General features: G+C 43.3%; 54 protein-coding genes and 1 pseudogene (1 of these 55 running past the window's edge). 23 read left to right on the plus strand and 32 right to left on the minus strand.

All coding sequences use genetic code 11. From position 1 onward, the window contains the following. Positions 1-340, minus strand: the 5' end (the start) of a protein-coding gene (locus ACRRS0_RS20505) for an aminotransferase class I/II-fold pyridoxal phosphate-dependent enzyme (RefSeq protein WP_432455748.1). It extends 959 nt beyond the left edge of the window; 340 of the gene's 1,299 nt are visible here — the first part of the coding sequence; the start codon lies at positions 338-340; its stop codon lies off the left edge, out of view. A gap of 137 nt (positions 341-477) precedes the next feature. Between ACRRS0_RS20505 and ACRRS0_RS20510 the strand changes: the two genes are divergently transcribed. Together ACRRS0_RS20510 and ACRRS0_RS20515 are read left to right on the plus strand one after the other, a co-directional pair. Further along, positions 478-1,371: a dihydrodipicolinate synthase family protein gene (locus ACRRS0_RS20510; RefSeq protein WP_432455747.1), complete on the plus strand. Its 894-nt coding sequence runs from the start codon at positions 478-480 to the stop codon at positions 1,369-1,371. A 365-nt stretch (positions 1,372-1,736) separates the two neighbouring features. After that, a protein-coding gene (locus ACRRS0_RS20515) for an IS3 family transposase (protein WP_432451743.1) occupies positions 1,737-2,821 on the plus strand; the annotation gives its coding sequence in 2 pieces (ribosomal slippage) (positions 1,737-1,986 and positions 1,986-2,821; 1,086 coding nt in all). Positions 2,822-2,987: 166 nt separating this feature from the next. Here ACRRS0_RS20515 and ACRRS0_RS20520 read toward each other — a convergent pair. Further along, complete coding sequence (locus tag ACRRS0_RS20520) at positions 2,988-3,917, minus strand: LysR family transcriptional regulator (protein WP_432455746.1); 930 nt, start codon at positions 3,915-3,917, stop codon at positions 2,988-2,990. 135 nt (positions 3,918-4,052) lie between these two features. Here ACRRS0_RS20520 and ACRRS0_RS20525 point away from each other — a divergent pair, with 135 nt between their 5' ends. Continuing rightward, positions 4,053-5,444, plus strand: coding sequence for a DHA2 family efflux MFS transporter permease subunit (locus ACRRS0_RS20525; protein WP_432455745.1), 1,392 nt, complete (start codon positions 4,053-4,055; stop codon positions 5,442-5,444). 422 nt (positions 5,445-5,866) lie between these two features. After that, entirely contained in the window at positions 5,867-6,265 is a 399-nt protein-coding gene (locus tag ACRRS0_RS20530) for a hypothetical protein (RefSeq protein WP_432455744.1), read from the plus strand. Between the two features lie 56 nt (positions 6,266-6,321). Here ACRRS0_RS20530 and ACRRS0_RS20535 read toward each other — a convergent pair. Continuing rightward, positions 6,322-7,516 (minus strand): annotated as a pseudogene (locus ACRRS0_RS20535) (IS4 family transposase). 148 nt (positions 7,517-7,664) lie between these two features. Here ACRRS0_RS20535 and ACRRS0_RS20540 point away from each other — a divergent pair. Then, on the plus strand, positions 7,665-8,174 hold the full coding sequence (locus tag ACRRS0_RS20540; protein ID WP_432455743.1) for a DUF4844 domain-containing protein: 510 nt from the start codon (positions 7,665-7,667) through the stop codon (positions 8,172-8,174). Positions 8,175-8,479: 305 nt separating this feature from the next. Here the strand turns inward: ACRRS0_RS20540 and ACRRS0_RS20545 are convergent. Both ACRRS0_RS20545 and ACRRS0_RS20550 read right to left on the minus strand, forming a co-directional pair. Next, positions 8,480-9,564 (minus strand): IS3 family transposase gene (locus tag ACRRS0_RS20545; protein ID WP_432451743.1). Its coding sequence is split into 2 segments (ribosomal slippage): positions 8,480-9,315 and positions 9,315-9,564, totalling 1,086 coding nucleotides; the frame shifts between segments, so codons are not numbered across the junction. 447 nt (positions 9,565-10,011) lie between these two features. Continuing rightward, positions 10,012-10,431: an Lrp/AsnC family transcriptional regulator gene (locus tag ACRRS0_RS20550; RefSeq protein WP_432455742.1), complete on the minus strand. Its 420-nt coding sequence runs from the start codon at positions 10,429-10,431 to the stop codon at positions 10,012-10,014. A gap of 185 nt (positions 10,432-10,616) precedes the next feature. Between ACRRS0_RS20550 and lysA the strand changes: the two genes are divergently transcribed. Continuing rightward, positions 10,617-11,885 carry a diaminopimelate decarboxylase gene (lysA, locus tag ACRRS0_RS20555; RefSeq protein ID WP_432455741.1) on the plus strand — a complete coding sequence of 423 codons (1,269 nt, stop codon included), beginning with the start codon at positions 10,617-10,619 and terminating at the stop codon, positions 11,883-11,885. Positions 11,886-12,225: 340 nt separating this feature from the next. Here lysA and ACRRS0_RS20560 read toward each other — a convergent pair whose 3' ends face one another. The 6 genes from ACRRS0_RS20560 to ACRRS0_RS20585 all read right to left on the minus strand — a co-directional run bounded on the left by ACRRS0_RS20560 (position 12,226) and on the right by ACRRS0_RS20585 (position 17,009). Next, positions 12,226-12,441 (minus strand): transposase, encoded by a 216-nt coding sequence (locus ACRRS0_RS20560; RefSeq protein ID WP_432455740.1) that lies wholly within the window; start codon positions 12,439-12,441, stop codon positions 12,226-12,228. Positions 12,442-12,855: 414 nt separating this feature from the next. After that, a complete protein-coding gene (locus tag ACRRS0_RS20565; RefSeq protein WP_432455739.1) occupies positions 12,856-13,320 on the minus strand; it encodes a hypothetical protein in 465 nt (154 codons plus the stop codon). Positions 13,321-13,324: 4 nt separating this feature from the next. Further along, the gene (locus ACRRS0_RS20570) at positions 13,325-14,686 is read right to left on the minus strand and encodes a hypothetical protein (RefSeq protein ID WP_432455738.1); all 1,362 of its coding nucleotides are present in this window, start codon (positions 14,684-14,686) and stop codon (positions 13,325-13,327) included. Positions 14,687-15,172: 486 nt separating this feature from the next. Continuing rightward, a complete protein-coding gene (locus ACRRS0_RS20575; protein ID WP_432455737.1) occupies positions 15,173-16,078 on the minus strand; it encodes a bifunctional helix-turn-helix transcriptional regulator/GNAT family N-acetyltransferase in 906 nt (301 codons plus the stop codon). A 409-nt stretch (positions 16,079-16,487) separates the two neighbouring features. Then, positions 16,488-16,622 (minus strand): hypothetical protein, encoded by a 135-nt coding sequence (locus ACRRS0_RS20580; protein WP_432455736.1) that lies wholly within the window; start codon positions 16,620-16,622, stop codon positions 16,488-16,490. 30 nt (positions 16,623-16,652) lie between these two features. Next, positions 16,653-17,009: a hypothetical protein gene (locus tag ACRRS0_RS20585; RefSeq protein ID WP_432455735.1), complete on the minus strand. Its 357-nt coding sequence runs from the start codon at positions 17,007-17,009 to the stop codon at positions 16,653-16,655. Positions 17,010-17,164: 155 nt separating this feature from the next. Between ACRRS0_RS20585 and ACRRS0_RS20590 the strand changes: the two genes are divergently transcribed. Next, complete coding sequence (locus ACRRS0_RS20590; protein ID WP_432455734.1) at positions 17,165-18,052, plus strand: hypothetical protein; 888 nt, start codon at positions 17,165-17,167, stop codon at positions 18,050-18,052. Positions 18,053-18,060: 8 nt separating this feature from the next. Next, a complete protein-coding gene (locus tag ACRRS0_RS20595) occupies positions 18,061-18,621 on the plus strand; it encodes a hypothetical protein (RefSeq protein ID WP_432455733.1) in 561 nt (186 codons plus the stop codon). A 146-nt stretch (positions 18,622-18,767) separates the two neighbouring features. On the opposite strand, the gene ACRRS0_RS20600 is transcribed toward ACRRS0_RS20595, so the two are convergent. The 3 genes from ACRRS0_RS20600 to ACRRS0_RS20610 form a co-directional block, all read right to left on the minus strand. After that, entirely contained in the window at positions 18,768-19,334 is a 567-nt protein-coding gene (locus tag ACRRS0_RS20600) for a class I SAM-dependent methyltransferase (protein ID WP_432455732.1), read from the minus strand. A gap of 50 nt (positions 19,335-19,384) precedes the next feature. Continuing rightward, entirely contained in the window at positions 19,385-19,906 is a 522-nt protein-coding gene (locus tag ACRRS0_RS20605) for a MarR family winged helix-turn-helix transcriptional regulator (RefSeq protein WP_432455731.1), read from the minus strand. 99 nt (positions 19,907-20,005) lie between these two features. Next, positions 20,006-20,803: an MBL fold metallo-hydrolase gene (locus tag ACRRS0_RS20610; RefSeq protein WP_432455730.1), complete on the minus strand. Its 798-nt coding sequence runs from the start codon at positions 20,801-20,803 to the stop codon at positions 20,006-20,008. Between the two features lie 286 nt (positions 20,804-21,089). On the opposite strand from ACRRS0_RS20610, the gene ACRRS0_RS20615 reads away from it, so the two are divergent. Then, on the plus strand, positions 21,090-22,190 hold the full coding sequence (locus ACRRS0_RS20615) for an ISAs1 family transposase (protein ID WP_432455729.1): 1,101 nt from the start codon (positions 21,090-21,092) through the stop codon (positions 22,188-22,190). A 273-nt stretch (positions 22,191-22,463) separates the two neighbouring features. Beyond that, complete coding sequence (locus ACRRS0_RS20620; RefSeq protein ID WP_432455728.1) at positions 22,464-23,399, plus strand: fibrinogen-like YCDxxxxGGGW domain-containing protein; 936 nt, start codon at positions 22,464-22,466, stop codon at positions 23,397-23,399. Positions 23,400-24,314: 915 nt separating this feature from the next. On the opposite strand, the gene ACRRS0_RS20625 is transcribed toward ACRRS0_RS20620, so the two are convergent. From ACRRS0_RS20625 to ACRRS0_RS20640, 4 genes are all read right to left on the minus strand, one after another. Further along, positions 24,315-24,863: a hypothetical protein gene (locus ACRRS0_RS20625; RefSeq protein ID WP_432456204.1), complete on the minus strand. Its 549-nt coding sequence runs from the start codon at positions 24,861-24,863 to the stop codon at positions 24,315-24,317. A gap of 160 nt (positions 24,864-25,023) precedes the next feature. Continuing rightward, positions 25,024-25,680: an START domain-containing protein gene (locus ACRRS0_RS20630; RefSeq protein ID WP_432455727.1), complete on the minus strand. Its 657-nt coding sequence runs from the start codon at positions 25,678-25,680 to the stop codon at positions 25,024-25,026. Between the two features lie 408 nt (positions 25,681-26,088). Continuing rightward, on the minus strand, positions 26,089-26,751 hold the full coding sequence (locus ACRRS0_RS20635) for a rhomboid family intramembrane serine protease (protein WP_432455726.1): 663 nt from the start codon (positions 26,749-26,751) through the stop codon (positions 26,089-26,091). Between the two features lie 41 nt (positions 26,752-26,792). Then, entirely contained in the window at positions 26,793-27,200 is a 408-nt protein-coding gene (locus tag ACRRS0_RS20640) for a PH domain-containing protein (protein ID WP_432455725.1), read from the minus strand. A gap of 423 nt (positions 27,201-27,623) precedes the next feature. Between ACRRS0_RS20640 and ACRRS0_RS20645 the strand changes: the two genes are divergently transcribed. Both ACRRS0_RS20645 and ACRRS0_RS20650 read left to right on the plus strand, forming a co-directional pair. Continuing rightward, positions 27,624-28,643 carry a patatin-like phospholipase family protein gene (locus ACRRS0_RS20645; RefSeq protein WP_432455724.1) on the plus strand — a complete coding sequence of 340 codons (1,020 nt, stop codon included), beginning with the start codon at positions 27,624-27,626 and terminating at the stop codon, positions 28,641-28,643. Between the two features lie 337 nt (positions 28,644-28,980). Next, positions 28,981-29,583: an alpha/beta hydrolase gene (locus tag ACRRS0_RS20650; protein ID WP_432455723.1), complete on the plus strand. Its 603-nt coding sequence runs from the start codon at positions 28,981-28,983 to the stop codon at positions 29,581-29,583. A 99-nt stretch (positions 29,584-29,682) separates the two neighbouring features. Here the strand turns inward: ACRRS0_RS20650 and ACRRS0_RS20655 are convergent, their stop codons facing one another. Next, positions 29,683-30,168 carry a MarR family winged helix-turn-helix transcriptional regulator gene (locus ACRRS0_RS20655; protein WP_432455722.1) on the minus strand — a complete coding sequence of 162 codons (486 nt, stop codon included), beginning with the start codon at positions 30,166-30,168 and terminating at the stop codon, positions 29,683-29,685. 124 nt (positions 30,169-30,292) lie between these two features. Between ACRRS0_RS20655 and ACRRS0_RS20660 the strand changes: the two genes are divergently transcribed. The 7 genes from ACRRS0_RS20660 (at position 30,293) to ACRRS0_RS20690 (ending at position 36,786) form a co-directional block, all read left to right on the plus strand. Next, the gene (locus tag ACRRS0_RS20660; RefSeq protein WP_432455721.1) at positions 30,293-31,198 is read left to right on the plus strand and encodes a DMT family transporter; all 906 of its coding nucleotides are present in this window, start codon (positions 30,293-30,295) and stop codon (positions 31,196-31,198) included. A gap of 2 nt (positions 31,199-31,200) precedes the next feature. Continuing rightward, entirely contained in the window at positions 31,201-31,794 is a 594-nt protein-coding gene (locus ACRRS0_RS20665; RefSeq protein ID WP_432455720.1) for an NADPH-dependent FMN reductase, read from the plus strand. A gap of 282 nt (positions 31,795-32,076) precedes the next feature. After that, positions 32,077-33,129: a LysR family transcriptional regulator gene (locus tag ACRRS0_RS20670; RefSeq protein WP_432455719.1), complete on the plus strand. Its 1,053-nt coding sequence runs from the start codon at positions 32,077-32,079 to the stop codon at positions 33,127-33,129. 74 nt (positions 33,130-33,203) lie between these two features. After that, positions 33,204-34,229 carry a TRAP transporter substrate-binding protein DctP gene (locus ACRRS0_RS20675; RefSeq protein WP_432455718.1) on the plus strand — a complete coding sequence of 342 codons (1,026 nt, stop codon included), beginning with the start codon at positions 33,204-33,206 and terminating at the stop codon, positions 34,227-34,229. A gap of 55 nt (positions 34,230-34,284) precedes the next feature. Further along, entirely contained in the window at positions 34,285-34,758 is a 474-nt protein-coding gene (locus ACRRS0_RS20680; protein WP_432455717.1) for a TRAP transporter small permease, read from the plus strand. Continuing rightward, positions 34,758-36,035: a TRAP transporter large permease gene (locus ACRRS0_RS20685; RefSeq protein ID WP_432456131.1), complete on the plus strand. Its 1,278-nt coding sequence runs from the start codon at positions 34,758-34,760 to the stop codon at positions 36,033-36,035. The genes ACRRS0_RS20680 and ACRRS0_RS20685 overlap by 1 nt, the downstream gene beginning before the upstream one ends. Before the next feature lie 4 nt (positions 36,036-36,039). Further along, on the plus strand, positions 36,040-36,786 hold the full coding sequence (locus ACRRS0_RS20690) for a M15 family metallopeptidase (protein ID WP_432455716.1): 747 nt from the start codon (positions 36,040-36,042) through the stop codon (positions 36,784-36,786). 14 nt (positions 36,787-36,800) lie between these two features. Here ACRRS0_RS20690 and ACRRS0_RS20695 read toward each other — a convergent pair whose 3' ends face one another. After that, entirely contained in the window at positions 36,801-37,514 is a 714-nt protein-coding gene (locus tag ACRRS0_RS20695) for a PEP-CTERM sorting domain-containing protein (RefSeq protein ID WP_432455715.1), read from the minus strand. A gap of 222 nt (positions 37,515-37,736) precedes the next feature. Here ACRRS0_RS20695 and plsB point away from each other — a divergent pair, with 222 nt between their 5' ends. Beyond that, a complete protein-coding gene (gene plsB / locus ACRRS0_RS20700; protein ID WP_432455714.1) occupies positions 37,737-40,130 on the plus strand; it encodes a glycerol-3-phosphate 1-O-acyltransferase PlsB in 2,394 nt (797 codons plus the stop codon). Positions 40,131-40,136: 6 nt separating this feature from the next. On the opposite strand, the gene ubiA is transcribed toward plsB, so the two are convergent. Both ubiA and ACRRS0_RS20710 read right to left on the minus strand, forming a co-directional pair. Then, the gene (ubiA, locus tag ACRRS0_RS20705; protein ID WP_432456130.1) at positions 40,137-40,976 is read right to left on the minus strand and encodes a 4-hydroxybenzoate octaprenyltransferase; all 840 of its coding nucleotides are present in this window, start codon (positions 40,974-40,976) and stop codon (positions 40,137-40,139) included. A 31-nt stretch (positions 40,977-41,007) separates the two neighbouring features. Continuing rightward, positions 41,008-41,562 carry a chorismate--pyruvate lyase family protein gene (locus tag ACRRS0_RS20710; RefSeq protein ID WP_432455713.1) on the minus strand — a complete coding sequence of 185 codons (555 nt, stop codon included), beginning with the start codon at positions 41,560-41,562 and terminating at the stop codon, positions 41,008-41,010. A gap of 223 nt (positions 41,563-41,785) precedes the next feature. On the opposite strand from ACRRS0_RS20710, the gene ACRRS0_RS20715 reads away from it, so the two are divergent. Continuing rightward, positions 41,786-42,187, plus strand: coding sequence for a flagellar basal body-associated protein FliL (locus ACRRS0_RS20715; protein WP_432455712.1), 402 nt, complete (start codon positions 41,786-41,788; stop codon positions 42,185-42,187). Here the strand turns inward: ACRRS0_RS20715 and glpG are convergent. From glpG to prlC, 9 genes are all read right to left on the minus strand, one after another. After that, positions 42,168-43,010 carry a rhomboid family intramembrane serine protease GlpG gene (gene glpG, locus ACRRS0_RS20720; RefSeq protein WP_432455711.1) on the minus strand — a complete coding sequence of 281 codons (843 nt, stop codon included), beginning with the start codon at positions 43,008-43,010 and terminating at the stop codon, positions 42,168-42,170. The genes ACRRS0_RS20715 and glpG overlap by 20 nt on opposite strands. After that, positions 43,007-43,333 (minus strand): thiosulfate sulfurtransferase GlpE, encoded by a 327-nt coding sequence (gene glpE, locus ACRRS0_RS20725; RefSeq protein ID WP_432455710.1) that lies wholly within the window; start codon positions 43,331-43,333, stop codon positions 43,007-43,009. The genes glpG and glpE overlap by 4 nt, the downstream gene beginning before the upstream one ends. A 211-nt stretch (positions 43,334-43,544) precedes the next feature. Then, positions 43,545-44,246 (minus strand): ABC transporter ATP-binding protein, encoded by a 702-nt coding sequence (locus tag ACRRS0_RS20730; RefSeq protein WP_432455709.1) that lies wholly within the window; start codon positions 44,244-44,246, stop codon positions 43,545-43,547. 20 nt (positions 44,247-44,266) lie between these two features. Then, complete coding sequence (gene livG, locus ACRRS0_RS20735; RefSeq protein ID WP_432455708.1) at positions 44,267-45,031, minus strand: high-affinity branched-chain amino acid ABC transporter ATP-binding protein LivG; 765 nt, start codon at positions 45,029-45,031, stop codon at positions 44,267-44,269. After that, positions 45,028-46,299, minus strand: coding sequence for a high-affinity branched-chain amino acid ABC transporter permease LivM (locus ACRRS0_RS20740; protein ID WP_432455707.1), 1,272 nt, complete (start codon positions 46,297-46,299; stop codon positions 45,028-45,030). Before ACRRS0_RS20740 ends, livG begins: the two co-directional genes overlap by 4 nt. Continuing rightward, positions 46,296-47,222, minus strand: coding sequence for a high-affinity branched-chain amino acid ABC transporter permease LivH (gene livH / locus ACRRS0_RS20745; RefSeq protein ID WP_432455706.1), 927 nt, complete (start codon positions 47,220-47,222; stop codon positions 46,296-46,298). The genes ACRRS0_RS20740 and livH overlap by 4 nt, the downstream gene beginning before the upstream one ends. Positions 47,223-47,323: 101 nt before the next feature. Beyond that, on the minus strand, positions 47,324-48,442 hold the full coding sequence (locus ACRRS0_RS20750) for a branched-chain amino acid ABC transporter substrate-binding protein (RefSeq protein WP_432455705.1): 1,119 nt from the start codon (positions 48,440-48,442) through the stop codon (positions 47,324-47,326). Between the two features lie 498 nt (positions 48,443-48,940). Further along, positions 48,941-50,026, minus strand: a complete 1,086-nt coding sequence (locus ACRRS0_RS20755; protein WP_432455704.1) for a mechanosensitive ion channel family protein — start codon at positions 50,024-50,026, stop codon at positions 48,941-48,943. A gap of 82 nt (positions 50,027-50,108) precedes the next feature. Beyond that, positions 50,109-52,142, minus strand: a complete 2,034-nt coding sequence (gene prlC, locus ACRRS0_RS20760) for an oligopeptidase A (RefSeq protein ID WP_432455703.1) — start codon at positions 52,140-52,142, stop codon at positions 50,109-50,111. 185 nt (positions 52,143-52,327) lie between these two features. Between prlC and ACRRS0_RS20765 the strand changes: the two genes are divergently transcribed. Further along, complete coding sequence (locus tag ACRRS0_RS20765; RefSeq protein WP_432455702.1) at positions 52,328-54,343, plus strand: ATP-binding protein; 2,016 nt, start codon at positions 52,328-52,330, stop codon at positions 54,341-54,343. Between the two features lie 60 nt (positions 54,344-54,403). Then, entirely contained in the window at positions 54,404-55,750 is a 1,347-nt protein-coding gene (gene gorA, locus ACRRS0_RS20770; RefSeq protein ID WP_432455701.1) for a glutathione-disulfide reductase, read from the plus strand. A gap of 549 nt (positions 55,751-56,299) precedes the next feature. Here gorA and trpS read toward each other — a convergent pair. Beyond that, positions 56,300-57,322: a tryptophan--tRNA ligase gene (gene trpS / locus ACRRS0_RS20775; protein ID WP_432454821.1), complete on the minus strand. Its 1,023-nt coding sequence runs from the start codon at positions 57,320-57,322 to the stop codon at positions 56,300-56,302. Between the last annotated feature and the right edge of the window lie 349 nt (positions 57,323-57,671).

The raw sequence follows: 57,671 nt of genomic DNA on the forward strand, positions 1-57,671 counted from the left end.
ATTGCGCTTTTGCAGCTAATTGGTCAAGGCTTGGAAACCACTCTTTACGGAGGTTACCGTCAGCAAGATCCATTAATTTCGTTTCTGTTATGCCGTCTTGTTGTTGGGTTGAATGGCGAGATTTCACACGCGTCCCTAAACGGCCTTTAGTCTCGGCGAGACCTGATTTTACAAGGCGCTGATATACGCCTGCAACAGTATTTCTATTAACACCGACTTCTGCTGCGAGCTCTCTTACAGGTGGCAGCGCGTCCCCCTCTTTGAGATGCCCCGACGCAATTGAACAACGGACAGACTCAAATAATTCCTGTCCGGTTTGCCCTTTTATCTTGACCTTCATCTTTGTCCTATGACAATATTTATATCAAACCATGACAATAAAGTTTTATGACTATAACTAAGATATCACTTGTTAGTGGTTTTTTCATTATTGTCTCTTAGCTCTCTATAAACACACGTAATGAAAGGAATTTATCTATGATATTTAATGGAATCAGTGCTTTCCCTATTACCCCAATGCCGGATGAGCGAGTGGATGTTACCGCATATAGTCAGGTTCTAGGTCGATTAATCGATGCACAAGTAGACTCTATATGTGCGTTAGGCTCGACAGGTTTATATCCTTATTTAAACGCACAAGAAAAACATCATGCGATCTCAACTGCTGTCGAAATGGCGGGAGATATTCCCGTCTTGGTCGGCATCGGGTCTTTGCGATTAAGGGATGTGCTCGCGAATGCTGAGCAAGCGGAGCAGCTCGGAGCCAAAGGACTTTTACTCGCGCCAATTTCTTATCAACGGCTATTCGATGAGGAAGTCTATGAACTCTATCGCCGTGTATCTGAAAGTGTTTCGATCCCGATTTGTGTATATGACAACCCAGCCGCCACTCACTTTACCTTTAGTGACCAGCTCCATGCAGAGGTCGCAAAGCTGAAAATGGTGCAGTCAATCAAGTTCCCAGGGATGCAATTTGAAGATCAGGGCCAACGCAGAGTTCAGCAGCTGAAAAAACTTGTGCCAGACAATGTCACGATTGGCATTAGTGGTGACGCCTTTGCTTCTAATGGCATTCAATCCGGATGTGATGTTTGGTATTCCGTTCTAGCCGGTTTGTTCCCAAGAACGGCTCAACATCTGTTTGAGCAAGCGAAACTTTGCACCCCTGAGCAAGCGAAACAACTCTCCCTAAAATATGACCAACTGTGGCAACTGTTCTCAGATAATCTCGGTGGAATGCGCGTAATGGCAAGTGCTGCTGAACTATTGGGCTATGCCGAATCCCCGTGTCTACCAGCTCCTTTGACCGGACTAAACAGTCAATCCAAGCTCGTTGTGCAAAAGCTGATTTCAGAGCTCGAGCTCGCTTAACGCTCACTGTAGGGAAAGTATATGGACGATATTCGTAGCACAACAGCAAAGGTTCAAAGTGATAAGACTTTGTTGTATCTGTACTTCAGCCTAGCTTGCTTTGCCAGAACGGCGAGAGGTGCTGCGTAGGCTGGAGGCGAGTTGGCACAAGACAACGAAGCCATGTGATCTAACGGCTACCGTATATGATGCAGCAGTGCAGAGAAAAGAGAAAGTGCATGTTCTACTTCTTATAAACAAAGAGTGGGGAAATCTGCTTAACAAGCGATCGTTTAACTCACGCTATGGCGATTTGGTAATCCCCCCGAAAATTAATCCCATGCAAAAGTAGAATTTTCTCGTATAGTAAATACAGGAGATTCAACATGAAAAAGTCACGTTACACGGACAGTCAGATCTTATCTATTCTCAAGCAGGCTGAGGCTGGTACACCTGTTCCTGAGCTCTGTCGTGAGCATGGAATGAGCAACGCAACCTTTTACAAGTGGCGTTCGAAATACGGCGGTATGGACGCATCCCTTATGGCGCGGATGAAAGAACTCGAAGATGAAAATCGACGGCTTAAAAAGATGTATGCGGAAGAACGCCTTAAAGCAGAGGTGATCTCAGAGGCGATGGCAAAAAAGTGGTGAAGCCCTGTGAGCGTCGATTGATGGCTCAGCGTTCGGTGGCGAACTATCACATCAGCATTAAAAGTGCATGCTATTGGTTTGGGATCAGCGAGACCTGCTATCGCTATAAATCGAAGCTTCAACCTGAGAATGAGTTGATAGCTCAGGAGTTAGTAACGCTGTGCAACAGTGAAGACTGCTCTGACTGGGGCTTTGGCCTGTGTTTTCACCATTTGCGGAACGTTAAAGGGTATACATGGAACCATAAGCGGGTTTATCGGATCTACTGCGAATTGGCTCTAAACTTACGTATTAGGCCAAAACGACGCCTGAATCGCCATACGCCAGAGCCTCTTAAAGAGCCGATTAAAACAAACCAAGTTTGGTCCGTGGACTTTATGCATGATCAGCTATCTGATGGCCGGAAGTACCGTTTATTCAATGTGATAGATGATTACAAACGTGAAGGTCTGGCGTCAGAACCTGATTTTTCAATGCCCACAGTACGAGTCACTCGGATCTTAGAGCAGCTCATCGAACAACGAACCAAACCTGTTGCGATCCGCTGCGACAATGGTCCTGAGTTCATTAGCCATGCGTTTATTAAATGGGCCAACAACCACGACATTCGAATCGATTATATTCAGCCAGGAAACCCACAACAAAACGCCTATATAGAAAGGTTCAACCGTACTATGAGGTTTGGCTTAGTGAGTAAGTATTTGTTTGACACACTTGAAGATGTTCAAGATCGGGCGACCCAATGGTTATGGTTCTACAATCATCAACGACCACACCTTGCAAATGGAGGGTTCCCACCACTAAAAACGGCAGCATGAATTCTACGAATAAATGCGGTTAATAATGGGAGGATTACCTGGGTGTCTAGTTTATTTCTTGGGTTGTTCCTATAAGTGTCGTTTTGGCTTGATTTATGTAATACATCTTGCAGTTATCAAAGTTACGTTATTGATATTACTTGACTTTAATTATTCATTCACTTGTTTAACATCGATGCTTTTCCATAGCTTCCTGACAGACTTTTTCTATTTGTTCTCTAAACCATATGTGAGAGGTATCTTCTTGGAGTCGAGGGTGCCACATCATCGAAATGGCAATTTCATCAGTGTGAACTGGAAGTTCAAATGCCCATAAGTGAGATTTGTTAGAATTTATTGATTCATTCAGCAAAAATGAAGCTGGAACTAATGCGATTAAATCTGAATGTCTAGCTATCTCAAGTGCAGCAGGAAAATTGGGTACAGTCGCAGCGATGTGTCGACTGACGCCTTGTGCTTTGAGTTCTTCATCAACAGGCCCTGAAAAGTCGCCTCTTCGAGACGCGATAATATGACTAAATTGACAGTATTGTTGAGCCGTTACTTTTTTACATTGATCAAGTGGGTGTCCTTTTCTGACGATACTAACGAAGTGATCGTAAAACAAGGCTTTGATACGGATTTCAGGCCCCATATTTTTGACTACTCCAATTTCTAAATCGACTTTCCCTTCTCTAAGAGCCTTAGAACTTTTTTGTTGTTTAGGCATAAATCGTAAACGTACTTTCGGTGCATGTTTCGCAATGTGAGCAATGATTTTTGATGCAAAAATTTCAATAAACCCGTCGTTGGCACGAATGCTAAAAGTACGTTCGAGTGTCGGCAAATCTTCAGGTTGAATATTTGGCTGAAGGATATTTATCGCTTCAAGCACGGTATGTCTTGTTCGCTCTTTAATAGACTCAGCATAAGGGGTCAATACCATTTTTCGTCCGGCACGAACCAATAGTTGATCGCCGGTGATTAAACGTAATCGTGCTAATGTTCGGCTCATCGCTGAGGTGCTTAAAGATAACTGATTAGCGGCGCCTGTGACACTTTTCTCCGTGAGTAAAACGTCCAGTGCAGCCAGCAAGCTCATATCAGGTATTGTCATCGTTTTCCCCTGAATTTTTTGTTGCATCTAAATGATATGGCGTTTGATGCAACTATATAGTGAAATTGGTGCGTCTTCCGCCTCATATGATAACAATTTAGACTGTAATCGTTCAAAGAAAAGAGGTGGAAATATATGGCACTATTTATAACTCAAGCTGGTGATGACGGGTTGCCAGGTAAAGAACGATTATTTGCGATGTTAGCCGTCATGCTCACGACTACGATGAATGTCTTTGATGGCTCGATGATCAATATAGCATTGCCACAGATGTCAACATCATTAGGTGTTAGTGCTTCAGACGCAGTTTGGATTGCTAATGGTTACCTACTTGCTGTGGCGATGTCTCTGGCTATTTTTTCGGCACTGGCGACTCGCATCGGTTTTCGTAAACAGTTTATTGGTGGATTGATCCTTTTTAGTCTGTCGTCTGTGGGGTGTGCTCTCTCTTCTTCATTATCTGAGCTGGTTGTGATGCGTTTTATTCAGGGGATTGGGGGGGCGGCCACGCTCAGTATCGCTCCGGCACTCCTTAGAACGATTTTTCCTACCCGATTACTTGGACGGACTTTAGGGATTAACGCATTATTAATTGCTACATGTACCGCAGTCGCACCATTAATCAGTGGTGCTTTTTTGGTTACGTTAAACTGGTCGTGGCTGTTTATGATTAACGTTCCATTGGGTATTGCAGCGGTAATTTTTTCGAAACAATTTCTGCCTAAGCCCGCAGAGCTTGATACTCGTCCTTTAGATAAAACAGGCGCATTGTTTTCTGTCATCATGCTGGGTAGCACTATTTTGTGTGCGAACTCGTTTTCTAAACATGCAATCGGTTATAACGAGCAACAAGCATTAATTTATGCGGTAACTGCGCTAGTGAGTGGGGTGGCATTTGTTTATCGTCAGCGCAAGGCTGTTGCGCCTTTATTGCCGCTAGAAATATTTTCAAATCAGCGTTTTTCTTTATCTGCGATGACATCGTTCATTTCGTTTATCGCACAGGGGATGACTTTTATTGCACTGCCATTTTTATATGAGAGTGTTTATGGCTATAGCCCGCTCACATCTGCGTTGCTTTTCCTTCCATGGCCGGTAGGTATTGTTTTTTCTGCGCCTCATGCAGGGAGGCTGGCTGATAAAAAACATCCCGCTATGATTTCGACGTTCGGACTTGTCATTTTTGGTATTGGATTACTTTTATTAATTGGCCTCCCACAAACACCATCAGTGTTAGATATTGCCTGGAGGAGTTTAATTTGTGGTGTTGGTTTTGGCTTCTTTCAAAGTCCGAATAACCGCGAAATGATGGCTAATGTTGAGGCTAATTTTAGCAGTTATGCTTCAGGAGTACTGGCGATGATGAGAACCTTTGGTCAATGCCTTGGTACTGCGATTATTGGCATCATGCTATCTCAGTCAGATTCTCTTTCCTCCTCTGGCAATAGTGTACACCTAGGGTTGTGGTTTGCTATTGGTGCAGTATTTTTAGCTATTTTATTCAGTATTGGTAGAATTAAAAAATAAAACAAAGTGTAGTTGCAGGGAAACTAGTCCAAGGAGTAAAAAGAGTTTTTCATAATTATAGTAATTCACGTTTTACTAAATTAAGTAGAAACATTAAAAAGGTTCTGTCTAAAAGTGAGTTAGCTCGACTCTTTGTATCCATTTTTATCCTAACCCTACCCATTCGTGAATCCAAGAGTGATGTAGTGGCAACCATTAGAGAGTTAAGGCGTTTTTTGTGAATACTCGGGCACAGCTCAATAAGCATTTGGTGTAGAATTTGAATTTCGCGCATCCTGACTGCCTCCGTGCAGGTTTGATAGGAAAGGTTTTTGGCGAAATTAATTAGATCAAACAACGGGATGCGCGTCTACTTATATGAATTCTCAAGAGATTATGAGGGGATTCGCTAGATTGCGGCGTTATGTTTTTAGGATACCTCGGTGAAAATTATTAGCCTTTATCTCTTTCTCTTCTTGTTTTCAGCTAACTCTTATTCATGTGGATTTTTCACTGGCCTATTTACTACTGAGAATGTATCTATCGATTATGTAGGCAAAATAAACTTTGGTGAGTTTAAGAAAACTAAGAGTTTGACTCAGATCCCTATTACATTTACAGGTGGTAAGTGGCTACAGAATTCAGGTATTGCGTTTAAAAAAGTTATCGCTAATGTTTCTAATTTCGAGATTAATATTACAATTCAAACATGTTTAGCTAGCAGTGGTAGCCAGAATAAAGACCAATCAATAATAGTTAGCAAGCTTCTGTCGGGAAAATATAAAGTTAATTATGTTAACCCTGATGATAGTGTTGTATATATTGGTGAAGTAAAAATATAACAAATAAAAATAGGTGTCGCGCAGCCGACACCTTGTTCGGGTGCTGGAGGATCCCCTCATAAATCTTTGAGTCCCGCAGAGTGACTCAACCAGCGAAACTCGTTAATTGCCCAGCGTATTCGCTGCTCTGTGATAACGTACTCAGGTCTTCGCCGTACTTCTTTTCCTAACCTTACAACAGATAAAACCGCCCGTTCACGAATGGTATTGGCCTGAAAGTGTCGCTGCCAACCCACTTGCTGAGCCACTAAACCTAAGCACCACAAAATAATGTCAGCCAGTAAAGCTATCAGCAGCAGTACGTCATACCGGCGTGGCCATCGTGAGCGACTGTGGCGTAAACCAAAACCGTATTGTGGGCTTTTTAAGTCTCGAAAGGTTTCTTCTATTTGCATCCGTTTGGCATATAACTTCGTCACTTGTATCGCATTAAAGAGTTCGGGCGGTAAGTTAGTGGTGAGTACCCAAGGTTCTTTGGCAGAGCGGTGATAAAGAACCTTGGCTGAATGGTTATTACTTGAGCGACGAGAGCGTTTATCTTTACGGTGTTTATCCTTAGATTTAAATACATATAAGTGACAGGGCATGGGTTTCTTTCGCGCTAATTGCACTGCTCCTATATAGCGCGCTTTATTGTTTGCTGAAGCATAAAGTGTTTTGGTGAGCTCCCATTGTTCATTGAGCTGATAGCAGACTTCTCCCCGCAACCTACCCAACCAATACCAGCCGTAAGAGGCTACTTCTCTAAATGCGATAACCCGCATCCGTCACTATGAGCGGTGTGCAGCCTTTGGGTAGCACGCTGGCTAGCTCAGATAAGAACTGATGATGACGACGAGGTGCATTGTAATCTTTGAACTCGAAGGTGCGTTCATACAAAGTAATAGAGCGGCCTTTTATTGAGATAGATGCACGCAAGGTCATCATGCGTCATTGCTCACGCACATCAGCCCAATCGGCCAAGACCACAGGCATGGGATTAGCCCCGCAAATCTGCCGAGCATGCCATTGGTATATCGCTAAACGCTCACTATTTAAATGGTGGTTACCTAGCAAGCGGTCCATACGTTTAATGCAGTGTTTAGGTGAAACCCTGCTGGTTATATTGCGCCCGAGTTCAGTGAGAGACAATTTGTCGTCATCTAATAGTGATGTAGTGGCAACCATAACCATTAGAGAGTTAAGGCGTTTTTTGTGAATATTGGGGCACAGCTCAATAAGCATTTGGTGTAGAATTTGAATTTCGCGCATCCTGACTGCCTCCGTGCAGGTTTGATAGGAAAGGTTTTTGGCGAAATTAATTAGATCAAACAACGGGGTGCGCGTCTACTATATTGAATTTCCGAGGAATTATGAGGGGATTCCCTAGAAGTTGGCGTTAGGCATACAAGGAAGTATCGTGTTTAAAGTTGTAATCTATTTCTTCATTTCTATTGTGCTATTTATAGCACTGACTATAACAGGCGCTGTTACTGGTGCTTTCTTCTATATTTGGCCCACATCTATTCCCGATCAGGAGTTAATTGTAACTAAAGATACTTTAGCGGAATTAGAGCATTTCCGAATTAAGTATAAATTCGGTGAAGAACAGAAATACGATTATCCAGGTGCAGTGGATGAAGCCTCCCGATTGCAACTAGAACAGATTGTTAATATTTTGTCTAAGACACTTGAAGTAGGGCTATTAACTAATCCAAATAAATCATTTGTTTTATTGAGCTTTAAAAAATTTCTCAAGCATTGCTCTGAGTTTGATTCAGAAGATCAGGATATGATTCTAAATTATATGGAGGAAATAATGGTCATTTTGAAAATAGATTCATCTAATGAATTGCTTAATGTTTGGCGGTATGGCTTACCATTTGGTTGGTTTTCAAGCATGCCTAATCGGGTAGCCGGAGGTATCTAACCTCCAGCCCCCACAACACCCTGCATGCGGCTCCGCACAGGGCGTTTCCTGAAAATGTTTAAAATACAACGGCCGATTAGCTCCTTTGTATTCCAGTGATGGTTTCTGTTTTTTGCGCCACCGTTCCTAAGTCCGGTCGGATATAGAACGAGTGAGCAGCACAGGCTCTTCATTGATTTTCAGATTCAGGCCTTCACCATGTCCCAACCATTACACAATAGAACGGCATTGGGACTTTTTATCTAAAAAAAGCCGTCTGCTTAAATGGTAATCCTCCCATTATTAACCGCATTTATTCGTAGAATTCATGCTGCCGTTTTTAGTGGTGGGAACCCTCCATTTGCAAGGTGTGGTCGTTGATGATTGTAGAACCATAACCATTGGGTCGCCCGATCTTGAACATCTTCAAGTGTGTCAAACAAATACTTACTCACTAAGCCAAACCTCATAGTACGGTTGAACCTTTCTATATAGGCGTTTTGTTGTGGGTTTCCTGGCTGAATATAATCGATTCGAATGTCGTGGTTGTTGGCCCATTTAATAAACGCATGGCTAATGAACTCAGGACCATTGTCGCAGCGGATCGCAACAGGTTTGGTTCGTTGTTCGATGAGCTGCTCTAAGATCCGAGTGACTCGTACTGTGGGCATTGAAAAATCAGGTTCTGACGCCAGACCTTCACGTTTGTAATCATCTATCACATTGAATAAACGGTACTTCCGGCCATCAGATAGCTGATCATGCATAAAGTCCACGGACCAAACTTGGTTTGTTTTAATCGGCTCTTTAAGAGGCTCTGGCGTATGGCGATTCAGGCGTCGTTTTGGCCTAATACGTAAGTTTAGAGCCAATTCGCAGTAGATCCGATAAACCCGCTTATGGTTCCATGTATACCCTTTAACGTTCCGCAAATGGTGAAAACACAGGCCAAAGCCCCAGTCAGAGCAGTCTTCACTGTTGCACAGCGTTACTAACTCCTGAGCTATCAACTCATTCTCAGGTTGAAGCTTCGATTTATAGCGATAGCAGGTCTCGCTGATCCCAAACCAATAGCATGCACTTTTAATGCTGATGTGATAGTTCGCCACCGAACGCTGAGCCATCAATCGACGCTCACAGGGCTTCACCACTTTTTTGCCATCGCCTCTGAGATCACCTCTGCTTTAAGGCGTTCTTCCGCATACATCTTTTTAAGCCGTCGATTTTCATCTTCGAGTTCTTTCATCCGCGCCATAAGGGATGCGTCCATACCGCCGTATTTCGAACGCCACTTGTAAAAGGTTGCGTTGCTCATTCCATGCTCACGACAGAGCTCAGGAACAGGTGTACCAGCCTCAGCCTGCTTGAGAATAGATAAGATCTGACTGTCCGTGTAACGTGACTTTTTCATGTTGAATCTCCTGTATTTACTATACGAGAAAATTCTACTTTTGCATGGGATTAATTTTCGGGGGGATTACCCCCATTCTAAAAACAAAAATCTTTCACACTCTCGCTAGCCAAGATTACCGCTTTTAAATCCCATCATCTTCGCCGAGTCGCGCAAATGAACAAGGAAGCAAAGTTGAAGTCTGTTTGAGCGTAGTGTTTACTTCAACACCCTTGAGAATGAGCAACGCAGGGTTTAAGAAGATGCAGGGCGAGCTTTCTTTTTGCTTAGCTAAGCTTTGCTCGTTGAAGCTTAATGACGTCGCCGTAGGCGAAAGCTTTTACCCCGTTGCCAATAACCCAAAGTGGGATACCCATACTTTTATCTTAATAAAATCAACTAATTAATGATGTTGATTATTAAATGAAATCAAGATTAAAAAGAGGTTCTCGTTAGCAGCCCTTGAAATTAAATAATTTTTTGTAATGCGGTGAACGTTTGTAACTTGTCAAGACTATCGAGTTGACTGAGTTGTTCTCGAATATCATTCACTCTGCCCATCGAGCCAGCTTGGATATAAAGTATTAAATCCGTATCCCCGGTTAAACTATGGGCTTGTTTTATCTCTGGAATATTATTGAGCTGGGTCATAATTGCATTGAGAATAAAAGGACGAAAGGTGAGCTGAAAGTAGACTGATATCAGGTTTTTATTGTCTGGCGATTTTAGCTTGAGGGTAAAAGCCTCAATCTCTCCACTTTGATGCAATCGTTGTACGCGATCATTAACCGCCGTACGTGACAAACCAATTTTCTCTCCGATACTAGCAATCGAGCGACGTGAATTCTCTGCTAATAAATTCACAATTTTCTGATCAAATTTGTCCATCTTTTCACCTATTATTTCATTACACCACCCTCATTGATACTGTAAAACAAAAGGCGTTATAGCGACATTAAATTTGATAAAATCACGCTAAAAACGACAATCTATCACCTCTTTTAGATAATTTAGTAGCTACTTTTTCTCTTTTGCCACGTTAGCCTAATAGCGACTATTTACAGGAGAGAAATATGGTTAATTTAACCCAGCAGTTAAGCTATCAACAGCAAACACTTTTTTTTGAAAACGTTTCAATACAAAAACTTGCCGAGAAAATAGGTACGCCCTTTTATTGTTATTCACAACGCGCCATTGTAGATAATATTAAACAATGCCAAACAGCGTTTTCTGACCCACGTTTTCATATTCATTACGCCCTTAAAGCAAACAGCAACTTATCTATTTTAAAGATCGTTGCCGCACAAAATTTATCGGCAGATATTGTTTCTATAGGGGAGATGCAACGGGCGTTATTAGCCGGATTTTCATCACAACAAATTATATTTTCAGGTGTTGGTAAAACATCATCGGAAATACAACAAGCAATGCAGCAGGGTGTGGGGCAGTTTAATATCGAGTCGGCAGAGGAACTTGAGTTATTAATTCAGCTAGCTGCTGACGCCAATCACACGGTTAATGCCATGATTCGAGTCAATCCAGAAGTGTCGATATCCACGCATAAAAACATCACCACTGGCGCTAAAGGTAATAAATTTGGAGTGCGCTTAGATCAGGTTTTAAAGATGTTACACAGTGCAAAAAACACCCAAGTGAAGATCCAAGGGCTAGCCATGCATATTGGTTCACAAATTCAGCAAACAACACCATACCTTGCTGCAATCGATAAATTACTGTTGCACATTGAGATGTTTAAAACAGAAGGATTTATATTAAATAATATTGATTTAGGGGGAGGGTTTGGCATTAGTTACGGACAGGAAAAATCATTAACTTTTACCCAGTTTTCAGATGTCATAATGGAGAAATTAAAACACTGGAAAGGGAAAATCTATATTGAACCTGGACGCTCAATTATTGCCGATGCGGGTCTGCTCATCACGCCGATCACGTATATCAAACACGCAGAGCCGCGTCCTTTTGTGATCCTTGAAGCTGCAATGAATGATTTGATGCGTCCCGCTTTATACCAAGCGATTCATCCGATTATTACCGTTGCACAAAAACAGGGAGAGCAACAGTATGATGTCGTCGGGCCTGTCTGTGAAAGTACTGATACTTTTGAGAAAAAGGCTAAATTACCAGCATTATTAACACCCGGTGAATTGGTTTGTTTTTTATATGCTGGCGCCTATTGCGCGGTAATGAGCAACAGCTATAACAGCCGCAATATTATTAGCGAGGTATTGGTTAATGGAAAAGAAGCCAGCTGTATTCGCACAGCAATAAAACAACAAGATTTACTGCAGTTTGAAACACAGCCCTATCAACTGTTGTCATAAGCTTTACTTGATGCGCCTTTGTTATACAAGAAAGGCGCAAGATATTCTAAAACAATACATTACGATATTGACCTTTCTTGCTCTCGCTTTAATTTGAAAGAGCAAAATTGAATTATAGCCATCGTCAAATGCGCGAATGCGGACATCCAAACTTTAATAAACCACTTTGCATCAAAAAAACGAAATGACACAGTAAAAAATGGGAAAAAAACGATTCAATCACTAAATCTGCGAAGGGTTTACTTAGAGGAAAACATTTCACTACCAGCAGTGACTTTTAGGTATGAAAAATATTAGCAAGTCACTAATATAGTAGCTAAAATGCTTTGAACTGTTAGCTTTAGTGGTACATTCGTCGTAAGTGATTTTTCCCTGAAATCCAAGGTGTTCCGGTATGCTCTGCAAATAACGCCAGCTCTTCGAGGGAGCCAACCGCACCGTGATAGGTTTTACCAAAATCATTAGCTAAACGGAGCCATGTTTCGTTATCTAATCCAAGTGAATGAAGCAAAGCTGGCACTTGCACAGGTATCGCTCCGCGCTTATCTGGGCGCATTATTCGCCCTGTCCAATCAACAAGTTCAAGGTAATCTACTAGTGAGAAGTTGATGCCTTGTGGTTGCTTTTATGCTCAGCACCAATCAACTTAAGCAACGGTTTCCGGCTCTCTTTAGACGCCTCCTCAGCATGCTGTGATTTGTTATGAATGCGTTCAAAAACAGTAAAATTATCGGCACAGCCACTTTAAAGCTGTTCAAGATGCTGCTGAAGCTCAGCTTTTAAAGCCGCTTCAGTGATCTGTTTGATGAGAGCTATCTTTGCCTGTCAGGTCTTGCCCTGACTGAAGAGCTTTAAAGGCTTGCTCTAGATCGAAGTCTTTGGTCATATGTCATTCCTGTTTTATATACTACTGAAATGACACAGATTTCTAAACACTACCAAGTAATAATCCTAATAGAATTAACTGTATTCAGGAAATACGCTTTAATTTCTCTAAAAGCCCTTCTTTAAGCATATATCGAGGTATTAACCAACTTTGTGGTGATCGATTTGATACGTGATCAACCCTTGATTTATTCCAAAAGTTATAGCCTGGTAAGTTTTCTGAACAGCAGTGCATCATTGAGCTAATACCTATACTCTCACCGCTAAACATTCTGTTCTCTGAATTAGAACTTTTATCTCCTTCATTTCCCCAGTAATTGTTCTCTATAGTCTTAGTGAACCAAGCTATTGATTCAAAAGGAAACTCTATTTGAGATATTTTATTCTCTTTGGTGAAAAGGCTTTTATATTTCGACCAGAAGACTATGTAGTCTTCATACTGTATAAGTTTGTGTGTTTCATTTTCAAACATAGGGTAATCTATTTCGAATAAAACCCTAGAATTTTTAGGGAGGTATAAAGGGTCTAATATCGGTATTTTTTTCATCATAAACTTACTCGATTGGGCTTAGATTGACAGATTTTACTATGGGGGAACTACCTGATTTAGAAGACTGTAGTTCAGTCAAAGAAGGTAAGTCTTTCTCTATACTTAAAGTTTCTACAACACCAAAGCTTCCTCCTCCATTCGCTGTATTTGCAGTTAATCCATTTCCTGTAAACTCTGCGTTTACCCCTATTTCCGTTCTTACTTCATGCCGAGCTAAAAATTTATCAGCCTCATCAGGTGGCATACTTGAAGCGTATTCATTAATTTGCTTAGGGTTAAACTCCTTGCCACCGACTTCCCAGAATCCTTTCATTTTATCTGCATACTCAGCTTGATAATCCGAATTCATTGTACTTAAAAGTACATCTTTATCATGACCTTCCACATGGTTGGTAACAACGCCCTCCATATTCTCCCATGTTGGTACCACTGTATTTTGACCAAAGAGATCTAGATGTTCACCTCGATCAATAATATGCATTACATAATCTTTATTGGGGTCATACCATGAGCCGTTACCAAGTACTTTATAGATTAATTCAGGGTCTGAATCGGCAGCTTCGAGTTGGTCAAAAGAGGTCGTCCAAGTAGGTACTAATCCGCTTTCTCGCTGATATGATAACGGAGCGTCAGACGCTCTATTCTTTGGCTGAATACTAACTAAGAACCGATCATTAGCCGTTGCTCCTGAATTCGCCATTTTTACTAGCTCATCATCACTATACTTAGGCTTGTAAGCGGGCTCACCAGCATCCATACGTTTTTTAATATCTCCCCGAGCCTTTTCCAAGCGTTTTTCTGCTTCGGAAAAAGACCTGACCTTTCCATCATCGGGGGACTTAGCTTGTGTACCTCTGGGCTGATCCGATTTCGCCTGTTTAATTTCCTTTGTACCGGCTGGCCCAGCAATTTGCTGCTCGTTTCTGCCACCTTGACCTAACGGTTCTAGAGTAGGCGTTTTTCGAGTAACGACTTTTTCGGACAAGGTGGCAACCGGAATACTACCTTCCATACTAGAGGGCGGTGGCGGCGCAAAGTTTGCCCCTTTGAGCACCTTAACCTCTCCGCTCACAATACCATTACTTAGCCAGTCAATTTTTTGCTGCTCACTTTTGTGGCTAGCCATGTAATCGCCAGACACTTGAAAGTAAAGTTTGTTTAAGTTGAACTGATAACCCCACATAGGGCTATGCTTTTGTAGTAAGGACTGCGCCCAATAAATATCGATGCAGTGATTAACCTGCTCCCCTTGGTTTTCCGTGTGGGCTGCAAGCCTTGGTAGAAACATATAAGACTGACCAAAAGCATCAACTAACAGCGTTCGGTTAAACTTAGATCCCTCGAAAGGATTAGCGTTTGGGTGCATGATAGCCCCCCAAATACGCCATCGATTTTACTGCCTTAAACATGCGGTTCCTTGCTTGCTTACCTGATAAAAATTGACTATAGACTCAATAATAATGTGATGCTATCAGGCTAGTAACAAGAGAGTCAATATAGATTGTTGGAATACTCATTAAGCTTATCGCTAGTGATGAGAAAAATTTGCTGAAAATACGAAATTTAGTTTGGCTTGTTTAGGTGTTGAAACACGTATTGGGCAAAAGCGTGTTTCGCTATAACACGCTTCTGAACAATTTCAATTTATGGATGGAAGCAACAATCTTTCGAGAATCTAGTAAATGTCTAGGATTGTTAGGCCTTACCAATGCCGCCGTTTAAACAGGTAGCATTTTGATAGAGTTAGGATATTTCTGAGCATGGCGATTTTGACATGATAAATTAGCTTCATGTAGTTAAGACGAAAATTTATGCATTGGCTCTTTTGGGAATAGAAGCAGTTCAATAACACTTATATTATTTTTTGCATGATTACTTCACATGCATCATGTCCAGTAGTCCCTCGTGGACCATCTAAGTATTCAAAACCTAGTTTTTCATACAATTTAATAGCCTCTTTTAAGCATTCGGTCGTCTCCAAATAACACTCTTGATAACCTTGCTCTCTCGCTTGTTTAAGGATCAGTGCGACAAGTTTCTTAGCTAAACCGTGTCCTCGTGTTTGTGGTAAAAAGTACATTTTTTGCAACTCACAGACATATTTTTCGCCGGACAGTGGTGAAAATCCCCCACCACCAACGATTTTGTTATTATGTTCAATTACCCAGTATGAAGCGCCCTCTTGGTCGTACACTGAATATAAATCATCTAGAGTTGGGTCAGAGACACTATAACCTTTGTCGGCGGTAAGGCCATATTCCTCGGACACATTTCGAATCAACTCTGCGACTTCTGAATTATCTGCTTTACAGAGGGGGCGTATGACAAAATTATTTAACCCGCATATTCTCGTCAGTCCTTTGAGGTAAATTTCAAAACCTAATTTCACTTGCTGTTGTTCTTGTTTATCTAAAGAAAATAACAATTGCTCGAAAAATGCATTTTGCTGTCGATCTAATTGTAAGAGCGCTTGGCTACCTTGCTCTGTTATATCAATTAGATGACTACGTTTATCTCTAGGATTATCTAAACATTTTACTAAATTAAGCTTAATAAGTGCTGATACTGTACGACTAGCGTTTGACTTATTGACATTCAGATTTTCAGCAAGTTGACTTATGGTGATTTGAGTTAACCCTATTTCTCCCAGCGCATGGGCTTGAACTGGAGTAAGAGGGACATCGCCACACTGTTTATCTAGCATGCCTAATAAGCGTACGGCGTGACGAGAATAGTGTCTTAGTTGGTTGACGTTCATTACTAACACCTCAATATAGTTGCGCATCGCAATCATATTAGGGCCGCTATGTGATTTTGTCAATATAGATTTGGTAATGAGCATATTGCTAATCAATTAAAATTTTTGGCTCAACTAACTCGGATTGAAGGGAAAAATTATCGGGACAGCCACTTTAAAACTGCTATGCATTTCTTGCATAAAGCATGAAATGAGTGCTTTGAAGAGTATTTAGACAGCCATGCTAACTATCCAATGAGCATCCGTCGATGTCATCAGCTCAAATCAACGTTGAAGAGCCAACTTGTTCTTAAAAACGCTAAATATTGGGGCTTTAGTCAATGCGAAGCGATTCATGAGGGCGAAAGACTTAGTGATTCGAGATACGCTAAATACCTACTCAGTCGAGAATACATGAAGCCGTAGTTTATTAACCTACATCCAGCCAGCGCTTGGCAGCTCCCATACCTTTAATCCGCTGTTGCTTATGTTGGTGTTTGTAACACTCTAGCGAGTGACCGGCGCCCACCACGCTGGCAAAGTGATGCTCTAAACCAGCGCTCAAAGCTAACCAGCTTTCCTCATCGATTTGTAGTCATTGCAGAATAGGCGCGTGTGCATTATCGATATAACCGCGTTTATCTTCTCTGATGACGCGGTCGGTGAGCTCTACCAATTGCAGATAATCTTGTAGCTCAAAGGGTAAACCTTTGGGCATGGTTTCTCTGGGGTTACCGACAAAAGGTATTAGCGGCTTGGGTTGCTGACCTTGTTTGGCTTGCTGAATGCGCTGTTTGATACTGGTGTGGTCCGAGGTTTCAGGCGTGCTCGCCATATTTGAGCGAACCGGGTTTAAATCCACATAGACCATACATGCGGCAAGGGCGGCTTCATCTAAAAGCGCTTGAGATTTAAAGCAGCCTTCCCAAAGCGACAGTCCTGACCGAGGCATTGCAATAACTCCAAGAACCACTATTGATAGTTTAGGTAACCAATGACTAAATACCAGTTGGATCAATTGGGATGGATGTCTTTTATTCTCTCTGTTATTTACTTTGCCACAGCCACTAACTATAATTTTATCAATATTAAGAAAGAGTAAGTTCCATGGTTAAAAATAAATTTCAGTGCTTATCACTACGCAAAAAGCAAACTAGAGATAAATGTCTAACAAAATTGAAAACCTTAGAAATGAGTGAAATTGATTTGTACATACTTCATGGACCAGAGCTTTTCTCACTATGGGTCGCTAAACAAAAGAGCCGAGGATTTTCTCAAAGTGCAATAAGTCAACAATTGGAAGCTTTAGGTTTACCTAAACTAGCTCAAAATTTATTCGTATCCTCAACAAACTTAGTGAACCAATTTGGTGGACAAATTATTGATATGAAGACTATGGGTATTTTGGCCTTAGATCTGCGTCGAGGTGGTAGCATATTAGGTAAATACGAAATCACTAAAAATGGCGCTAAGAGCTACATCAGCTTTAAAGGCAATCACAAACTAAGAACGGTGATTAAGGGCACCCGCTACTTATCTACTAATACAAAAATACTAACCTTGGGTATCGGTCTGCAAGGACTAAAAGCATCAGCTCGTGGGGGAGTACTATTAACCATCTTATTTTCGGTATCACATCACACTTTGGAGCTCGTTCTCCAAAAAGATTATGTAATGACGAACTGGATCGTGGATGTCTCATCTGACGTACTAAAAGCATCGATAGCTGCTTGTGCAGGTGTTTTAATCGGAGCGGCATTCATATCAACCCAAGTGGTCATTATTCCAATTGCAATTGGTCTAGCGGTCGTATTCATTGTGCAAAGTACTTTAAACGCAACTGAGAATAGACTTCAAATTAAAGAAAAAATAACGGCCAGCCTCAATCAAGCTGTCGAAGCGTCAGCCGAAAAAGATATACAACATTTGGAACAAAAAATAAATACTATGAAAACTATAAATGAAATGAATTATTCTGCTTATAAATTCTTTTAGGATAAACAATGATAAAGCACTCCCCTCGAACAGCATTAACTAGTTCATTATTTTGTTTCGCAATTTGTCTCATATCTATCGTTATGCTTTTCAGCACCAACATGCTCAATTTTTTTAATCATCAAGTCATACATAATTACCAAGTAATTTATCTCGATGCTAAATACAGCGGTTTTATTGGTAGCTCTATCGTTACTTTATCAGGAGCACTGTTTATGCTTTGGCAATATATTTGCCTAAAACGTTCAAACGAAAGTCTAAATGCTAAGCACCAATCAGTAAAAGTTCTTACTATAGTCGTGATTATTGGTTTCCTATTTATTTTCCCTGGCCAGTCACTAGAAAAATCCCGTCTAGAATCTCGAGCTGAAGAAGAAGGTTATCAAGCTTGTCCACCATTTACCTTATTAATCAGTTCCGTAAGTATTGATGCATGGGTAAAAGACTTTGAGCTATGTAACGACCCAGAGGTAGGTAAACTGGCTAGATATGGTTACCCTGAAGAACCCGAAAAAATAGCTAAACTGCTCTCTAAACGTAAACTGGAAAAAGCGCTAACGAATTACTAACAAATTATCGAGACAGCCAGCGCTTGGCAGCTGCCATGCCTTTAATTCGTTGTTGATTGTGCCCACGCTTATAGCGCTCTAGTGAATGCCCAGCCCCAACCACGCTGGCAAAGTGATGCTCTAAACCAAGCCTCCTTCAAATTCATCTATTTCGTGAGTAACACACTCATCCCGCCCTTTTTTCGAGGAGACTCAATTGCCTTCAAACCTACATCTTCCGCAATCGATAGATATTGCATAAAAGCTGACTTTTTGACATGAAAAAATGGCTCTACTATTAGAAATTGGCCATCATCGCTAAGTGTATTGGCTACCTCTTCAAAGAGACTTCTCTGGTTGGGAACCTCATGAACCATGTAATAAGCTAGAACAAAATCCGCTTTAACTTCAGATTTAAGTGCCAGACTTGATGGTTCACACTGATGCAGTTCAACACGTTCATTCAAAATAGAGCCATCCAGCTTTTTCTTTAGTTTAGCGAGCATTTGAGGTTGTAGATCCACCGCAATAACTTGACCAGTCTCTCCAACGAGTTCCGCCATTGGAATTGTAAAAAAACCTGGGCCACACCCAATATCTATAACAGTATTCCCTGGTCGAATATAATCTGATGTTATCTTTTTGGGTGATTGAAATAAGCGGCGAGCCACATTATCGAGTGCAAAAGAGTGCCTGTGATTACAAATATGTAGCTCATTTCTTAACAAGTTCATCTTTTTTCCTTTAAGTGTTTAGTTGGTATACACATTACTTAAAAAAAGGGTTACTCCGGAGAGTTAACCCTGCGAATGAGGAAATCTTCCGTTCTTTCGAGAAACTCAGAAATCACTTTAATATCCTCTTGACCTAATTCTTGTATGTAGTTAGCAAACCCGCCATCCATCTTTTCATGCCACTCTTTATGAGCAACAAAAGCAATTTCCCCTTTACTCGTTAATCGAACAATGGCTCTCGAAAGATTGTCTGGAGCAGGGCTTTTCTCGGTAAAACCTTTCTTCTCCAGTTTTTTTAGAGCTTGAGAAACCGCGCCTTTTGTTATCCCCAATGCGTTAGCAATGTCTGTGACACTTAAGTCCCGATGATCACCGATAATCTCTATTAAGTGGATCTCTGAGTTCGAAAGTATTTCGTCGGTACCAAACTTTCTTGGCGCCTTTTCCATCTGCTGAGCAAGCTTCATTAAAGACTGAAACTTACCATTTAAAAATAACATTGATTCTTTGTTCATACCCTGAGCGTATAGCAACTTAACGCTTGATTCAAATAAAATTTGCGATTCAGCCACTTTAAACCTATTCGCTAAGATGGATGCTTTAGTTTTCCTCACCGTCACACCAGCTAATGTAATAACTCAAACAGGTCCAATTTAAATGCATTCTGATACTTAAACCTTAACCGTCAGCGTTGCTCCATCTTCTGGGATGATCACCTTGTCAGTTAGCCCTTCAAAATCTAGGGTATGTCTCAGTACATTTCTATCTATTGAGCAGTGATTTAATGCTTCCATATGGTTTGCGATAACTTTACTAGGTGATAAACGAATAAACTCCAGAACTTCATCCTTCGACATCAACAGTGGCTGACCAACATCCATTTGAGCCTGACCAGCCGCAACCACGGTGATATCTGGTTTCAGATCTCTCAAGGCTTTTTTGACATCTGCGGTTAAGACCGTATCGCCACTAATATAAATGCTTGGTTCATTAGGTAGTGCTAGGAAAAAGCCACAACCGTTAGCCATTACTTTATTAACCCAACCATGCCCGTGTTGAGCGGGAATTGCCGTAATTTCCCCGCCTAAATATGCCGTAGGCTGCCAAGGCAACAAGCCATTAGATACCGTCATTCCATACTTTTCCAAATAAGCTTTATCTTTATTAATCGTGGTTACAGGAACCGATTTCTCGACTAAGAAATCCTCACCTTTTCGATCTAAATGATCAACGTGTTGCAGTGGCTTAAAACCGAACGTTTGACTATGAGTGATTAATGCATGAGTTACTTTCTTTAGAATAATCTTGGCATTTGAAGGTAAATCTACGGTTGGATTGTTTTGGGCTTTGAATCGGAATACCGAAAATGGCGGCAATGAACCTTTTTCACCGAGCATAGGATCAACCAATATATGATATTCACCAGACTCAATGACAAAAGTTGCGCTTCTCAAGTGGTGGATTTTCATTCTTATTTTTTACTCTTATACATAACAAGTATGCCAAATTATACAATACTAGCCCAATAGACAACGACCGCTTAATTAGGAGTATTTTGACAGACATTCTAACTAGCAAGTGCTGCTTCATCGAGTAATGCTTACGATTTAAAGCGGCCTTCCCAAAAGCGACGGTCTTAACCGAGGCATGGCAATAACTCCAAGAAAACACTACTGACAGTTCAGGCTAGGGCGGGATCGCACTTTGTTAACAGATATGATCTAATACCTCTAAACCCTAAGCTACATAGTTATTTTGAACATAATTGAACATTTATCAGTCGTCGAGGATACTCGATCTGACATCAATCAAAAGCATGACCTTATTGACGTAATTTTCCTTGTTATCAGTGCTATCGCATCAGGATGTGAAGGCTGGCAAGACATTGAATATTATGGTGAAGAGAAGTTGGGCTGGCTGAGGAAATATAGACCATTTGAACACGGGATCCCAAGACGACACACGATTGCACGCATTTTGCGTTCTGTTGTCGCGGAGTCTTTGCTTGAGGCATTAGCTCTGTGGATTAACGAGCAGCGAACGAGTCAAAACAGAGCCATCATCGCATTTGACGGAAAAGTACTGCGTGGCTCGTACCGAAATAACAAGAAAACAGCATTACAATTGGTTACAGCCTATGATACTGAACGTGGTCTCGTTCTGAGTCAGAAACCGACAGCGAACAAGAACGGCGAGATTAGCGTTGTGCGCCAAATGCTTGATGTTATTAACGTAAAAGGCAGTGTTGTCACCGTTGATGCTCTACATTGTCAGCGCGATACACTAGAGAAAATCGCAGAAAAGAAGGCTCATGTTGTCGTTCAAGTAAAAAACAACCAACCAAAGTTGAGAGCGGCTGTTGTTGAGCAGTTTCAAGCCGTCTTTGATGCTGGTAAAGAGAAGGTCGTCACTGAAATTAAAGAAAAACACCATGGTCGTAGCGAAGAGCGATACGTCTTTCAACTAAAGGCCAAGTTGCCCGAAGAGTTAGCAAAGAAATGGCCAACGGTAAGAAGTATCATAGCAGTGGAACGTCACCGCGTGATAAATGGGACAGGCACTGTAGATACCTCGTATTACATAAGCTCAATGTCACCGAATCACAAATTGTTAGGCCACTATATTCGTCAGCATTGGCGAATTGAAAACAGCCAGCATTACGTATTAGATGTTGTTTTTAAAGAGGATAACTCTCGCATTACTTTAGACGGAGCGGTGGAAAACATAGCTCTATTTAGACGTTTTGTGATGAACATGCTCAAACAATGCGATTGTGGAGCGCCAAGTCACAAAGTGAAGTTGAAAAAAGCGGGATGGAGCGACGATTATCGGGCACGAGTCTTCTTTGGGTTATAAATCCATCAAAGTATGCTCCCGCCCTGCAGTTCAGGCAACTAATGACTGAATACCAGTTGGGATGGATGTCTTAGTTTTCTGCCGTAGGAACAGGTGATCGGAATAAACCGAAACAAGCGATCGCAATCACCGAAATACGCAGCTTACTTCACTCTAAATGATTTTATCCCAGAAATTTACAGTTTTATAAAAAAAACGGCATCATAATATTTGAATTATTTATAAGGTAAGTGTATTTTTGGCATTTTAATTAGATAATAGGTTTTTGATGAAATGAAATATCAGATAGCAAGCTTGTTTTTTGTGACTTCACTGGCTGTTCAAGCCAACAATACAGAGATGCCAACAGTGTTATCAATGGATGAAACTATTGATAACGAATTGATTGCTACTAGTAGCGTAGAATTTACTTTAGTGAAAAATGGTGAGTCGGTTGTTTCAATTGTTAATGATTCTCAGTTATTCAACGGATCAATTAAGAACGAAAAAAATATTTATTTTGAAATAGAGGGCATGCAACAAAAGACCTATTTTGTTGGCCTTAAGGATGCTAATTCTGATTATTACGGGACTTGGTATTCAGCTGAGGGAAAGGCTGGAGATTGGAGTTTGGAATTTCCGAAAGTTCAAACTGTGAGACAAAGTTGTAATGATATTATTTTAGCTGGGGAGTCTACCGGTGATGGTTATTATGTAATCGACCCTGATGGAGAAGACTTTGGAGTAGCTCCATTTGAAGCGTATTGTGATATGACTAATTATGGCGGCGGATGGACTCTGATTGTCAATCATCGAGACAACCTGCCAGCTAAAACTGCAACAAGCAGTGTTAAACTCGATGAATTAGGGGTTCTTGAGAAAGATAGCTGGCAAGCTTTGTTATCTCTAATGAGTGAAGGTTTTATGACCATAGACGAGCATGGAAGAGTCTCTACTATTAGTGTTGACACTATGCGTTTAGCTCCTGCTAGTAAACAGCCTGAAGTCGTTGCAGAAGATTTAGCTACTGCTTCGGTGTTGTGGGCGTCAGTTACTGATTGGGCTAGAAACTTCTCTGCGATATTTATTACCGCTGCAAATACTAGTGGGACTCATTCTATGAACGGGGCATCAGTATACAACGCTGGACCTGTGAAGTTTGATGTTTATCCATATAGCGGTGGCACGTCCTACAGTCAACAAAATAAGATGCTTTACTTTATAAAGTAACTTTCTAAGGGAGGTTTATTTATCTCCCAGCCTCGTATTAGATAAAGCGGGGCTATGCTACTTCCTTTAAACTATGAAAGTAGTTGCTCTATTTTCAAGCAATTTAAAAATTTCATCAAAAATTTTTCCTTTTGTATTTTTATAACAGCCACTTACAAGCCTCTGTTAAATCGCTTCCATAGGGCAACAAGATTCACTCCTCATACACAGAAAGCAGCCTGATGTTGAAAAGTTCAGCATTAACAAAGAGGGGGATAAAAACTGGCAGTCAGCGAGACGGAAGACTCTAAATATCAAGACACCCAAAGTAACACGACCAAAATCCGAAGCCTACGACCTTAATGTACTCATGACTGCGTAAGCACAAACATCAATAAGTTATTTATGACAGCCACTTTAAATCCACTCGCGAGGATGGATGCTCGTAGCTCTTGCCCATTTGCTTATCTTGCCCGTCGAACACAGTGGGAATAAGGTGTATTCGATAAGCTGACTTGCGACGGTCTTAACCGAGGCATGGCAATAACTCCAAGAAAACACTACTGACAGTTCAGGCAACTAATGACTGAATACCAGTTGGGCTAAATTGGGATGGATGTCTTTTATTCTTGTTTATTCTCTGTTGGCCTGAGCAAACGACAACCTAATGAGACTTGCGTGCTTCGATACTTATCCACGGCAAGCCTTCAGACTATCACCTTCATTTCGTATCTTTTGTGCTCACGGGCTCTACAGAAGATTGTTCTTTAAGTTGATCCTTAAGCTTAGCAATTTTCTCATAGGCAAAGAAAATCCCAATTTGCGAACTTATAAAAAAGACGTAAAATAACCCATCCTTTTTCGAGGGTTCACTATTACTCCAATACCAAAATACTAACAATGCAATTAATATGTTTACGATAATTCTAATGACCATCAATATAGTTCCGAAGTAAGCATTACAGTTCTATTATTAATTTCTTTGCTGACTTTATTTAACTCAGATTTATTAAATGCAACTGTCCCCCAAATAACTAACATTACAATTCCACCTTTAGCCAATTTTTGGTTACTTCTCGCACTATCAATTAACTCTTTGACGCCTAATCCTGAGGCACTAAGTCCAATGTAACTAGCAAATGAATCAATGAATTCATGAAAGTCTTTATCTGCTTGTAATTCATCATTAGTCATCGACCATATCCCCCATTGCGGATTTAAATATGTAGCATCCAGAGCTTTTGTGATTAACTTACTTTTTAAAATGGGATTGGAGAGTGACCTAATTAAAACCATCGCATCGACTCGTTGCTTCTGAGTCAAATGTCGATATAAAATTGTTGCACAGATAGAGTCAATTTCCAGCTGCCCTCCTCTTTTAAGAAGTTCCTTTTTAATTCCAATAATTTCTGGTACTGAAATCCCCTGTTCCAAAAGGGCTGAAATCTGATATCTTCTCCTCTCGGTCAACTGCTGATAATTCATGGTAGTACTTGGCGAGAAGAGCGTACCACTTTCGGCAGTTTTCTTCCTCTTCTACACCTTTCCATGAATGTCGCAGTTATTATCTGAAATCGGGTATATCAGAAACTTTCACCATTAAAGCAAACTCAACATGACTCCGACACACAATAATAACAAGCCCTCAATAGGCATACTGCTGTAATGAAGAGCTTTCGATCAGCTTGATTAGTTGATGCAGAGAAGCAGTCGTTGAGGCAATCAGTTGTTGGTTGTAAAACAACGCCGGAACATTGCCATTGGGATCGAGCCAAGCCTTATAATTCACCAGCACTGTACCCGATGCTTGTTGCTGCAAGGTCCAAGTGGCATTGGTTGCGCTCACACGAACCCACTGAGGATTCGGCGGGTAACGGTCTGAACAAGCGCTCACCCGAATTTGAATGCGCTTCGGTTCAAATTCGGTGGCAACACAGGTAATGAGTTCTCGATCCGTAAACGGCCAAGGACTTTTGATGATAGTGCGTAACAAAAACTGTTGATTGGAATATATTTCCAAGGTTTCAATTGCTTGTAAGTGTTCGAACCATTGAGCGGTGCGCTGCAGATCAGACAAGACTCTAAATACCAATTGTAAATTTTGCTCAGTAGTAAATTGGGCTTCGACCTGTTTATAGGGACTATGTTGGTATTGGCTTAACTCGATCTTAAAGTCCGCATTGATTAAGCTTTGGTCTGCCGCTTCTCGCTGGGAGACAGAGCAACTGAATAAACCCAACAACGCCAACAACGCCAACATGATGGTTAAACGCGGTACGCTTACAAATAGCTCTCTACCCATTATTCATCCATTATTGTGTACGTCCTGATTGGCCACTATAGCAGTTTAAACGCACACTCGGTGCCATCAACGTTCAGCAATTTTTAAGCCTCGCACTTTCAAGCCATTTGGCAAAAACACGCTTATATTAATTATGGTGCTGAAGAACTTGTGATTGGCTTTTTTGATAGTCATCTGCGGTAAGCGGCACAACTCTGCAAAAAAATCTGGCAGTCTAGTAACATGCGTTTAGAAAATATCGAGAAGCTGCTGTCAAAAGCTGACGCATAATTATACATCGCCAAACACCAGAGAAGATAACGGATCATGCCAACCGTAATTTTTGTATCTTAAAATAAAGTTGGCCGTTCAATCGTGTAAAACATTGACCAAAAAATAACACTAAGCACGTTTTTAGGTGCTTTCCATTTAACCGCTCTCGGCTTGCTTACCCATTGCTCTTGGCTTTAACCGACAATAGATAATCGCACCCATAGCCCCCATCGCATGTCCTAGGTGGTCAATGTTCAAATCCAAGCTCACACTGGAATGACGGTAAAATGTTGATTGCAGAGAAAACAATGCCATCAGAAATACAAATAGCAATATTGCACTCCCCCACTCCTTAAAACTTAAACCATCTTCATCAGTAAAATATGCCGCAGCCAAACCAAATATCCCGCCAGATATTCCACATACTGAAACTGGTTCGGAAAAGAGTAAAATCGATGGAATAGACGCCACGCTTGCCACACATAACACGGCAAAAAATCGTCTAGCCCCCACCCTTCTTTGGTAGACAGAAGCAACGCCCAAGCCAAGCACATTTGAAAAAAGATGTAAAAGATCAGCGTGAATCAACAAGTGAGTCATCGCTTGTATCGGCCAAATTTTATTGTGTTGAAAATCGTTATTAAGTGAGAGTAAGCGATAAAGATTGTCGTTAACCGTGATAAAACCAAAATCGCTTGTCACCAGAAATACCAACATCAATAATAGGCCTGAAAACATCGCCGCCCAAACAAGGCCAAAATGTTCCCTGTAGGATATGGGCTTCGCTTTCAAACTATTCGGCGATGGTTTTAGCGCCACTAATCCACCCCCATAAATAAGGCTGGATACAAGAAATAAAATCATGATATTACGGGGATATTTCCTTCGATATACTGCTGTACCTCGGGCGTTATTTTGGCAATTTTTTCGACGCCTTTTAACTGAGCCTTCACGGTAATTTTTCGGTTATTTTTAAATTTGAATTTAATGGGCCGCTGCAGTAAACCCTTTCCAATTTTTACATTCTCAATGTCGTCGTAGGTAAAGAAGTCATAGCCATTAAACTTTCCGAGTAGACTCAACTTATGAAAATAGATACCCGCTTCGGTCACGGCTAAAAAATAGCTTTTCATGCTAAATACAGCCAAGGGACCAATCAAAAAGAACAACCAGATCTTTGGTGGCTCTATGGCTTGAAAGAAACCAATGAATGAATCACTTTCTTGCAAACACGATTCTATATGCTGCTGCGCCTGTTCTTTGTTCACTCAATTGCCTCCAATTTTATATGCGCTTCAAAACATCTGACAATGTATAAATCCATTGCTGACAGCAAATTTGTCTGACAACTCTCCACTAACCATCTCAAATAAGCATTCTAACTTTAACATAAAATCGCTACTTATCAGACAATTAAAAGCTATGTTACGTCCTTCATCAACCGTAAACATCCGCCCCCTCTGCAGCTGTATAAAGATAGTTGTCACTTCACGCCATTCTTTAATGGCAAATAGCTCATTAATAGCTAGGCTTTTAGGAGGACGAACCCTCTACTGAATGTACACACTCGCCCCCATGCAAGAACACCAAGAGGGGCCAAGAATTGGGATTTAATTAGACCCTAACCGTGCTTGGGGTATCGCCCTAAACAGCAAGATATTTAATGGCATCAACCATCGGGAGATAACAGCATGAACTATCACTTTAAAAACTTCGTTTTTGAAGGAGGTGGTGTGAAGGGCATCGCCTACCTTGGCGCACTCGAAGTGTTTTCAGAGAGAGCCATTATTCAAGATATTCAGCGGGTAGGCGGAACGTCTGCCGGAGCAATCAATGCGGTGCTGGTGGGCTTGGGTTACACCAACGAAGAAATGAAGCAGATCCTGTGGTCTTTAGATTTTAACAATTTTATGGATGATTCCTGGGGCGTGGTTCGAGATACCGAACGTTTAATAGAGCAATTTGGTTGGTATAAAGGCGACTTCTTTCGCAATTGGATAGGCCAATTGATTAAGCAAAAAACTGGCAATAGCGAGAGCACTTTCGCAGATATTGAAGCGATGAAAGACAGTAAAGGCTTCAAATCTATGTACTTTATGGGAACCAACCTATCAACATCTTTTTCTGAAGTATTCTCAGCACAGCATACGCCAAGGATCTGCGTTGCCGATGCAGCGAGGATTTCGATGTCGATCCCACTATTTTTTGCCGCTAAGCGTAGTATCCGTGGCGATGTTTATGTAGATGGCGGAGTACTCGACAACTACCCCATCAAGCTGTTTGATCGCCAGAAATATGTGAACCACAACTACCATGAACCCGATTACTACAAATCAATCAATTCACAAATCACCACCCTGCAACGGCCTATCTCTAACTATGTGTATAACCGGGAAACTCTTGGCTTCAGGCTCGATTCAAAACAAGAGATTGCGGTATTTCGCGATCACGCGGCGCCTAGTCAGCAAAAAATCGATAATTTCTTCGATTATAGCTGGGCACTGATCCATACCATATTAGAAGCACAGCAAAATGCGCACTTACATAGTGATGATTGGGCTCGCACCGTGTACATCGACACCCTAGGTGTTAGCACCACCGATTTTGATCTATCCGATGAGAAGAAAAAAGCCTTAGTCGAATCGGGTCAGGTGGGTGCGAGTCAATACCTTGATTGGTACGACGGCAACGAAAACAAACCGAATAAATAAGTTCTAGTGATACTCATTCCACTTAGAAAGGCACGCTTTAACGCTGAAGGGCGTCAATATAACAAGGCTCTAAGGCGAAATAAATGAGACCTGTTCATCGAATTGCCAGAGACCGTTAGCCTCCAATCTCTAGCGTTCGATGGATAGGCCTCACCCCAAGTAAAACAAGCGAAGGCCAAAGAGTCTTAAAATACTGCTCCCACTTCTAGCGACCAAGCCAAATTCGCGAAAGATTATCGCCATAGCGTTAATAATCACTCCCATTTTTGAAGACTAATCATCAAGGAAAAGATAGTTTAAGCTAAACACCATTATTTCATTCAAGGTGTGTCAGCAGATGAGTAAACAAGCAGTTATCATGTTACATGGCGTCGGCAGCAGCGGCGAAAACCTGCAAGGCCTGGTCAATTATTGGACCGAAAGCCTACCCAATACCTTAGTCATTGCCCCCAATGCTCCCTTTCCTTTTGACCAGGGCCCTGGCTACCAATGGTTTAGTGTGACAGGGATCAGTGACGAAACCCGTCCATTACGGATTACCCAAGCACGAAAAAGCTTCGATCTGAGCATTCAAGCCGTACTAGAAGAACATCAACTAGATCCACAACATGACCAAATCATCCTTGCTGGATTCTCTCAAGGATCAATTATGGCCTTGGATTTACTGGTAAGTTCCCGCCTACCAATTGCTGGCGTGGTGGCCTTTTCTGGCCGATTATCTTCCCCCGAGCCTTATTCTAAGAGCCAAGAGCAAGCGGTATTGCTGATCCATGGGCAAAAAGATCCGGTAATCGCCTGCTCCGAAAGCCAAATTGCCGCACAACGCTTAAGCGACTTAGGCTACAAAGTAGAAACCCAATACGAACCCGACACCCTACATAGCATTTCTAACGAGGGTGCAGCGAAAGCTGCCAAATTTATTGCTCAGCGTTTTAGCTAAGCAAAATCGAAAAACCAAAGTATCGCACTTCACTATGCTGAAAATAAAACGGAGCGTTGACCACAAGCCGGCACCGTTTTTAAGCGTTGTTCAGGCTGCTTATAAACCCTCTGAGAGCAGTAGCTTTTTAAGTAAACCAGCGAGTTGTTGTTGCTCTTTTGGATCCAGCGGACTCAGCATTTTGTTCATATTGGCAACATGAGCGTTAAGTGCTTGGTCGAGCAAGACTTGGCCCTGTTCAGTGAGTCTCACCTTGCAACTACGTCGATCCTGCTCACTGGCAATCCGCTGCACCAAGTTACGTTGCACCAGCTCTTCAATACGTTTGCTTACCGCACCAGACGAGATCATCAGCGTTTGATAAAGCTGAGTCGGCGTCACGGCTTCGCCACTGCGGCGCATCGTTGCCATAATATCGAACTCAATATTGCTTAATCCATACTGGTTAAATATCTGGTCTAGCTGGTGTCGCCACTGACCGTGAGTTCTACCTAAGCGTCCCACCACCCCCATGACCGAACAATCTAAATCAGGTCTTGCCACTCGCCATTGAGCGAGGATCTTATCAACTTTGTCTTCCGGCATATTTATCTCTCTGGTAAAAATCTTTTGTAAAAGATACTTGATTAAATCAACGGCATCCATTACTTTTAAGAAAGTATCTTCCAAGGAAGATAATTAATCATATTATTGCTTATCGAGGTCCATCATGAGCCCCAGTCAATCACTGAAGAATATTATTTTATCCGCTATAGCACCCATTATTTGGGGCAGTACCTATATTGTGACCACAGAGTTACTTCCCCCGCACAGCCCACTGATTGCAGCCTCTCTGCGGGCTCTTCCCGCTGGCATTTTGTTAGTACTGTTTAGCCGAGCCTGGCCTAAAACGGGCTGGTGGTGGCGCATTGCCAGCCTCGGCTTGTTAAATATTGGTCTATTTTTCTATTGCCTATTTTTTGCCGCAACTTATTTACCCGGTGGTATGGCGGCTTTGGTGATGTCAATTCAGCCACTATTGGTGATTGGTTTAAGTTGCTTGCTATTAGGCAACCGGATCTCATCGGCGCAACTTTTTGCTTGCGGATTAGCCATTGGCGGGGTCGCACTACTCGTTCTCAATAACCAGGCTCAGCTTAATTTGGCTGGAATTTTGGTGGCGACTCTTGGCACCATCAGCATGGCTTTAGGCGTGGTGATGACCAAGAAATGGGGGCGCCCCAGCGGTATGACCATGCTTGGATTCACTGGCTGGCAACTCTTATTTGGCGGTTTAATGTTATTCCCTATTGCGCTTTGGCAAGAAGGTTTTCCCAGCCAACTCTCGACGAACAATTATCTAGGCTATAGCTATCTAAGTTTATTCGGTGCCATGATCGCTTACTCACTTTGGTTTCGTGGGATTGAAAAACTGCCAACGGTAACGCTGTCATTTATCGGTTTTTTAAGTAGTGTATCGGCCTGTTTTCTAGGTTACTTACTGCTCGACCAAACGCTAAGCTGGCCACAGCTGGTTGGCGCATTCGCGATTTTGTTATCCATTGTATTGGCGACGCCTCGTGCACCTCGCCAAGCAAATCCTCTCAAGTTTCAATCTCAAATATGTAAGGAGTAACAATGAAAATTTGTATTATTTCTGGTAGCCAACGTGCTAACTCATACAGTTTAAAGGTGGCTAATTACCTGGAAAAACTAAGCCTCAGTCATTTTGAACAGGCCAGTGTTTTCGATTTACATCAGCTCAACTTGCCGTTTTGGAATGAAGGCTTTTGGAGTGGTAGTGAAGAATGGCAAGCTTGGCGACCCATTGCCGAATCCCTGAAACAGGCCGATGCTTTTATTTTCATCACGCCAGAGTGGCATGGCATGGCAACGCCCGCACTCAAGAATTTTTTACTATTATGTAGCGACCAAGAGCTAGCCCATAAACCTGCACTGCTCGCCAGTGTATCGGCCAGTATCAATGGTGTTTACCCAATTAGTGAACTTCGCATGACCGGTAACAAAAATAATCATGTTTGCTTTTTGCCGGACCAGCTAATATTTCGCAACTGCGAAACGCTATTTAAGTCTGATTTATGTTGCGAAGATGCTCAGTTGCACCAGCGTAGCCAATATAGCATGCAACTACTTGCGGCATACGCCCAAGCGCTCGCTCCGGTGCATCGAGAAATGCTAAAGCTTGGTGAAACATTTCGTTATGGGATGTAGTGAATGAATCACCTCGCGACCATGCCTTACTTTGAGTGCCGTTTTTGCAGCGTTTTGTTCATATCTGATTAAACACCGAACAGTCCTGTTTATCTTACTTGGTCAACCAAACCATTCATGGTATCGATAAACAGGCTCGCCTCACTGATACCTTCTCACCCTCCACCAGCACTGGCTTTACCAGCTTACCCGTCCCCTTTGGCTGCTCAAGTAAGCAGAATCATGATTTAGCGATCTCACTTTTAATGATTTTAATCACTTATTAAAGCGGTGTATGGTGAGATGGCAAAACCATATGCTGATGCGCCAAACAACATGGCCACAGAAAATAGAATGGTTCAATCGACACGCAAAACAACATCACTCAAAGAAGAAAGTACCGCGATGAAACAACTAAACCCTAGAGCACTTGAATTTTTAAATGCAATCGAGCGCTACGGTTCGCTGCGAAAGGCAGCTGTCAAACTCAATGTTGATCCGTCGGCGATTAGCCGAGCACTCAGCCAACAAGAAGAGAAACTCGGTGTCAGTATTTGGGATCGTGCCAATAACAACAATTTAATTACCCCTTCTGGCCAAGAGCTACTGCACTACTTTAGAAGAATGCAAGCCAGCGAGGCCGTCACTATCTCCAAAATTCATGACTTACTCGGCTTACGCGCTGGCGAGGTAAGGCTCGCCATTGGCGAAGGTTTTATCACCGACCTCATATCAACCTCACTGCAAAGCTTTCTCAATCAATATCCAGGAATTCAACTGAGCGTGCAAATGGCTGGTGCCAAGGAAGCCATTCAACTGCTAGAAGACGACCAAATCGACTTTGCGGTTACTTATGCCTCGGTGAATCAACCCAGCTTTTTATGCCATATCGAAACGATTCACCCCTTAGATATTATTGCCCCAATCCACCACCCTTTAAGTCAACTCAAACGCAAAATTGACATTCGTGAAGTGGTCAACTTTCCCCTAGCCCTAATCGATCAATCTACAGGCATGGGTCGCTTAGTGAATATTGCTGAAGAGACTGGCGGGATTTCTCTAGTGCCTCGTTTACGAACTAACTCGGTCGCGGTGTTAAAAAACTTTGTCTCTTCTGGGGCAGGGATCACTTTTATGCCTCGCTTAACCGTTCAATCAGAAGTCAACGAGGGCACTATTGCGGTTGTCGAGACCAATCACGATATTTTGTCACAAGCCAAAGCACGGGTACTCAGTAAAAAAGAGCGTGAGCTTACCTTACCGGCAAAAGCCTTGCTCACCCATTTACAAAACTCAACTCAGTTTCTTAATCACGATGCGCCGCAAGATATGTTGAGTTTTTTGCAACACGAATGATATTGATTGATCAACAACACAACATATAAGGTGCTTATACACCCATAAATTGCAATATGAAAAAAGGAATCGACATGTTTAGCAGTTTAACTACTCCGGTAACAAAGCGTTTGTGGTCAGCCAGTGCCGCGTTAGGTATTGGTCTTCTATTCAGCAGCGTACTGTCTGCTCAAACCATTAATTTAAGCTATAACGGTGCGCCCGATGCAGACAAAAATGCAGTACACCTATTTGCGAGTAACTTAAAACAAATTCTCGCAGACAAAACCCAGGGAGAACTTCAATTAAAGCTTTATCCCAATAGTATGCTCGGCGAAGAAGAAGAACGCATGGAACAGGTGATGAATACCCCCAGCCTGAACATTGCTTCTTTTGGCGGGATCTCACCTCAGTTCCCTGAAATCTTTGTCAGCGCCATCCCTTTTATGTTTGGCACTTTCGAGCAGGCTCATCAGTTTTTTGATCAAGGTGAATACTGGAAAAGCGCCCAACAAGAATTTTACAAGCGCACCAATACTCACCTGTTAGCCGTCGTTGAAGAAGGGGGATTCTTAGCCTTTACCAACAATAAACGTCCAATCCACTCTCCTGCTGATTTCAAAGGCTTACGCTTCCGAGCCATGGACAAAAGTCAGGTCGCATTATACGAATCATTTGGCGCTTCTGGCACACCGATCCCATGGACCGAAGTCTATATGGGCTTACGTACCGGCGTTGCCGATGGTCAAATGAACCCACCAATGTATATCATTTTGGGGAGTCTGTTCGAAGTACAACAGTACTTAACACTGGCCAACATTCAATACTCCGATCAGTTCTTAGTGGCCAACGATGCACTACTCAAAAGCCTTAGCCCTAAGCAACGTAAAGCTTTAGAAGAAGCAGTAAACCAAGCCAATGGCATGAACCGCGAAGCTGTTGAATCACAAGTCGAACAGCGAATTCAATTCTTGGCAGATAAGGGGATGCAAGTCTATCGTCCTAGCGCACAAGAACTGGCCGCATTTAAAGAAATTGGTCAGCCCTCTTATTTAGCTTGGCTTAAAGAACAAAACATCGATACAAAATGGATCGATATGGCCCTAAAAGACGCCCAATAAGGTCTCCCTTCCCCAGTAGATGAGACGCCTTAGGGCGTCTATATCGGATATAAATATGAAACACGCTATTCTTGAACGCTTCGCCAACTTGATGTTAGCCATTGCGGTCATCGCTTTTAGTTTAAATTTACTCACATTATTCTACGGCGTTTGTGCACGTTACCTGCTAAATAGTGCGCCAATATGGACCGATGAATTCTCACGGTTTGTCATTATAGCAACGGTTATGCTGGCTGCAGGAGCTGTGTACTTAAGAGATGAACACATGCGAGTCTCCATCATTGAGCGCTATCTTCCCGTAAAATTAAATCGAGTTTTGCATTGGTATCGGTGGTTACTGATATTGACGATTGCAGGCTTTTTTAGCTACACCAGCGCCCACTATGCCATCTCTCTATCTCGTTTTCATACGATGGGCCTAGGCATTAGCAAGACGATTCCTTCGTTAAGCCTTCCAATTGGTTTTGCCGTACTTTTTGTTTTGGCGCTACTTCGTGGCCCCTACCCAAATAAAGGAGCGCTCTCGTGATGCTCGTGGCCATGTTATTGGTTTTTTTGATCCACGTATTACTGGGTCTGCCGCTGTTCATTAGTCTGATATTGACGGCGATTACTGGCTTTTACTTTGTTGACCTGAGTTTATTGCCACGCATGCTACCCCAACAATTTTTTAGCGGAATTAATGTGTTCTCCTTAATGGCGATCCCCTTATTTATTCTCGCGGGTAATTTAATGAATGCCGCAGGTCTGACGCCGAAGTTGATGGATTTTGCTAAATCTTTAGTCGGCCATTTACGGGGCGGTTTAGGCTATGTAAATGTGGTCTCTAGTATTTTCTTTGCTGGCGTCAATGGCTCGGCCGTAGCAGATACCTCTGCCCTCGGGTCACTGTTAGTCCCCGCAATGAAAAAAGACGGCTACTCAACCGCTTATGCTGCAGGTTTAACTGCCGGTAGCTCCTTAATCGGACCGATCATTCCCCCTAGTATCTTTATGATCCTTTATTCATCGGTGACCAATACCTCGGTGGGGGATTTATTCTTGGCTGGGGTGATTCCAGGCATTTTATTGGGATGTGCGTTTTTGGTAATTAATTATTTTTACGCCAAAAAAGCCAATTTAAGTATTTCATCGCAGCGCCCTTCGGTGAGCCGAGTGCTTAAAGCCTTAGTTGCTGCAGGCCCAGCCCTCATTGCCCCACTGATCATAGTAGCCAGCATTGTATTTGGCTTTGTCACCCCGACCGAATCTGGGGTCTTGATTGTGGTTTATGCCCTGCTAATCGGCCTGATCAGCCGACAACTCACGATCAGCGGGGCGATGCTGGCCTTAAAAGAGACCGTGATATTAAGCTGCGCTATTTTCATCATCATTGGCGCATCATCGGTGGTTAGCTGGTTACTCGCCTATGCGCAGGTTCCCAATCAATTTGCCAGCGCATTACAACCCTTTGCTGAAAACCCGACATTGGTACTATTGCTGATTAGCTTAATCACGTTTATCACGGGAATGTTAATGGAAGAAGTTTCGGCATTAATGCTACTGACGCCTGTATTTACTCCCATCGCACTACAAGCTGGGGTTGACCCGATCCACTTGGGGATCATCATTACCATGAATATTACAATTGCTTTAATCACCCCCCCCATGGGTGCTTGCGTTTATGTTGCAGCAGCCGTCAGCAAATTAGATTTACATGAAATGTTTAAATCCATTTGGCCCTTCGTGTTAATTGCGCTAATGGTGTTATTGCTGTTAATTTTCATTCCGTCGCTAACTCTTTTCCTTCCCAGTTTATTTAAGTAATCTCATGAATCATTTCGTTACCAGAACTATTCCAGAGCAAGCGCTACCGGATTGGAAAGCGCTCCAAGAAATCCAAATTTGTGACAATAACGAGCCACTCGAGCCAATGAGTTTGTCTTCATCGATCAAGGTTTATCCGGCCTATCATAAAATGCAAATTCGCCATGCAATTTCAGAGTGTTTTGTTCGCGCTTCAGTCTTCGAACGTCTGATAGAAGCTGAGAAATTACTCCCAACTGGTATTCATTTGGTGATATTAGATGCTTGGCGTCCATTTCCAGTTCAACAATACTTATTTGATACGCTAATGAACTTGATGGAGCATGCGAATCCCGAACTCAGTCCGCAACAATGCAATGATAAAGCGAGAAATCTAGTATCGCCCCCCAGCACCGATCCCAAGGCTCCAAGTCCGCATCTAACAGGCGGATCGGTAGATGTGACCTTGTGTGACCAACATGGTCGTTTGTTAAACATGGGAACTCTGTTCGACGAAGCCAGTGACGACTCATGGACCGCTGCACTCGAACGGCCAGCTTTAAGTAAAGCGCTACAGTTGGCACAGCAAAACCGACGTTTACTTTACCACGCGATGACTAACGCTGGTTTTAGCAATTTAGCCAGTGAGTGGTGGCATTATGACTATGGAAACCAGTTGTGGGCTCTAGCCACACAGCAAAGTTGTGCCTTTTTTGGAGCCACTCGACCCAGTGGTATCGAGCGGCTCTGGCAGCAACAACTACAACGATAAATCGATTTTAATCCCTATGCTGCGATGCCCTGCCTGCAACAGAACGCATCGCTTAACTTTAAGGGCTTCATTCGCTGACGACGAAGCCGATAAAACATGCCTCCGACAAGCATAAATAATAGCAGGCTGGCGGGCTCATCCACCGTGGTGGCGGCAGCCACAATTAATACCGGATTGATATCGATCCAATAATAATCATTTTCATTCTGCACCAAAGGGCTTAAGAAAATAGTTGTGATTTCTGCTGGGGTTAATAAGGTAGAGCGATTCAAGCTTGGATTCATGAGGTAATTACCCGAAAGATGAGGTAAACCTAGGTTATGCCCTAATTCGTGCGCCAGCAGCTCGGCGCCACTCCAACCCGCAGCAAATGTAGATTCAACCACAAAGTCATTGCCTCGGTATTCACCGCAGCCAACGATACTTGCCGAGGTGAAACTGCCACAGGCGCTAATCGTATCAATGAAATAGAAGTTCACCACATTGGCGGGGCCTTGGTGCAAACTAAATAACTGGTTCACTTCGCTACTAGCCGTGATATCCAAAAACTCAGGATACACCAGCTCGGTGGCAGTACCGATACGAATATCGATGATTTTGCTACCAAAATTGGCTTGCGAATAGATGGCATCTAACTGCGCCTCTTTCGTCGTAATAAAGGCCGCATGCACCATATTTGGCAAGACAGCGAGAAAAAAAACAGCAATGACTCTAAGGGAAACGCTCATGACAATCCTTTGACTGATATATCGAGTTAATAAAATGTTAACGGCATTACACATAATAGTGCTGCTGACCGCATTAAGCCAATCATACGGAGCTTTTAAACAAAGCTCTAGCGCACAAAACACTTGACTTAGGTCAACAGATTTCACAGCTAGTTGCAGCCAATTTTTAAGAAGTCTGCTACCCTGCAAGGTGTATCCATTCACCAACATAAGTTCTTTTAAATGTTACACTTGCCCTCTCCAATTTTGGCGATTTTACGTTCAAGCATTCGCTTTTTTACCCGCGGGAAATTTATTCCTGAAAATCCAATCGACGAGTTTTCTTTAGACTTGAGCCAACCGATCATTTATGTGATCCCCAGCGCATCTTTAGCTGATGTACTCACCTTGCAGCTCGCCTGTAAAGTACTGGGGCTACCAGATCCCTTGACGCCTGTCAGTTTCGCAGGGGAAATTCATCAGCGAGTGGCCTTTTTATGCGATCGACAGGGCGAGACCTCGGAAGCGACTATCAAGCAATTCACTCAGGCATTACGCGCTCATCACAGTGAACAAAACCACGATGTGCAATTAATGCCTGTAAAATTATTTTGGGATCGCTACCCTGGTCGGGAAAGCGTTGATGATTTAATGAGTGGCAAAACCAAGCGGCCCGCGGGTCCAATCAAGAAAGCTTGGCAAGTCGTGTTTAAAGGTCGCGAGAATTTAGTTCGCTTTAGTCACCCGGTTTCCTTGAAACAAATGGCACAACGCCATGGTGCCGACCAAAGAATTGGCCACAAGCTGGCAAGAGTGGCACGGATCCACTTTAGCCGTATGCAGATGATTGCCACTGGTCCGAAGTTGCCCATCCGTCGTCATATGTTTGAACAATTACTCGCCTCGCCGACCATTCGCGCCGCCATCAGCGACGAAGCCAAAAACAACCACAAAAGCCAAGCTGAAGCCAAACAAACGGCTCTCAGATATCTTGAAGAAATTGCCGCCGATTTTTCCTATCGTAACCTGCGTATGGCTGATTCAGTGCTAAGTTGGGTATGGAATAAGATCTATTCAGGAATCGAAGTAAACCACGCCGAAAAGGTTCGCCAGCTGGCACAAGAGGGTCATGAAATTGTGTATGCCCCTTGTCATCGCAGCCACATGGACTATTTACTGCTCTCCTATGTGCTGTACCACCAAGGCATGGTGCCGCCACACATCGCCGCCGGGGTAAATCTAAACTTTTGGCCTGCGGGGCCCTTTTTCCGCCGAGCGGGCGCATTTTTTATTCGACGCAGCTTTAAGGGCAACAAACTGTATTCAACCGTATTTCGTGAATACCTTAGCCAACTATTTAGTCGCGGCTACTCGGTGGAATACTTTACCGAAGGAGGCCGCAGTCGAACGGGTCGCTTATTACCCCCCAAAACCGGAATGCTCGCCATGACCGTACAAGCCATGATGCGTGGTTTGGAGCGCCCGGTCACCATCGTACCGGTTTATTTTGGTTATGAACACGTGATGGAAGTAGGCACTTACTACAAGGAACTCAAGGGAAAAACCAAAGATAAGGAATCCTTGCTTTCGCTATTTGGCATGTTAAGCAAGCTGCGTAATTTTGGCCATGGTTACGTCAATTTTGGTGAGCCAATTAACCTCAATCAACAACTCAATCAAATTGCACCACAGTGGCGAGAGAGCCATGAAGAGGGCTTGAAACCGCAATGGTTGGTTCCGGCAGTGAATCAAGTGTCTAAGCAACTCATGGAAAACATTAACAGTGCCGCAGCAGTGAACGGTTTGTGCTTAAGTGCCATTATTTTACTGGCTGCAGAAAATCGCGCTCTGCCGCGTAATCAACTAGCTAAACAAATCAGCCTTTGTAGCAGCCTGATCCGTAATGTGCCCTATAGCACTCATGTTACATTGCCAGACTTAGATGCAGATTCCCTATTGGAACAAGCCATTAGTTTGAACAAATTTGAGATCCGGGAAGACGATTTAGGCAGCATCATTGGTTTGGATGAAAAGCAGCAGGTTTTGTTAAACTTCTATCGCAATAACATCATTCACCTATTGATCATCCCAGCCTTTATTGCCGCCGTGTTATTACAGCATCGCAGCATTGGCCGATCTCAACTAGTCAGCCTACTCGAACAACTTTATCCGCTACTTAAAGGAGAGCTGTTTTTACACTATCAAGTAGATGATATTAGCCAGTTATGCGAGCGTTATTTAGCTGAATTTGTCGCTTTAAAGTTAATCAGTGAAAACGGAGAGTGTTTTAAAATAGACAGCCACCGTCGTGGCCGTTTGCTACTACTGGCGCAGATTGCCCAAGAAAGCTTACATCGCTATGCCATTGTGGCGGCTTTATTGGCAAAACGACCGCACCTGACTCGTAGCGAGCTGGAACAACAAGCTTTAGCCGCCGCTCAGCGCTTAGCCAAGCTGCACCATATCAATGCACCGGAATACTACGACAAACGCATCACCAGTAGTCTGTTGGCTCTATTCCGCGAACATGGCTATAACCAAGTGGAGGTGGCTGAGAACCTATTTGGCAAACTAGCGCCACTATTAGCCGATGGCGTCTATGATTCGATCAGTGAATTACTCGATCTCGAGACTTAATTTAGTCTAAGCGGCAAACCACGCCAGCCATCCATAGTGGCTGGCAATACCAATAAATATCACCAAACCAACATAATTATTATTGAGAAACGCACTAAAACAGGCTTCCCGTTGCCGATAACGGATTAATTTCTGTTGATAGACAAACAAAGCCGCCGCCGCTAACAAACCAATATCGAAGGCTAAGCCTAATTGCTTTAAATAGGCGATCGCGGCAAAACAGCACAAACAAGCCAACTGTAATAAACCGATTATTAGTTTGTCATAACGACCAAATAAAATCGCGGTCGACTTTACCCCTATCTTCAAGTCATCTTCACGATCCACCATTGCATACTTAGTATCATAAGCAATCGTCCAACAAATGTTGGCTAATAATAACAACCATGCCTCAGGTGCAATCTGACCACTTTGGGCGGCATAGGCCATCGGAATACACCAACCAAAAGCCACCCCCAAAAATAGCTGTGGTAGATGAGTAATCCGCTTCATAAAAGGGTAAATTGCCGCCAATGCTAAAGCCACAACCGATAAGGCAATGGTCAGCAAATTTTGGGTCAGAACCAATAGAAATGCCAAAGCCACCAGGCCAATAAACAAGCCAAGTGCCTCGCGTTCAGAAACCAGCCCTTTGACTAAAGGGCGCTGAGCGGTGCGTTTAACGTGACCATCGACCTCACGATCGGCATAATCATTCATCACACAGCCAGCCGATCGCATTAAAAACACGCCTAATACAAAGACCAGCAACACCGACAGTTTAGGTGGTCCTTCAGCCGCCAACCACAAAGCCCACAAGGCAGGCCACAATAACAATAAGGTACCGATGGGTTTATCGGCGCGCATCAGCTGCCAGTATGGGTGTACTTTGATCAAATCAAGCACGATCAACTCCTTGATAAGCTAGGCTGGCGGGTAAAAAAAACTCGGCCACGAGTAGCGGTGCACCAGCTAATAGAAAGCGAGAGCGTCGCCCCCACAGCGGCTGCTTTGGCCCAACACTTTGCTGAAGCGCAGAATGCGCATCAACTTGGCACAGCTCTAAAGTTTGTCGCTGACCTTTGTCGGTAAACAATAACTCTCCTAAAGAGTTGTTTTGCAAATAACTCACCGCTGCAGCCTCTCCCGCTAAAGAATCCTGCGGAACGACGCTACGTGCATATACCCAAGGTAAGTCATCACAGCACAGTAAGACCTCTCTGACCCAGTAAGGCCCCTCACAATCCAAAGCCTGCCGTTCAGCCTCGGTAATTTCCAAATAGCCTTCAAATAACACTTGGATGGAAAAATGCTGGCAATGCTGGCGCAAACGTGCGGTGAGCGAACCAGGATAAAGTAACCAATCAGCTAAAGCAGTTGATTCTAATTCAACATTTTGTGGCTGTTGCCAACGACCATCGGCCTGATAAGGATAAGGCTGTTTTGAGTTCACTGGTATTACTATTGTTGAATAATGGCCTTATTATCCGGCAATTGACAGATTAAAGTAAACTCCCGATTCGCCCATTATGCTATTCTTGCGCGGTCACGTTTGCATTTCCTTTAGGCTCTTTTCAGCAACGATAAATTATTGACTAAATTTAGCTGCGCATCTTGACCAAACGCTCGATAGCACAAACAATAAAGCTAGGACTATCAAGGAATCAAAGGATCGTATGAAATTTAGCCAAGCATTGCTTATAACATTTAGTTTGTTATTCTCCACCGTCATCAAGGCCGAAGAAGCTGGTAATCCTAGCTATGCCTATTTTGCGCTAGAACCGGATATTATTACGAACTACATTAGCACAGGGAAGAAGCTAGGCTATGTGCGAATCACCGCCGACATCATGGTAGAAAACGCAGGGGATTTAGCCAACATTGAGCATCACGCCCCACTGATCCGCGACGCGATCATTGAAATTTTAGGCCATCAAGCCGAAGAAGATGTAAAGTCCTTAACTGGCCGAGAACAAATTCGACAGATGTGTGAAGAGGCAGTGAATGACCTCTTAGTGCAAGAAACCGGTAAAAAGCTGGTCAATAAGTTACTGTTTACTAAATATCTTTATCAGTAAACTTATCAAATACCGCCTGAGCACAACCCACGAATAAGCCAAACAGATGGGCCAGATTCGCCGTAGATGGCCCAATTACATCCATAAAGCCAATCACCAACCAGACCAACATAAAGCCCACAATTGAAGGGCTTAACTGCAGCCCAGCTTTAGGACGTAGCCACCCCGTAAACCAGCAATACCCCAACAATGCATACACCACCCCAGATAAGCCCCCAAAATACGGTCCGGAAGCCAGTAGCTGTGCTACATTGGGGATCACTGCTGCGACAATCGTAATCAATAATAACTTAGAGCTTCCTAATTGACGCTCGATCTCTCCACCTAATTGCCACCACCACAGGCCATTAAACACGATATGAACAATTGAGAAATGTAAAAAAATCGGTGTGATGACCCGCCAAAACTGGGTTGAAGCGAGCATACTCAGCTGAGGAGTAATAGTCAGGTGTTCAATAAAATAACGATTAAAACCGAAGCTCATTAGCGCATAAATCACGGCTGATATCAGCAATACCAGCAGTGTCACCGGACCCGCATGAGCCAAAAAGGAGTTTTTAATCACCCCCGAGCCACCATAAGAAAATGAGGCTTTGCGACTGTCGGCCATAGTCCATGAAGCCGCATGATATTTTTCAGCATTCGGATTAGCTAAAAACTGCTTTAATTCAATTTCCGCACGTTCAAGCTGAGACTCATCGTTCAGCATAATCGCCACCCCTCGCTCCGCGGGTGCGAGTTGACACTCAATATGCAACACTGCCATATAGTCTACATAGGCCTGTGCCGCGCGAGGATTCGCCAGGACGATTAATTGCTTCACTCTGCTTCACCACTGGTGATCGGTGCCTTTACACGCCATGCTTCAAAGCCTCCCTGCAAGCTATAGACTTCTTCAAATCCTTGCTCTAATAAATACTGTGCCGCCCCCTGACTAGAAATACCGTGATAACACATCACAATTAGCGGCGTATCGTAGTCGGTATTTGCTAATAATTGATTAAGGCTACCGTCGTGAAGGTGAAAAGCATTCACTGGGTGCGCTTGAGCAAAGGACTGCGGATCACGCATATCTAATAGTAGCGCCCCAGCATTGCAAATTTTATCTTGAGCGCCATTTACGTCGATTTGTTCAAATTGTTCCATGATGATCCACTGCGAGCTATTTTGCCCACTTTAACTGGTTTACGCACAAAGAAAAAGAGACAAAACGAAGGGGATATAATGCCAACCGTTTGCTTGGGGCGCTGCAGATTCGGCATTCAGAATAATCAGTACTCATCTTTGTCACTAGCATGTTCTCGCATAAAAAAAGCAACCCGAAGGCTGCTTTCGCTTTGTGTATGAACAACCGAGCCTAGGCACCTAGATACGCCTTACGCACCTCTTCGTTCACCAATAAATTATCGCCAGTGTCTTCTAACACAATACGACCATTTTCCAGAACATAGCCTCTATCAGCCAGCCGCAGCGCTTGGTTGGCATTTTGCTCCACTAAAAACACCGTCATCCCACGTTGGCGTAATTGTTCCACGATATCGAAAATATGTTGAATAATAATCGGAGCCAAACCTAAAGAAGGCTCGTCCAATAACAGCAAGCGAGGATTACTCATTAAAGCACGACCAATCGCCAACATCTGCTGCTCCCCTCCCGACATGGTGCCCGCCCGTTGATTGACTCGTTCCAATAAACGCGGAAACAAGACATACATTTCTTGGATCCGTTGCTCGGTTTCCTGTTTACTCGCAAAAAAGGCCCCCATTCGAAGATTTTCTTCAACGGTGAGGCGCGAGAATATTCGTCGTCCCTCAGGAACCACCGCAATATCACCACGCATAATGTCATGGGTTTGGCGGTGGGTAATATCTTTACCATCAAACCATATCTGACCACTGCTGGCTCGAGGATCACCACACAAAGTCATCAATAAAGTGGTTTTACCCGCGCCATTGGCGCCGATCAGACTGACAATTTCGCCTTCATTTACCTTCACACTAACATCATGTAAAGCTTGAATCGGGCCATAGTGAGTCGATACATTTTTTAACTCTAACATTCGTCGTCTTTGCCTCGCCCTTAAAACTCACCCAGATAGGCTTTAATGACCTCAGGGTTGTTGCGGATCTCTTCCGGTGTCCCATTCGCTAAGGGACAACCTTGGTTAACCACGTAAATCCGATCTGAAATACCCATCACCAATTTCATATCGTGCTCAATCAGCAATACCGAGACCGATTCATTGGCTCGCAGATCCATGATCAGCCGATCCAAATCATCAGTCTCCTTAGGGTTAAGGCCTGCCGCAGGCTCATCTAGCATCAAAATTTCGGGACGGGTTACCATACAACGAGCTATCTCTAAACGACGCTGTTGGCCATAGGCCAGATTACCCGCCTTACGGTTGGCGAATTCAGTCAACTGAACTTTGTCTAACCAGTATTCAGCAAACGCTAAGGCCTCCGCTTCACTCTTCTTAAAATTTGGAGTTTTTAATAAACCGGCAATAAAGTTGGTATTCAAGTGACGATGTTGGGCCACCAACAGATTTTCTACCACCGTCATATCTTTGAAAAGACGTACATGCTGGAAGGTACGCACAATGCCTTTCCGGGCGATTTGGTGTCCGGCCAAACCTTGTAAGGCTTCGCCTCGATATAAAATTTGTCCACTGGTGGGTTTGTAGAAACCGGTTAAGCAGTTAAATACCGTGGTTTTCCCCGCACCATTGGGACCAATCACCGATACCACTTCTTTCTCTTTGAGCTTCAGCGCGACATTATTCACCGCCAATAAACCACCAAAACGCATGGTGAGGCCATTCACCTCAAGCAACTGACTCATGCCTTAGCTCCCTCTTTTAACTGAATATGAGGTCGAGACATTGGCAATAAACCTTGGGGGCGCCACACCATCATAAATACCATCATTAAACCAAACATCAGCATTCGGTACTCATTAAACTCACGCGCCATTTCTGGTAACACCGTCATGATAATCGCGGCTAAAATCACTCCAACTTGCGATCCCATTCCCCCTAAAACCACAATTGCTAAAATAATCGCAGATTCGATGAAGGTGAACGACTCAGGGCTAATAAAGCCCTGACGGGCCGCGAAAAAACTACCAGCAAAACCGGCAAAAGCAGCACCAATGGTAAATGCGCTGAGCTTAACCACCGTTGGATTTAAGCCTAAAGAACGGCAGGCAATTTCATCTTCACGTAGTGCTTCCCAAGCCCGACCAATCGGCATTCTTAACAAGCGATTGATCACAATCACCGTAAGCACGACCAAAAGTAGCGCCATCAAGTATAAGAAAATCACCTTATATTCTGAGTTATAACTAATACCAAAGAAGTTATGGAACGTATCAAAACCTTCACCTTTTAGGCGACGGTTAAATTCCAAACCAAACAAAGTTGGCTTCGGTACACCGCTAATACCGTTAGGTCCGCCAGTTAACTCGGTAAGGTTATTCAGCAATAAACGAATAATTTCTCCAAAGCCGAGGGTCACAATGGCTAGATAATCACCGCGTAAACGCAATACCGGAAAACCTAATAAGAAACCAAACAGTGCCGCCATGCCGCCGGCAATTGGTAGGCAAGTCCAAAAACCAAAACCATCGGCACTCAGTAAGGCATAGGTATAGGCTCCTACCGCATAAAAACCGACATAACCTAAATCGAGCAGACCGGCTAAGCCCACCACGACATTCAGTCCCAAACCCAACATCACATAGATGAGGGTTAAAGTCGCTAAATCCACCGAACCACGGCTAACAATAAAGGGCCAGATGATCGCCCCAGCTAAGGCGAACGAGACCAACAAACGATAAGCCTTAGGACTTTGCTCGGGACTCGGTAGTTTAAAATTAAACTTATTCGCCGAGCGTCTTAACTTTGCTTTACCAAACAGCATGGGGTGAAATAGCTGACTAAAAAATACCACCGCCGAACCAATAAATAGCCACTTTAGATGTTGTGGCTCGGCCAACGCCAGATTAAGTCCACTGCTACTAGGTTCCATTCGGATCCCTAACAGCCATCCAGCCAACAACATAAAGGTAATGGTGGAGATTAATGCTCCGGGGAGATTGAGCTTACTCATACTTTCTCAACCTCCGGTCTTCCTAACAGGCCCGTTGGCATGAACAGTAACACCAGGCACAGCAAACCAAAGGAAACCACATCTTTATACTCGGTACTAAAGTAACCAGCGGTAATCGCTTCAGTAATGCCTAACAACAAGCCTCCAACAACCGCTCCGGGTATCGAACCAATACCGCCTAATACCGCCGCAGTAAAGGCTTTTAAGCCAGCCATAAAACCGATATAGGGATTGATAACACCGTAATAAATCCCCAACAACACTCCTGCCACCGCCGCTAAGGCTGCCCCAATCACAAAGGTTAAGGAAATCACTTTATTGGTGTCGATCCCCAATAAATTGGCCATACCAATATCTTCAGAACAAGCACGGCAGGCACGTCCCATTCGCGAATGGGTAATAAAGGCCGTTAACCCGATCATCGTGAGGAAAGTCACCACAAAGATCACCACTTGCATGTAGGAAATGGTTAAATTGAAGCCGTCGTCAGGGCCAAATGTCCAGCCGCCAGTAATCAGACTCGGCATCGCGATATCACGACTTCCCTGAGATAAACGCACCAGATTTTGCAAGAAAATAGACATCCCAATCGCCGAAATCAAAGCGATCAAGCGGTTACCACCACGCACTGGCCGATAAGCCACTTTCTCGATGGTCCAACCATAGGCGCTGGTAATAATGATGCTAATGGCAAAAGCACCAAATAATAAAATCGGCAGGGAATCCAAGCCCATCAGCGATAAGGCAGCCAATACGATGAAGGCGACATAACTGCCTATCATATACACTTCACCATGGGCGAAGTTAATCATGCCGATAATGCCATACACCATCGTGTAACCAATGGCGATTAAGGCATAGGTACTACCAACCGTTAGTCCATTGACTAACTGTTGAAAAAAATAGAAAAATTGCTCAGACATAACGATCCCAATCTAATGGCTTGAAGCCATTAATTAAGTGTCTTTTAAAACAGAAGAGACCAGCTAGCGCCGATGACACTAGCCGGTCTGATATTCACAAATTACTTAGCGATAGACGATGTGCCGTCGGCATGCCATGTGAATACACCAAAATCGAAACCTTTAAGATCGCCTTTGCTATCCCACTGCAGTGGTCCCATGACCGTGTCAACAGTATTAGCGCGAAGATAAGCCGCCACAGCGTCTGGCTCATCACCCGCACCATTCACACCAGCAACAATAGATTGCATTGCCGCATAAGCAGTCCAAACGAAAGGACCGGTAGGATCTTCTCCTTTCGCCACCAAGGCGTCCACGATTGGTTTGTTGGCCGGTTCTAAGTCATATTTTTTCGGTAAGGTAACTAACAAGCCCTCAGAAGCTGCGCCAGCAATAGCAGAAATATCTTTGTTACCAACGCCTTCAGGCCCCATGAAAGTGGCATCTAGGCCTTTTTCTGAGGACTGACGCAGGATCAAACCAAGTTCTGGGTGGTAACCACCGTAGTAGACAAAATCGACTTTTTCTTTCTTCAGCTTAGCAATCAGCGCTGAGAAATCTTTATCACCCGCAGTCACACCTTCAAAAGCAACCACATTCACACCCGCCGCTTCTAACTCGGTTTTCACTGAGGTGGCGATCCCTTCACCATATTGTTGTTTATCATGGATCACTGCGACTCGTTGTGGTTTAACGCTAGTCGCGATATAACGAGCGGCCGTTGGTCCTTGGTCACTATCGAGACCGATGGTTCGAAAAACCAACTGATAGTCGCGAGTGGTAATGTCTGGGTTAGTCGAAGCGGGCGTAATCATTAATACACCTTCATCTTCATAGACATCTGAAGCAGGTTGAGTCGCGCCAGAACACAAATGACCCACTACATATTTAATGCCGTCGTTAATAATTTTGTTGGCAACCGCCACCGCTTGCTTCGGCTCACATGCGTCATCGTAGACAACAGCTTCAATTTTTTTACCTTTTAAGGCCCCCGCTTGGTTAAGTAAATCAACCGCAACGCCAACACCGGTAAATTGCATATCGCCATATTGTGCCACAGGCCCAGTTACAGGCCCCGCAACCGCTATCTTAATTGTGTCGGCAGCATGCGCTACTGATACCGCGCCAAATAGGGCTAGCGAAACTGCCAAGCCGGAAGCTGATTTTGTCCATTTAGTCATTAGAAACTCCATGTTAGCTTTTTTGTTATCTATTGTGTGTTTGCAGGAGTTCGGCGCATCAACCCTTGGATGCTATTCTCACCCCGTTGGCTGATGTTTTACCCTATACACAAGGCCTTTAACAAGTCGACGTTCCTGTAGCCCCCCTAGCGGCAGAGGATTTGACAACTTATTCAACCACAGCTATCAATTCATCCAGACCACATGCAGATAGTTTTGCTACATAAGCAGTAAAATGAGCTACAAATAGATCTAAATTAAGCATTTTAGTCTTATTTTTTCTAAATATACTGCAAGCCTGCTAAATAACTAATTTTTGAAGAGCTTTATTGGATTTTTACAGCATAAAAATACCGTCAGAGTGTTTATCACCACTAGATTAGGCTATTTTGCCGTTCTGCTTATTGAAGATTTAGGCTAGTAAAAAGAATAACTATGCAGCCGAATGACACATAAATGAATGCAGCTGCATTCATTTATGAAGCAAGATGACTGAATTTACTTTGAATTAAGTGGTTCATTATTCGCAAGGTGCAGGGTTCGCGTAGGAAAAGCAAACTCGGCACCGTTGGCAAGCACAATATCAACCACCTTATTCAACACATCTTGTTTTACCTGATGATAAAAAACCCAATCGGTAGTTTTAGTAAAAGTATAGATAAAAAAGTCGAGAGAAGACGCGTTAAAACTATCGAAGTTCACCATCAAAGTTTGATTGGTATCAATCTCCGGATGTTGACGTAACATCGCTTCGACATCACTCACCACTTTGCCTAGCTTCGCCGCATCAGCATAACGCAAACCGATGGTTTCTTTAATTCGACGATGGCTCATCCGGCTGGGGTTTTCTACCGCGATACTAGAAAATACCGAATTAGGCACATATAAGGGACGCTTATCGAAGGTACGGATCTGCGTCACCCGCCAACCTATTTTTTCAACCGTTCCTTCAATGCTGCGATCTGGTGAGCGGATCCAATCACCGACCTTAAAGGGCCGATCAAAATACACCAACAAGGCCCCAAAAAAGTTAGCGAGTAAATCTTTAGCGGCCATACCGACAATCAAACCGCCCATACCGCCGAAGGCTAGCACCCCGGAAATACTGAAGCCTAGGGTTTGAAAAACGGCTAGCAGCAATATAATAATCACACTGGCACGACACAACTTCGCCACCGCCTGTACCGTCGTTTTATCCTTACCTTTGCTGATCAACTGCTGCTCTGCACAACCCACAAAGCGCATCGCGACCCAAGCCAATAGAAACACCATCATCACTTGGCGCAGCACCGGGATCATCGGCAGTAAGTCCGATCCTAGAGCCTTGGCAAACGCGGTTGCCACTAAAGACAAGCCCACCACCGCGATCATCCAGTTAATCGGCTTCCATAATGAAAACCAAATTGCATCGTCCCACACGGTCTTGGTTTTAGTGGTTAAACGGCTTAAACGTCCCGCAAAAATACGCCAAATAACAAAAGCAACTAAGGTCAGTCCCAACACAACCAATACGTCAAACCACCAATTCGAGGTCGCTAATACGGCTTGTTCGTGTTCTAACCACAGCGCGATATCTTCAAACATAGCTTCATCCAGTTCTAATCTCAGACAAACAAAACGCGGCCTAAGCCGCGTCATAAAACTAACTTAAAACATCAAAATGAGGCTAAGCAGCAATCCCCGAATGACGAAGTAAGGCATCTACCTTAGGTTCTCGCCCTCTAAAGGCCTTAAACAGTTCCATCGGTTGCTGCGAACCACCTTTCTCCAGAATGTTATGCAAGAATTGTAAACCCGTTTCAGCATTGAAAATGCCTTCATCTTCAAATTTTGCAAATGCGTCAGCAGATAAGACCTCGGCCCATTTATAGCTGTAATAACCCGCGCTATAACCACCAGCAAAAATATGGCTAAAGCTATTTTGGAAACGATTGAAACTCGGAGGATTGATCACCGAAACCTGTTGGCGCACTTCATCCAGACGCTGCTGCACACTGCGACCCTCTGCGAGTTCATAATGTAAACGGAAATCAAACAATGAAAATTCGAGTTGGCGCACCATCGTCATCGCCGACTGGAAATTACGTGCCGCTAACATTTTATCTAACATCTGCTGCGGCAAGGGCTCGCCCGTCTCATAATGCCCAGAAATAAAGGCTAAAGCCTCACTCTGCCAACACCAATTTTCCAAAAACTGGCTCGGTAACTCAACCGCATCCCAAGCCACACCATTAATACCCGATACCGCCGCTTCATCCACCTTGGTCAGCATATGGTGAATGCCGTGACCAAACTCATGGAATAAAGTAATCACTTCATCGTGCGTGAATAAGGCTGGTTTATCGCCCACAGGCTTATTAAAGTTACAGGTTAAATAAGCGACTGGCTTAACCAACTGTCCATCTACATCCACTCGGCGGTCGATACAACCATCCATCCAAGCACCGCCACGTTTATGTTCGCGTGCATATAAATCTAAATAGAAAGAACCGCGCAGCGTTCCACTATCATCACTAATGTCAAAAAAACGAACGTCTGGGTGCCAAGTATCAACTCCCTGCCGTTCACTCACTGTCACCTTAAATAGGCGATTCACCACCTCAAACAGACCACTCAATACTCGATTTTCGGGGAAATAAGGGCGTAACTGTTCATCGGAAATAGCGTAGGTATGCTGTTTTAATTTTTCTGAATAGTAGGCTATATCCCAAGCCGCTAACTCATCAACCCCATGATACTGTTTGGCAAAAGCTTGCAACTCGGCTAACTCTCGCTCCGCCTGCGGCTTAGAGCGTGCAGCCAAGTCTTCTAAAAAGCCTAATACCTGCGCTGGAGATTCAGCCATTTTAGTGGCGAGTGACTTATCCGCGTAACTGGCAAAGCCAAGCAGCTGGGCTAACTCATGACGTAGTGCCAATTCTTCATCAATTAGTCCGCTATTATCAAATTTCTGCTCAGTGCTTGCTTGTTCAGAAGCGCGAGTACTAAAGGCTCGATACATTTCTTCACGTAGCGAACGATTGTCGGCGTAAGTCATCACCGGTAAGTAACTCGGGAACTCCAGCGTGAGTAGATAACCCTCTAAATCTTTTGCTGCAGCGGCTTGTTTGGCGGCAGCCAAGGCCGAATCCGGTAGCCCGACTAATTCGCTAGATTCGGTAATATGTTTTTGCCAAGCCAGAGTAGCGTCTAATACATGATTGGAAAATTGTGATGAGAGTTCCGACAAGCGTTTCACTATTTCACCGTAACGCTGTTGCTGCTCAGCCTCCAATCCAATACCAGATAATTCAAAGTCTCGTAGTGCATCTGTAACCGATTTTTGCTGGGCTAAATTATAATCAGCAAACGCTTGGCTGTCGGCTAAGCTTTTATAGGCTTGATAAAGCCCCTTGTGTTGGCCAACAAAGGTGCTGTACTCAGACAGTAGCGGGAGGCAGGACTCATAAGCTTCGCGTAGCTCCTGACTATTGACTACCGAATTACAGTGGCTAACCGGTGACCACAAACGACCTAAGCGGTCATTCACTTCATCGAGAGGCAAAATAAAATTTTGCCAAGTAGGCGTGGCTTCTTTTAACACCGAATCGATCGTCGCTCGGCATTCTTCAATCACTTGCTCTACCGCAGGCTGCACATGCGCTGGCTTAATCTTGCTAAACGGGGGTAATCCGGGTAAATCAAGTAAAGGGTTACTCATAAAAGATCCTTAAAACTGAAGATATATTAGCTATAAATAACATATTTTGGGGTTAATTATTTGTAAATCAACCCACCCTCACGATTTGGACGTTTCACATAGCCTCGATTTAGACTATGATTTCTCAAAGGAATAATATGCTTTCTTGGTTTAACGATACTTAGACCAACAGGACTCGCTTATACATGGATAATAACTCTCAATCCACAGAGACTAGTGATCACGGGCTGTGGAAAAAGTTAGCTTTAAATAAAGGAGCCAACAGCCTTTCCTTGCGCATGTTATCCTACATTCTTATCTGCTCCACCCTGCTTGCTCTGATCATCACCCTGATTCAACTTTATTACGATTACAAGCAAGATGTGAAAGTCATTGAGGAAAGTATCGATCAGATTGAAGTCAGTTTTCTACAACCAATTGCAGCCAGCTTATGGAACCTTGATGAAGAACAAGTCGAGGTACAAATTGAAGGCATTATGAACTTGCCTAACATGCAATATGTATTGGTCAAAGAAATCTTAGGTTCTTCTGAAGTCCCACTATTAGCACGTGGACGTTCAACCAACCAATATGATCTATCTCAGGAATTTGATCTTATTTATCAAGACGAGATGGTTGGAAAGCTGTTTGTCGCCGCCTCTTTGGAACAGGTGTATGAGCGCTTATGGCAAAAAGCGATGCTGATCCTCATTAGCCAAACCGTGAAAACCCTCGTGGTATCCATCGGTATTTTATTCATCATTTATTACGTGATTGTTCGCCACATCAATACCATTGTGGATTACACCCGCAACCTAGACCTAGACAATCTAGGCGCACCACTAAAAATTAATGCTAACGGTAAACAACGCAACGATGAGCTGGGCGAATTGGTCAATACTCTCAACCAAATGACCCGAAAAATTGACCACGAATTTGCCCAAAAATTAAAAGCCACCGAGCAATTAGCTCATGAGCGAGACTTCTCCGCAACCGTCATCAACTCAAGTAATGCGGTGATTGTGACCTTAGACAATCAACTCAACGTATTAACCGTGAACCCTGCTGGTGTGCTACTCACCGGCTTTCATCAAGAAGAACTAATCGGCCAAAACTGGCTGAGTGTATTTGTCGACAACGACCGGCGCGACAAAATTGAAGCCGATCTCCGACAGTTAAGGGTGATCCAAGATCAAGAATTAACGCTCACCGATCAGGTGAACAATCAATATACTTTACTATGGACCTTTGTTCCCTTTTACGAAGGCAATCATGTCTCTCGCATGATCGCCTTTGGCTATGATGTGACTCCACTAAAACGGGTTGAAAAAGAAATAAAAACCCTCAACGATGAGTTGGAACAAAAAGTAAAGTCACGAACCGAGCGTTTAGAGGAGAGTAATCTCCAGCTCGCTAGTGCTTTCGATAAACTTAAAAATGCACAACAATCCTTAGTGGAAGCCGAGAAAATGGCCTCCTTAGGTGGCTTGGTGGCTGGGGTCGCTCACGAGATTAATACCCCAATAGGCATTAGTGTCACTGCCGCATCTTACTTACAAGAGCAAGGCAAACAACTCGAAAAGAACATTGAAACTGGCAAGTTAAGCCGTCGCTATATGGAAGAGCTAATCAGTAACTTACAGCAATCGACTGAGTTATTGCTGAACAATTTACGTCGTGCCTCTGATTTGATTAGTAGCTTCAAGCAAGTTGCCGTCGACCAAAGCTCCGAAGCCTGCTACACCTTTAATCTCAACGAAAATGTCAATCAGGTGATCACCTCTTTAGGCCATAAAATTCGTCGTTCTGGTTGCACGATCAAAGTGGATTGTCCCAACGATTTAGAACTTTATAGCTTCCCAGGCAGCTTTACCCAGATCTACTCAAACTTAATCCTCAACTCCATTAAACATGGCTTTGAGGAATGGGACGGCGAAAAACAAATCAATATTCACATCTACCGGGAAGGTGAACAACTCCATCTCGATTATCAAGACACTGGTCGTGGGGTGGAGAGTAGTATTGTAAATCGTATTTTCGACCCCTTTGTCACGTCTAAACGCGGTCAAGGTGGTAGCGGCTTAGGTACTCACATCGTTTATAATCTCGTGGTGCAGTTACTGAAAGGCCATATTTCCTTCGATAGTAAGGAAAATGAAGGGGTTAAGTTCTTCATTCGTTTGCCTTATCAATCGCAAAAACAGGTCACAAAAGCTGATTAACATCTGATACAGCTACAGGCTATACTGCTGCAACATATCTGTCCTACACGGAGTTTCTCAATGAAAGAATATGATTACCTATGCATTGGCGCAGGCAGCGGCGGTATTGCCTCAGCCAATCGCGCCTCAATGTACGGCCAAAAAGTGGCGCTGATTGAAGCTCGTCATGTAGGTGGTACTTGCGTGAACGTAGGTTGTGTCCCTAAAAAAGCCATGTGGTTTGGTGCCCAAGTCGCGGAAGCTATTCATCGCTATGCACCTGATTACGGCTTTGATTTACAAGTGAATCAATTTGATTGGGCAACCTTAGTTGCCAGCAGAGAAGCCTACATCAAACGAATTCATGGTTCCTATGACCGCGTATTGGGTAACAATGGGGTCACACTTATCAATGGCTTTGCAAAGTTTGTAGATGCGAATACCGTGGAAGTGAATGGCGAACAAATCCGTGCCAAACACATTCTCATCGCCACTGGCGGTCGTCCTTCAATCCCCGCAATCCCTGGCGCCGAACTCGGCATCGATTCCGATGGATTTTTTGCTTTAACAGAGCAACCTAAACGAGTCTTGGTACTCGGAGCAGGTTACATCGCGGTTGAATTGGCAGGTGTTTTACACTCACTGGGTAGCGACACTCATTTAGCGGTGCGTAAGCACGCGCCCTTACGTAACTTTGACCCAATGCTTAGTGAAACGCTGGTCGAAATCATGGCGGAGGACGGCCCAACGCTGCACACCCATAGCGTACCACAATCCATCGAAAAACAAGCTGATGGCAGCTTGAATGTTAAATTTGAGAATGGCAACAACATCGAAGTGGATTGCGTTATATGGGCGATTGGCCGTGAACCCGCCACCGATAATATCAACCTAGCCGCGGCTGGCGTTGAAGTTGATCAACGCGGTTACATTCAGGTCGATGACTACTCAAATACCACCGCAGCGGGCGTCTACGCTGTCGGCGATAATATCGGTAAGGTAGAACTCACCCCAGTTGCCGTCAAAGCCGGACGTTTGCTCTCGGAACGTTTATTTAACGGAAAAACTGAAGCTAAAATGGATTATCAACTAATCCCTACTGTGGTCTTTAGTCACCCAGCCATCGGCACTTTGGGTTTAACCGAACCTGAAGCGATTGCTGAATACGGTGCGGATAATGTCAAAGTCTACAACTCAAGCTTTGCCGCGATGTACACAGCGGTCACTCAGCATCGTCAAATGACCAAGATGAAACTGATTTGTGCCGGTGAAGAACAAAAAGTGGTTGGTCTGCATGGGATAGGTCTAGGCATGGACGAAATTTTACAAGGATTTGGTGTTGCCATGAAGATGGGCGCAACCAAAGCCGACTTTGATGCCTGTGTCGCGATCCACCCCACCAGCGCAGAAGAATTTGTTACTATGTAGATCAGGGTCTGGAAACAGTACCCTGTAGAATTGACGATTCTGGAAAACCTACTAATACTTAGACCTATAGAAATATCTATTGGTTTGGGGCTAGTATGGTTTTCGTCGTTAATTCTTTTGATTTTGAAATTCCCAACTGTAGTGGCATAGTGAATTTGGCCACCTGATTAAAGGTGGTTGCCCATCGTGAAGCAAATGGAAATTAACCTTGGTTAAAAGTAAATTTGAATAGCCTGATATACTTTTACCAATCCACAAAAATCAAGAAAAATAAAAAGTAATGCAACGTACGACGCCTCCCCAGCACAAACTAAAACATGACTACCTTTAAAATACACCTCGCCAGTATGATATCGAATGCATTTCGCAAGTTGCGAAACGCACCTTGCGTAATTGTCATTTCTTTAAATTTTCAGTGTCTTACAGTAAAAGTTTATGCAAATCACAAGCTGGCTTTTGCTGCTGTATATAACTCTAAATCACGAAAAACGTCGCCGGCTACAAAGTAGAGAAAACCAACCTTTACATCGTTACTCATTACGCCTGTGACTAAAATAGATTTAGGCCAAATATGTCTTTGATATCAAAGAGCACTTTATCTGTCTTTTCTCGAGAAAGCTGACTTCCAGCCTTCAAAATGTCGATTAGTTGTGCCTTGTCATTTAAATACATAGCTCTTCTCTCTCGAATGGGCCGGAGCATTTCTTGTAAGCATTCTTCTAATATTCGTTTCGTCACGCCGTCACCCAGTCCCCCTCGTTGATAGTGTTGCTTTAATTGTTGGACATAGCTTTCATCTGGATGAAAAGCATCTAAATAAGTAAACACCACATTCCCCTCTATCTTGCCGGGGTCTTCAACCCTTACATGGTGAGGGTCGGTATACATAGACTTAACCGCTGCAGTGATTTCCTTTTCACTAGCTCCTAGATTAATAGTGTTCCCCATAGATTTAGACATCTTATTTTTTCCATCGGTGCTAGGTAAGCGTGGCGCTTTACTTAACAATGGTTGACATTCATTGAGAACATTGCGCCCGGCTAACGCGTTTATCTTCCGCACGATTTCATTAGTTTGTTCAAGCATTGGTAATTGGTCGTCACCAACGGGGACTAATGTTGCGTTAAACCCAGTGATATCCGCGGCTTGAGAGATGGGGTAAGTTAAAAATCCTGCAGGGATGGAGCGCTCAAATCCTTTGTTTTGAATTTCACTTTTAACTGTGGGATTACGCTCTAGTCGACTAATAGTAACTAGGTTGCTGTAATACATAGTGAGCTCGGCAAGCGCTGGTAATTGTGACTGCAGACATATGGTTGTTGCTGATGGGTCTATCCCTACAGCGAGGTAATCCGCCACCACATTTAGAATATTCGATGACACTTTTTGAGGGTGAAGGGCATTGTCTGTCAGGCCTTGCATATCAGCAACAAGAATGGTTTGTTCATGGTGAGCTTGTAAAGCGACACGCTGCTTTAAAGAACCAACGTAATGGCCTAGGTGTAATGGGCCCGTCGCTCTATCACCGGTTAAAATAACCTCTGATTTATCAGTTTTCGGTTGTGTATTCATTGGTATATCTCCTCGTCAAATAAATTGGCCACTGGAGATACAAAAGAGATGACAATCTTAGCTACCTACCAGCAGCATAAGAATGTAAGAATTCTGTGCCGCTCTAATGAGAGCGCCACCAAAGAATGGATAATGTAGGCATTGAAATATTATTCATAACGAGAATCTAGCAATAATCGAGTTAGGAGACAAGCGTTTGAGTGCTCCCCTAGCATATGCTGTAGGCAACTAGTTAGCTTTACTCTTGTTAGTATGTCGACATTTAAGATTGTAAAGCATTTCAGGGCCACTTCGAGCAAGAAGAAAGATTTCAATAAATTTCGTCTACCCTTCCTGCGCAAAAAAAACG

The sequence above is a fragment of the Agarivorans sp. QJM3NY_29 genome, assembly GCF_050870835.2.
Taxonomy (GTDB): domain Bacteria; phylum Pseudomonadota; class Gammaproteobacteria; order Enterobacterales; family Celerinatantimonadaceae; genus Agarivorans.

Excerpts from the sequence above, each read along its gene's own strand:
- ACRRS0_RS20685 (WP_432456131.1), top strand. The coding sequence starts at position 34,758 with ATGCTCGTGGCCATGTTATTGGTTTTTTTGATCCACGTATTACTGGGT.
- ACRRS0_RS20575 (WP_432455737.1), bottom strand. The coding sequence starts at position 16,078 with ATGAACGTCAACCAACTAAGACACTATTCTCGTCACGCCGTACGCTTA.
- ACRRS0_RS20680 (WP_432455717.1), top strand. The coding sequence starts at position 34,285 with ATGAAACACGCTATTCTTGAACGCTTCGCCAACTTGATGTTAGCCATT.
- ACRRS0_RS20600 (WP_432455732.1), bottom strand. The coding sequence starts at position 19,334 with ATGAACTTGTTAAGAAATGAGCTACATATTTGTAATCACAGGCACTCT.
- ACRRS0_RS20560 (WP_432455740.1), bottom strand. The coding sequence starts at position 12,441 with ATGCGCCCAGATAAGCGCGGAGCGATACCTGTGCAAGTGCCAGCTTTG.
- ACRRS0_RS20620 (WP_432455728.1), top strand. The coding sequence starts at position 22,464 with ATGAAATATCAGATAGCAAGCTTGTTTTTTGTGACTTCACTGGCTGTT.
- ACRRS0_RS20655 (WP_432455722.1), bottom strand. The coding sequence starts at position 30,168 with ATGCCGGAAGACAAAGTTGATAAGATCCTCGCTCAATGGCGAGTGGCA.
- livG (WP_432455708.1), bottom strand. The coding sequence starts at position 45,031 with ATGAGTCAGTTGCTTGAGGTGAATGGCCTCACCATGCGTTTTGGTGGT.
- ACRRS0_RS20510 (WP_432455747.1), top strand. The coding sequence starts at position 478 with ATGATATTTAATGGAATCAGTGCTTTCCCTATTACCCCAATGCCGGAT.
- ACRRS0_RS20610 (WP_432455730.1), bottom strand. The coding sequence starts at position 20,803 with ATGAAAATCCACCACTTGAGAAGCGCAACTTTTGTCATTGAGTCTGGT.
- ACRRS0_RS20695 (WP_432455715.1), bottom strand. The coding sequence starts at position 37,514 with ATGAGCGTTTCCCTTAGAGTCATTGCTGTTTTTTTTCTCGCTGTCTTG.
- ACRRS0_RS20675 (WP_432455718.1), top strand. The coding sequence starts at position 33,204 with ATGTTTAGCAGTTTAACTACTCCGGTAACAAAGCGTTTGTGGTCAGCC.
- ACRRS0_RS20690 (WP_432455716.1), top strand. The coding sequence starts at position 36,040 with ATGAATCATTTCGTTACCAGAACTATTCCAGAGCAAGCGCTACCGGAT.
- ACRRS0_RS20670 (WP_432455719.1), top strand. The coding sequence starts at position 32,077 with ATGGCAAAACCATATGCTGATGCGCCAAACAACATGGCCACAGAAAAT.
- trpS (WP_432454821.1), bottom strand. The coding sequence starts at position 57,322 with ATGAATACACAACCGAAAACTGATAAATCAGAGGTTATTTTAACCGGT.
- ACRRS0_RS20750 (WP_432455705.1), bottom strand. The coding sequence starts at position 48,442 with ATGACTAAATGGACAAAATCAGCTTCCGGCTTGGCAGTTTCGCTAGCC.
- ACRRS0_RS20595 (WP_432455733.1), top strand. The coding sequence starts at position 18,061 with ATGATAAAGCACTCCCCTCGAACAGCATTAACTAGTTCATTATTTTGT.
- ACRRS0_RS20665 (WP_432455720.1), top strand. The coding sequence starts at position 31,201 with ATGAAAATTTGTATTATTTCTGGTAGCCAACGTGCTAACTCATACAGT.
- ACRRS0_RS20730 (WP_432455709.1), bottom strand. The coding sequence starts at position 44,246 with ATGTTAGAGTTAAAAAATGTATCGACTCACTATGGCCCGATTCAAGCT.
- ACRRS0_RS20525 (WP_432455745.1), top strand. The coding sequence starts at position 4,053 with ATGGCACTATTTATAACTCAAGCTGGTGATGACGGGTTGCCAGGTAAA.
- ACRRS0_RS20715 (WP_432455712.1), top strand. The coding sequence starts at position 41,786 with ATGAAATTTAGCCAAGCATTGCTTATAACATTTAGTTTGTTATTCTCC.
- ACRRS0_RS20520 (WP_432455746.1), bottom strand. The coding sequence starts at position 3,917 with ATGACAATACCTGATATGAGCTTGCTGGCTGCACTGGACGTTTTACTC.
- gorA (WP_432455701.1), top strand. The coding sequence starts at position 54,404 with ATGAAAGAATATGATTACCTATGCATTGGCGCAGGCAGCGGCGGTATT.
- ACRRS0_RS20565 (WP_432455739.1), bottom strand. The coding sequence starts at position 13,320 with ATGATGAAAAAAATACCGATATTAGACCCTTTATACCTCCCTAAAAAT.
- ACRRS0_RS20570 (WP_432455738.1), bottom strand. The coding sequence starts at position 14,686 with ATGCACCCAAACGCTAATCCTTTCGAGGGATCTAAGTTTAACCGAACG.
- ACRRS0_RS20765 (WP_432455702.1), top strand. The coding sequence starts at position 52,328 with ATGGATAATAACTCTCAATCCACAGAGACTAGTGATCACGGGCTGTGG.
- ubiA (WP_432456130.1), bottom strand. The coding sequence starts at position 40,976 with ATGCGCGCCGATAAACCCATCGGTACCTTATTGTTATTGTGGCCTGCC.
- ACRRS0_RS20740 (WP_432455707.1), bottom strand. The coding sequence starts at position 46,299 with ATGAGTAAGCTCAATCTCCCCGGAGCATTAATCTCCACCATTACCTTT.
- ACRRS0_RS20625 (WP_432456204.1), bottom strand. The coding sequence starts at position 24,863 with ATGAATTATCAGCAGTTGACCGAGAGGAGAAGATATCAGATTTCAGCC.
- plsB (WP_432455714.1), top strand. The coding sequence starts at position 37,737 with ATGTTACACTTGCCCTCTCCAATTTTGGCGATTTTACGTTCAAGCATT.
- prlC (WP_432455703.1), bottom strand. The coding sequence starts at position 52,142 with ATGAGTAACCCTTTACTTGATTTACCCGGATTACCCCCGTTTAGCAAG.
- ACRRS0_RS20590 (WP_432455734.1), top strand. The coding sequence starts at position 17,165 with ATGGTTAAAAATAAATTTCAGTGCTTATCACTACGCAAAAAGCAAACT.
- ACRRS0_RS20660 (WP_432455721.1), top strand. The coding sequence starts at position 30,293 with ATGAGCCCCAGTCAATCACTGAAGAATATTATTTTATCCGCTATAGCA.
- ACRRS0_RS20630 (WP_432455727.1), bottom strand. The coding sequence starts at position 25,680 with ATGGGTAGAGAGCTATTTGTAAGCGTACCGCGTTTAACCATCATGTTG.
- ACRRS0_RS20550 (WP_432455742.1), bottom strand. The coding sequence starts at position 10,431 with ATGGACAAATTTGATCAGAAAATTGTGAATTTATTAGCAGAGAATTCA.
- ACRRS0_RS20585 (WP_432455735.1), bottom strand. The coding sequence starts at position 17,009 with ATGCCTCGGTCAGGACTGTCGCTTTGGGAAGGCTGCTTTAAATCTCAA.
- lysA (WP_432455741.1), top strand. The coding sequence starts at position 10,617 with ATGGTTAATTTAACCCAGCAGTTAAGCTATCAACAGCAAACACTTTTT.
- ACRRS0_RS20650 (WP_432455723.1), top strand. The coding sequence starts at position 28,981 with ATGAGTAAACAAGCAGTTATCATGTTACATGGCGTCGGCAGCAGCGGC.
- livH (WP_432455706.1), bottom strand. The coding sequence starts at position 47,222 with ATGTCTGAGCAATTTTTCTATTTTTTTCAACAGTTAGTCAATGGACTA.
- ACRRS0_RS20645 (WP_432455724.1), top strand. The coding sequence starts at position 27,624 with ATGAACTATCACTTTAAAAACTTCGTTTTTGAAGGAGGTGGTGTGAAG.
- ACRRS0_RS20755 (WP_432455704.1), bottom strand. The coding sequence starts at position 50,026 with ATGTTTGAAGATATCGCGCTGTGGTTAGAACACGAACAAGCCGTATTA.
- glpE (WP_432455710.1), bottom strand. The coding sequence starts at position 43,333 with ATGGAACAATTTGAACAAATCGACGTAAATGGCGCTCAAGATAAAATT.